The following is a 43,512-nucleotide window of genomic DNA, read 5'->3' on the forward strand; positions in this document are numbered from 1 at the left end:
ACCCCTACTACCCCTACCGCCGCCTGCCCGACTTCGCCAGGCTCAACCCGTCCCTCGTCTGACACCGCCGACGGACAGGGCCGGAATCGGCTCGATCAGTAGACGTCGCGCACGTAGCGTTTGTCGGCGATCAACTGTTTCTTGAACGCGAGCGCGGCGGGTTCGTCGAGTTTGCCGTGGATCTGGGCGAGGCGGAGCAGGGTGTCGTCCACATCCTTCGCCATGCGCGCGGCGTCGCCACAGACGTAGAAATGGGCACCGTCACGCAGCCACGACCACAGTTCCGCACCGTGTTCGATCATCCGGTTCTGCACGTAGATCCGTTCGCGCTGATCCCGGGAGAAGGCCAGATCCAGGCGGGTGAGGAAACCCGAGCGGAACATGTCCTCGAGTTCGGCGCGGTAGTAGAAGTTCTGCGCCGCGTGCTGTTCGCCGAAGAACAGCCAGTTCCTTCCGGTCGCGCCGAGTGCCCTGCGCTCCTGGAGGAAACCGCGGAACGGGGCGATTCCGGTACCGGGGCCGACCATGATCATCGGCGCGTTCGGGTCCAGCGGCGGCCGGAAATGCGGTGCGCGCTGGAGGAAGATGGGGACTTCGGCGCGCACACCGTCGACGCGGTCGGCGAGATAGGTCGAGCACACGCCGCCGCGCCTGGCCGCCGATCCGGCCATGGCCGGATCGCCGTAGCGCACCACGCCGACCGTCAACTGCACCTCGTCGGGGCTGACCAGCGGACTCGACGAAATCGAATACTGGCGCGGCTGCAACTTCTTCATCGTCGCGAGCCAATCGACCAGATCGGCGCGCACCGGGAAATCGCGCAGCACGTCGACGGCCTGGCGATCCCACAGGTAGTTGTCGAGTTCGTTGCGGTTGTCGCGGCGCAGCAGTTTGGCGAGTTGCTGACTCGGATTGTGGTCGGCCACGAAGGTCAGCAGGTCGTGACTGATCTTGGTGATGTCGTAGTGGGTGCGCAGCGCCTGCGACAACGGCACTTCCCCGCCGTCGACCTCGATACCGCGTCGTCCGTCCAGGCCGGTGGCGTCGAGCCATTCGGTCACCAGGGATTCGCAGTTGGCAGGCCATACGCCCAGCGAATCGCCGACCTCGTAGGCGGCGTTCAGCCCGCGCAGGTCGAATCCGAACTGACGCACCTCTTTCGGGGACCCCGGCCGCGACAGCTGTTCGTTGCGCACCAGTGACGTCGTCAGCGGCGCGTGCCGGGTGAACGGCGCGGAATTGTCGCGCCGGGTACGTGCGGGCGCGGGCGCCGAACGGGTCAGCGTCATGGTCGCGCCGCCCGTGGCGATCGGCGCCGCCGCTCTCGGCGCGGGTCCGCCGACCGACACCGTCCCCGGTACCGGGTCGGCGGGACCGGGTTCGGCTCCGCCTCCCGAACCGCCGAGCGCGGCCAGCACGTCGTCGAGCCACCGCTCGGCGGATTCGCGGTAGTCCGGTTCGCTGTCGGTGCGCGTCAGCAGCCGGGTGGCTCCGCGTTCGGCCAGTTTCGTGTCCAGTTTGCGGCCGTGCCCGCAGAAGTCGTCGTAGGAGGAATCACCGAGGGCGAAGACCGCGTAGCGCATACCGGTGAACCGGAGCACGCTGTCGTCGAGCCGATCCCAGAAATCCGCGCCGTTGTCCGGCGGGCCGCCGTCGCCGAAGGTACTGCTGATCAACAGCACATCGCCGGTCAGCACCCCGAGTTCGCACGAATCCATGTCGAGCAGTCTCGGCGCGTAACCGGATTCGGCGAGTCGCTCGGCCACCTCGGCGGCGAATTCCTCCGCGTTGCCGGTCTGGGACGCCCACAGCACCGTGACGGGCGACGTCGGGGTTTCCTCGCTCGCGAAGTCTGCGCTGTCGATACCCGCGCCGCGCGAGTACATGCCCGCGAGCATGCCGTCGATCCACATCCGGCTGCGCGCGGACAGCGGCGCGGATTCGGGTAGCACCGGCTGGCCGACGACCGGAAGCGATTGCAGCGCCGCCAGATATCCGCCCAGGTAGATCTGCTCGACATCGCTCAGTGTCGGGGCGATACCGCTGTCGAGGCCGAGCATGACGGCCAGCGGATGCGCCTGCGCCGCACCGTTTCCGGCCTCGGTGCCGACCACCGCCGGGGTGTCGCGTTCGGGTTCCGGCACCGGCGCGACCCGCCGCAGTGATACCGCGCAGGCCTTGAACTCCGGTTGCAACGACGCGGCGTCCACCGCGTCGTTGGTGACGGCGTTGATGGTCAGGTATTCACCCTGTTCGTCGTTCCAGTGGAAGGGCGCGAAACAATCACCGGGCCGCACGCGGTCGCTGATCTGCACCGGAAGTACCGCCCGGCCACGCCGCGAGGCGATTTCGAGCTGGTCGCCCGGCCGCAGATCGAGCCGTTCGGCGTCCTCGGGATGCACCTCGATGAACGGCTTGCCGTTGAGCTTGTTGAGTTTGGTGATCTTGCCGGTTTTGGTCATCGTGTGCCATTGGTGCTGCAACCTGCCGGTATTCAGCACGAACGGGTAGTCGTCGTCGGGCATCTCGTCCTGCGCCATATGCGGGCGCGGCCAGAAGACGGCCTTGCGGCTCGGCGTGGCGAAAGCCAGGCGCGGACGGTGTCCGGATTCATCGACGAACAGGGTCTGGCTGACACCGTCGTTGAGGTAGCGCACCGGATTACGGCGCGCGCCAGGTTCGGCGCACGGCCACTGCATCGACGATTCGCGCAGCGTGTCGTAACTCATGCCGCGCAGGTCGTAGCCGGTCGCCGGATTGGCGAAACGCTGGATCTCGGCGAAGACCTCGGCGCCGGAGTCGAATTCGAAACCGGGGAAACCCATCGCGGTGGCGATCTGGGCGATCAGCAGCCAATCGGGACGCGCCTGTCCCGCCGGTTCCACCGACTGCTGCAACAGCGTGACATTGCGTTCCGAGTTCACCATCACCGCGTCGGCCTCGGCCCACAGCGTGGCGGGCAGCAGCAGATCGGCATAGGAATTGGTGGCGGTCTCGGTATAGGTGTCCTGCGCGATGACCAGATCGGCGGCCTCCAGACCGGCGATCACGGTTTTGCGATTGGCGACCGAGGCGACCGGATTGGAGCAGATGATCCAGGCGGCCTTGATCGAACCGTCCGCCATCGCGCGGAACATCTCGACGGTGCCTGGCCCGGCCTCGGTGCGCAGGGTGCCCGGCGCGAGATCCCAGGCGGTTTCGACGAAGGCGCGGTCGGCGGCGGCCAGCAGACTGCGCTGGCCCGGCAGACCGGGGCCCATGTAGCCCATCTCGCGTCCACCCATCGCGTTGGGCTGACCGGTGAGTGAGAACGGCCCGCTACCGGGACGGCTGATGGCGCCGGTGGCCAGGTGCAGATTGCACAGGGCGTTGGTGTTCCAGGTGCCGTGGGTGGACTGGTTCAGGCCCATCGTCCACAGCGACATCCATTCGCCCGCCTCGGCGATCATCGCGGCGGCGGTCCTGATGTCGGCCTCGGCGAGTCCGGTGATCCCGGCGACCACGTCCGGGGTGTACTCGGCGAGGAATTCGGGCATCGCGGCCCAGCCCTCGGTGTGCTCGGCGATGAATTCCTCGTCGATATCGCCGTTGGTCACCAGCAGATGCAGGATGCCGTTGAGCAGTGCCAGATCGGTGCCGGGTTTCAACTGGAGGAACAGGTCGGCGCGCGCGGTGGTGTCGGTGCGCCTCGGATCGACGACGATGAGTTTCGCGCCCGCTTTGAGCCGGTCGACCATGCGCAGGTAGAGGATGGGGTGGCAGTCGGCCATATTCGCGCCGATCACGAAGAACAGGTCGGCGTGCTCGAAATCGTCGTAGGAGCCGGGCGGTCCGTCGGAGCCCAGCGACTGCTTGTAGCCGGTGCCCGCACTCGCCATGCACAGGCGCGAGTTCGCCTCGATGTGGACGGTGCGCAGGTAGCCCTTGGCCAGTTTGGTCGCCAGGTACTGCGCTTCCATCGACATCTGACCGGAGACATACAGCGCGATCGCGTCGGGCCCGTGTTCTTCGAGGATGGCGCGCAACCGGTCGGCGGCTTCGGTGACCGCGGCGTCGACCGAGACCGGCACCGGGGCCTGGCCGCGCTCGGGCCGACGGTAGGCGGTCTCCATCCGGCCGGGCGTCTTCATCAGTTCGAGGTGGGTCGCGCCCTTGGTGCAGAGCCTTCCCGCGTTGGACGGATGGGATTTGTCGCCGCTGACCTTGGTGATCATCGGTTTACCGGTGGCGTCGGGGGCGGTCTGCACGGTGATTCCGCAGCCGACGCCACAGTAGGAGCACGCCGTGTTGGCGGTGCCTCCCGTGCGAGCCGTTACTGCATCCGACATGCCTCCGATAATGGCCATCGGCCGTTGCGTCGCATTTACCCAGCGTTATCGCTAGATGACAATTAACCTCACGGCGTGAATCCACGGCGGTGAGATCACCGGAGGGGCGGGTGTCCGTCGGCCCGAACAGCCCTGCTGACCTGCGTCGATGACGGCCGGTTCGCGCGATGGTCGGTGGCGCGAACCGAAACCTGTGTCATGTTGTCGCCGTCGACCGGGCTGACGTGAGTGTCGTCACTGCGATTGCCAGGAGGCGATCGACTAGAGCTTGTAGGCCCGGTGCAGCGCGACGATGCCGCCGGTCAGATTACGCCATTTCACCGAGGACCAGCCCGCGTCGGCGATCCGCATCGCGAGCTGTCGCTGGTTGGGCCAGGCCCTGATGGATTCGGCCAGATAGACGTAGGCGTCGGGGTTGCTGCTCACCGCGCGCGCCACCCGGGGCAGCGCCTTCATCAGGTATTCCATGTAGACGGTGGTGAACACCGGGACCACGGGTGTGGAGAATTCACACACCACCAGCCTGCCGCCGGGTTTGGTGACGCGCAGCATCTCGCGCAGCGCCCGCGGGGAGTCCGAGATATTGCGTAGGCCGTAGGAGATGGTCACCGCGTCGAAGGAGTCGTCGGCGAAAGGCAGCGCGGTGGCGTCGGCCGCGACCATCGGCACATCGCGGAACTGACCGGCGGCGAGCATGCCCTTGGAGAAATCGGCGGCCAGGCACCACGCGCCCGACCTGGCGAGATCGAGCGTGGAGATGCCGGTGCCCGCCGCGAGGTCGAGGACGCGCTCACCGGGGCGCGGTGCCACCGCTTTGCGGACCGCCCACCGCCAGTACCTGTCCTGGCCCGCCGAGATGACGGTGTTGGTGATGTCGTACCGCTTCGCGACCCCGTCGAACATCGACGCGACCTCGTGCGGCTGCTTTTCGAGCGAGGCCCGAAACGATTCCCGCTGCTCTGTTTTCGCCACGGGTTCGACCCTAGTGCGCGGGCCGCCCGCGCGACCACGTCGACGGCCCGAGCGCGCTGGCACGTCGCGCCGTCGTGGCAGGTCGGACGGGGTGCGCGGTGATCGGCCGCACAGCCGCCGCGGCTCAGGCCGTGTGCGGCAGCCTGACCCGCATACCGGTCACCTCGCCGTAGTGGCCCATCAGTTCGGCGCAGATCGCGGGCCAGGTGCGGTGCAGGACCGATTTGCGGGCCGAATTCGCGAATCTGGCCCGGATCTCGGGGTCGCGCAGCGCGCCGACCGCGCTCGGCAGCAGTTCCTCGAAGCGGTCGACCGGGAGCAGATAGCCGTTGCGGCAGTGCGCGATCAGATCGCGCGGGCCGCCCGCGTCCGGGCCGATGACCGGTACGCCCGCGGCCAGCGCCTCCTGCACGCCCTGGCAGAACGTCTCGTGCTCGCCCGCGTGCACCATGACGTCCAGGCTCGCGTACGCCTGTGCCAACTCGGCGCCGCCGAGTTCGCCGGTGAACACCGCGTTCGGCATGAGCCTGCTCAGCGCCGCCCGGTCGGGTCCGTCACCGACGATCACCAGTTGGATATCCGGATCGTGGGCGAGAACCGCGAGTCGCTCGACATGTTTCTCCGGGGCGAGCCGTCCGACGAAACCGACCAGCAGCCGCTGCGAACCAGCCAGCCAGCCAGCCCGCGTCCGCGCGGATCGCGCCGACGGTGCGAACCGGGCGATATCCACACCTCGGCCCCAGCGGTGCACGCGCGGGACACCGTGTCTGCGCAGATCCTCGGCCGCCGCGCGCGAGGGTGCGAGAGTTCTGGTCGCGCCCTCGTGGATGCGCCGCGTCCAATGCCAGGCCGCCTTGGCGGTCAGTCCGAGGCCGTAGCTCTTGGCGAATCCGGCGACATCGGTCTGGTAGACGGCCACCGTCGGCAGATCGAGGCGAACGGCCGCGCCGAGCCCGCCTGCCCCGAGCAGGAACGGCGAGGCCAGATGCACCACGTCCGCGCCGAACTCCCCGATCGCGGCCGTGATACCGGGTTGTGGCAGCCCCACCGGCAGCGAACTGATCTTGGGGACCATTACCGCTGGCACCCGGTGCACCCGGAAACGGCCGTGGTGACGCGGGGCCGGGGGCATTCCGCGCGGGGTGTCCGGCGCGATGACGAGCGCCTCGTGACCGTGCCGATCCAAGTGGTCGATGATGTGGAGGACAGAGTTGACGACGCCGTTCATATTCGGCAGGAACGACTCCGAAACGATGGCTACGCGCACCACTTCAGCGTGACCGCCGGAACGCGCCGACCCGCCACGCCGACGTGACGATCGAGAAAACGTCCGGCGAACTATTGGAGCGCCGGATCCGAGCGCGTCGAAGAGTCGCTGGTCAGAGGGCTCGCGCCGTCATCGACGCGGCGTCGACGGCCCATTCGGGTGAGAATCCACAGGGTCGGGAGCGCGAGCAGCCAGGCGACGACGATCACCGACAGCGCGGGCAGCAGCGCGACGCGCACATCGCGGCCCGCGACCCGGACCAGATCGGGATCGGCCCGGTTGTACTCCACATTGATGCGCTCACCCGCGGTGAGATTGGTCGGATACAGCACGCCGACCTTGGGATTGTGGGTTTCCCCGTCCGGAGTCACGTAGATGACCGCCGACCGCAGCCGTCCCGCCGAAAGCACCTCCGCGGTGGTCACCCCCTTGTCGGAACTGATCAGGTAGTCGTTGCGCCACGCGGCGAGTACGAGCAGACCCATCAGGACGCTGACCACCGCCGCCGCGATGCAGACACCGAACTTCGCCCGCCTCAGACGAACGGCCCGCCTTTCGGACTGGCTGGTTTCCGACACAGCGACAGGCTACCGACCGATTCGACTAGCGTGAGCGCCCATGTCCCGAAAATTCAGCTTCACCGTGCCCTACGCTGTCCCGGTCGAAGATCTCCACCGGGCATTGACCGGCGACGGCGTCTGGCACGCCAGATTCGCCGAGGCCGAAACCGCGACTTTCGACCTCTCCCATCCCGAGGGTGCGGGCACCATTCGCATCCACATGACCGAAACCGCGCGCAGGGACAAGGTTCCCGCCATCGTGCGCACGGTGCTCAAGAGTGATCTGGTCCTCTCGCGCACCGATTACTGGCAGACGCTCGACGGCGAACTCGCCAAGGGCGTCTTCGAAGCCACGACCACCGGCGTCGCGGGCGAGATGACCGGCGCCTACACGCTGCGCCCCACCGCCGAGGGTTCCGAGATCGAGGTGGTCGGCACGGTGAAGGTGAAGGTTCCGCTGGTCGGCGGGGCCATCGAGCCACTGGCCGAACAGCTCTACCGCAAGGTGATCAACAGCGAGCGCACGTTCGTCGAGCAGTGGGTGACCAGCCAGGCCAGCGCCTGACGACGCCGCGAATTCGGGCCCGTGACCGGTGACGGTGACGGGCCCGAATCGTTTCGCTATCCGCCGGCATCACCCGCTGTCACTATCCCCCGAAGGCCGCCGGATCGAATTCCTTCGGCTCGACCAGCACCAGCCAGTTCCCGGAATTGTCACGGATGATCGCCTCGACGCCGTAGGGCCGTTCCGCCGGCGGCGCGACGAATTCGACGCCCTTGGCCGTCAGATCCTCGAACGCCTTCTGACAGTTCTCGGTTCTCAGTCCGAGCGCGCCGTGTGTGCCGTTGGCCAGCGAGCGCCGGATCGCGTCGGCGAGATTGTCGTCCAGCGGCGGCCCGGGAATCATCAGGGTCACCTCGAGTTCGGGATGATCCGGATGGACGATGGTGACCCAGCGGAACCCGTTGTCGCCCATCGCGATATCGGTGGCTTCCACGAATCCGAGATTGTCGATGTACCACCGTTTGGCCGCGTCCTGATCGGTCACGTACACCGTGACCAGCGAGATATTGGAAATCGTCGTCATGGGAACAGGCTATTTCGGTTCCGGTTCGGCGGGCTTCTCCGAAATTGCGGTGTCGCGTCGATTCACTCGCGGGTGCGGTCGGACAGGCCGTGCATGAAGACGTAGCAGCCGGGAATGCGCGGCGCGCCGTCGGCGAATTTCGCCTGGTATTCCGAGGGGGCGACGCCGACGAGCTGCCGGAATTTGGTGCTGAAGGAACCGAGACTGGTGTAACCGACGAGCATGCAGACCTCGGTCACCGTGAGATTCGTGGCGCGCAGCAGATCCTGGGCGCGCTCGATCCGGCGTTCGGCCAGGTAGAGCGCCGGTGTGCGGCCGTAGACGGCGGTGAACGCGCGCAGGAAATGGTATTTGGACACCCCGGCCGCCGCGGCCAGCTCATCGAGATTCAGGGGGTCGGCGTACCGGCGATCGGCCAGATCCCGTGCCTTGCGCAGATGCGGCAGCAGGTCGAATGCGGGCAGCCCCCGTGCCTGCGGTTCGGTCATGGCCCTCACCCTCGGGATGTCAGGAGAACGGCTGTAGTTCGTCCATGCGCATCGAGCCACGGCCCGCCAGCCGCCAGGCTCGCGCGGTGAGGTCGAGATCCTCGTCGGTGACGAGATTTCCCATCACTCGAACGGCGGTGCGCTGCAAGTATTTCGAGCGCATCACCGGGGGACCGCCGAGTGGGACCATGCGCGGGTGGGTGGCCAGGCCCGCGATGCGGCGCGCCACCGAGAACGTGCGCCCATAGCACGCGCGCAGCAACTCGGGCCAGACCCGGGTGAGATCCGGTTCGTCGAGCAGGCCCGCGAGCATATGGCCGCCTTCGAGGCCGTAATCGATGCCCTCGCCGTTGAGCGGGTTCACGCAGCCCGCCGCGTCGCCGATCAGCACCCAGTTGCGGCCCGCCACATTCGACACCGCACCGCCCATCGGCAGCAGCGCCGACGCGATCGCCCGCAGTTCGCCTTCGAACTGCCATTCCTCGTAGCGCTGCGAAGTGTAGTGCCGCAGTAGGGGTTTCAGCGCGATGTGGGAAGGTCGAGCCTCGGTCGCCAGTGAACCGACGCCGATGTTGACCTCGCCGTTGCCGAGCGGGAACACCCAGCCGTAGCCGGGGACGAGTTCGCCCTCGGCATCACGCAACTCCAGGTGCGAGGTGATCCACTGGTCGTCGCTGCGCCCGGATTTTATGTACGCGCGCGCGGCGGTGCCGTAGGCGTAGCGGCGGTGCCAGGTTCGGCCGAGTAGTTTGCCCACGGGGGAGCGGACCCCGTCGGCGACCACGAGACGCTCGCAGGCGATGGTGCGCGAGCCCTCCGCGGTCTCGACCGTCACGCCGGTGACACGATCACCGTCGCGAGTGACTTCCACCACCTTTGTGCCGTCCAGCATGCGCGCGCCGGACTTCACCGCGGTCTCGCGCAACTTGTCGTCGAGTTCGGTTCGGGGAACGGCGCTTCCGTAGGTCGGGAAGGATCCGGCGGGCCAGCTCAACAACGCCTCACGGCCGAAACCGGTCATTCGGAGGCCGTGATTGACGGTGTGGGCGCGCACCCATTCGCCGAGTCCGAGATGTTCGAGTTCCTTTGTCGCGCGCGGAGTCAGCCCATCGCCGCAGGTCTTGTCCCGTGGGAAGACCGCGGAATCGATCAGCAGCACATCGCGGCCCGCGCGCGCGGCCCACGCGGCCGAGGCCGACCCGGCCGGGCCCGCGCCGACGACCAGCACCTCGGCCCTGCTCGGCAGCGCGTCGCCATCGCCGCTCGCGGGAGTGACATCCGGTGAGCCCATGCGCTCATACTTGCAGGGCGCTCGCGCCGATGTCGACGGCGGACCCGTCCTCGGTGGCGGATCACTCACGCCACGGCTGGTGATCCTGCCGAGGCGAATATGTGGAAAAGTGGGCGGTACGCCGTGGAGTGACCGTGTTCATGGGCCGCGCGGCGCGGACACGCTAGGTTCTTCACCGTGGGGTCGGACGCATCGCTGGGAGAAGAGATGAGCACATCGGCTGTGACAGAGCAGAGCACGGTGGTGGCCGGGGTCGATCTCGGTGACACCGAGCTGGCGTCGACCGTGCGCAATGCCCTGGAACAGGTCGAGAAACTGCTCATCGACGAACTGTCCGACGGCGAGGATTTCCTCCAGGAAGCGGCTCTGCACCTGGCGCGCGCGGGCGGTAAGCGTTTCCGTCCGCTGTTCACCGTTCTCACCGGTCAGCTCGGACCCAATCCCACCGATCCGGCGTTGATCACCGCGGGCACCGTCGTCGAACTGGTGCATCTGGCCACCCTGTACCACGACGACGTGATGGACGAGGCCCAGATGCGTCGCGGCGCACCGAGCGTGAATTCGCGCTGGGGCAACAACATCGCCATCCTGGCGGGCGATTACCTGTTCGCCCACGCCTCGCGGCTGACCTCGACCCTCGGCCCCGACGCGGTGCGCATCATCGCCGAGACGTTCGCCGAGCTGGTCACCGGTCAGATGCGCGAAACCATGGGCGCGCGCGAGTCCCAGGATCCGGTCGAGCACTACCTGCGTGTGGTCTGGGAGAAGACCGGCTCGCTGATCGCCGCTTCCGGCCGTTTCGGCGGTACCTTCTCCGGCGCCGACACCGCGCACGTCGAACGGCTCGCCCGGCTCGGCGACGCGGTCGGCACGGCCTTCCAGATCTCCGACGACATCATCGACATCTCCTCGGCCTCGGAGCAGTCGGGCAAAACTCCCGGCACCGACCTGCGCGAGGGTGTGCACACCCTGCCGGTGCTGTACGCGTTGCGCGACGAGGGCCCCGAGGGTGATCGGCTGCGCGTCCTGCTCGCCCGTCCGCTGGAATCGGACGAGGAGGTCGCCGAAGCGCTCGAACTCCTCGCCCGCTCCCGGGGGATGGCGCTGGCCAAGGAGAAGTTGCAGGGGTACGCCGATGTCGCGCACGCCGAACTGTCCGCGCTCCCGCCCGGTCCCGCCAACGACGCGCTCGAGCGTCTGGTGCGCTACACCATCGAGCGGGTGGGCTGACCCTCCCCCCTGCTGCCGCGCCGCTGTTACCGATCAGGAACCTTTCCCCGACTCGCGTCGTTGACCTGGTGTGATGCAATCGGCGGTGGGTGATATCGGACGTCGGTGACATCGACGTGCGGCCCATCGCGACAACCGATGTCGTGAGCTCGCGGGTGACTCGTGCCCGGGCGGCGACGAGTCACAGCCGGAGAGGCGGAACAGGGCGGATATGCACGGGTATGCGAATGGGCTGAAGACGTTCGGTCTGATGGTCGGTCTCTCGGCGCTGATCGTCTTCGCCGGAGCCATGTTCCGTAGTCCCACGATCCTTGTCTTCGCGATCCTGCTCGCCGTCGGGGTGAACGCGTACGCGTACTTCAACAGCGACAAACTCGCGCTGAAGGCGATGCGCGCGCAACCGGTCAGCGAACTGGAGGCGCCGGTCATGTACCGGATCGTGCGCGAACTCGCGACGACGGCGCGCCAGCCGATGCCGCGGCTCTACGTCAGCCCGACCAACGCCCCCAACGCCTTCGCCACGGGGCGGAGTCCGCGCCACGCCGCGGTCTGCTGCACCAGCGGAATACTCCAGATTCTCGACGAACGGGAATTGCGGGCGGTGCTCGGTCACGAGTTGTCCCACGTCTACAACCGCGACATCCTCATCTCCTCGGTCGCGGGCGCGCTCGCCGCCGTCATCTCGGGTCTGGCCAATCTGGCCTTCTTCGCGTCGATATTCGGCGGCCGTGGCAACGGTGAGGGCCCGAATATCATCGGGGTCTTCCTCGTGTCGCTGCTCGGCCCGATCGCCGCGACCCTGGTCAAACTCGCCGTCTCCCGTTCGCGGGAATACCAGGCGGATCAGTCCGGCGCCGAATTGACCGGCGATCCGCTCGCCCTGGCCTCGGCACTGCGCAAACTCGAGCGGGGTGTGCAGGCCGCCCCGCTGCCGCCGGAACCGCGTTTGACGGCCCAATCGCATCTGATGATCGCCAACCCGTTCCGCGCGGGCGATCGCGCCACCCGCTGGTTCTCCACCCACCCGCCGATGGCCGATCGCATCGCTCGTCTGGAGGAGATGGGGGGCGGTCCGCACCGGCACTGATCCACCGGCGCCGATCAGGGCGGTAGAAAGCGAAAGAGCGAGCTGTTCGCGCGTTTTCGCGTAATCAGCTCGCTCATTCGTATTCGGGTGGCAGGTGTAGGATTCGAACCTACGTAGGCTTTCACCGACAGATTTACAGTCTGCTCCCATTGGCCGCTCGGGCAACCTGCCGTCGCGCTTCTCGGCGCGCAAGTGAGCTTACAACGTACCCCTCCCGAAATTGCAAACCGGCTGGACAGTGCCCTGCCGTAGTGCCCGTGCGATGCGACGGGGACGGTCGTCGGCGGGTAGAACTGACAGTGGCCGTATTCCGGTCGAGGTGAGCCCGTAGGACTGTCAGGAACAGGAGCGCAGTGTGGCCGATTCGTCTTTCGATGTCGTCAGCAAGGTCGACCGGCAGGAGGTCGACAACGCCCTGCACCAGGCGGAGAAGGAGTTGAACACCCGCTACGACTTCCGCGGCACCGGCGCGACGATCGAGTGGTCCGGCGAGGAGAAGATCGTGCTCACCGCGGAGGCGGAGGAGCGGGTCAAAGCCGCGCTCGAGGTCTTCAAGGAGAAATTGATTCGCCGCGATATCTCGCTCAAGGCGTTCGACGCGGGCGAGCCGCAGCCGTCGGGAAAGACCTACAAGATCACCGGCACGCTGGTCCAGGGGATCGACGCCGAACACGCCAAGAAGATCTCCAAGAAGATCCGCGACGAGGGCCCCAAGGGCGTGAAGGCGCAGATCCAGGGTGAGGAGCTGCGCGTCAGCAGCAAGAAGCGCGACGATCTGCAGGCGATCATCTCGCTGCTGAAGGGCGAGGATTTCGGAATCGCCCTCCAGTTCGTGAACTACCGCTAGCCGGTGGCGGGCGGCCACCGGATCGGTGGCCGCGAAAACCGCTCTGACCACCCGGTTTGGAACTGCGACCGGTAGGTGTGTAACCTCGTTCAAGACTTCGCCGCGCCGAAGTCGAGCAAGTGGTTTTCGGTGCGGAGCTAGTCATGCCCCCTTAGCTCAGTCGGCAGAGCGTTTCCATGGTAAGGAAAAGGTCAACGGTTCGATTCCGTTAGGGGGCTCGCCGGATTGCCGGTGGTGACCGACTCGGCATCGCTAAACGTTCCCACGTAAGAGGGAGCCGGGCGCGTCATCCAGGCAATGCGTCCACGTGGCGGTGTAGCTCAGTCGGTAGAGCAAACGACTCATAATCGTTGTGTCGCCGGTTCAAGTCCGGCCATCGCTACCATAGAACCGATCAGACCATCTGGTTGACCGAAAGAAGGAATATCGTGGCCGCGAAGTCCACCGATGTCCGGCCAAAGATCACCTTGGCCTGCGAGCAGTGCAAGCATCGCAACTACATCACCAAGAAGAACCGCCGCAATGATCCGGATCGGCTGGAACTGAAGAAGTTCTGCCCGAACTGCGGAACCCACCGGGCGCACCGCGAATCCCGCTAGTCCATTCGACGCGTGCCGCTGCCGCGTGATTGGGCACCGGGTTCGAATCCCGGTTATCTCGGACGTGAAGCTGCGAAGGGCCGGACAGATATGTCCGGCCCTGAGTGCGTTTACGGATTCGACGGTGGTGGTTGACCGCGAGCGACAGTTACTCACAGCCCGCGAAACGCGGACAGGTAGCCGAGCGTCTGCGAGGCCGTGTCCGCTCCGCCGAGACCTCGCGTTGCGGGGTCAGATAGGTACAGTCCTTCCGTGACAATGAACACCGGTACAGCAGAAGCGGTCCAGGCGAGCGAGGCAGATTTCGACCCCGCCGCTCACGCGGCGGCGATGGTCGGTCACCACTACCGCGTCGACGACTACTACGAAGTCGGCCGTGAGAAGGTTCGCGAATACGCCCGCGCCGTGCAGGACTACCACCCGGTGCACTGGGACGAGGACGCCGCGCGCGAATACGGCTACGACGGGCTGCTCGCGCCGCTGACCTTCATCTCCCTGGTCGGCATTCTGGCCCAGCGCAAGCTGTTCGAGACGATCGTCACCGGTTACGACCTCAGCCAGATCATGCAGACCGACCAGATCCTGGAATTCCATCGCCCCATCCGGGTCGGTGACCAGCTGACCTGCGATGTCTACCTGCATTCGTTCCGGCAGGCGTTCGGCGGCGACATCATCGTCACCAAGAACACCGTCACCGCGCAGAACGACGAGCTGGTGCTCACCACCTACACCACGCTCATCGGACGCAGCGGCGGCGATATCGACCCCGATCTGACCGGCGCGGTGCGCAATGTGCTGATGCACGGCATCGACGAGGAAGCGCCCGCGCATCGCCCGCGCACCGTGGTGCCCGGCGCCGCCGCACCCGCCCCGGTCACCGCCGTTCCCGATATCGCGCCGAGCAAGAGCGCGCTCGCGTTCGAGGACGTCGCCGTCGGCACCGAACTTCCGCCGCGCACCGTTCGCCTGACCCGCGGCGATCTGGTGAACTACGCGGGCGTCTCGGGCGACGCGAACCCGATCCACTGGAGTGACGAGGTCGTCGGACTCGTCGGCCTCGACAATGTGGTGGCGCACGGCATGCTCTCGATGGGTCTCGGCGGCGGTTTCGTGACGTCGTGGCTGCGCGATCCCGGTGCGGTCAAGGAGTACAACGTCCGCTTCACCAGCCCGGTCTACGTCGGCTCGGAAGAGGCCGCCGAGGTGGAGTTCACCGGCAAGGTCAAATCGGTGGATCCGCAGACCCGGACCGCGGTGATCGCCATCGTGGCGAAGTCGGCGGGCAAGAAGATCTTCGGGCGCGCTACCGCGACGGTCGCGCTGGCCTGATCGGGGCCGCGTACCCCGCCTGACCTGGTCGCCCGACCCGGATTGGCTATCTGCGCGGGCGGTAACGTAGACTCAGGTTTCTGGGGTCACCAGCCGCTGCGCGCTGCTCTACGGGGCTGGTTCCAGACGGTCCGGAGTGATATCCCTGGAGGATTTCTTCGGGGTCGTCACGGGGCCTGCAACCGCCGGAGTGGCGCGTGTGTTGTGTGACACCGGGTACAACTGAATACGGAAGAGTGGTCGGACGAGTTCGGGACTTGTTCCGGATGTCCGACCGAAGGGGCGTAGCTCAATTGGCAGAGCAGCGGTCTCCAAAACCGCAGGTTGCAGGTTCAAGTCCTGTCGCCCCTGCCCTGAATGCCGGCGACGAGAGAGGATCGACGTGAGCGACGAGCGGGACACCCGCGGCGCGCATGATGACGACGACGCCGTAGCACGGCCGAGCGGTAAGCGTTCCGCTCGGCGCAATCGCGCCGGATCCGCTCCCGTCGACACCGGTTCGGTGGCCACGATCGAGCGTCCGTCGAAGGCGGGCAGAACGGCCGCCAAGACCAAGCGCAGCAACCCGATCTCCAAGTTGATCAAGTTCTTGCGCGAGGTCGTCGCGGAACTGCGCAAGGTGATCTGGCCGAACCGTAAGCAGATGATTACCTATACGAGCGTTGTTCTGGTGTTCGTGGTCTTCATGGTCGCGTTCATCAGCGGGTTGGATCTGGCGTTCATCAAAGGTGTCAACTGGCTGTTCGGCTGAGCACCCGCGAACGCCGACACCGGTAGCCGATCCCGGGGCGGGCGGAGCATGACGCCGCGTCCGGCCCCGGCACGCAGAGGATGTACGTGACGACACAGGAAGCGAGTGCCCCAGTGAGCACCCCGGAGAACGACACCAACGACGAGTTCCCGGTCGACGACGCGGCGGATGCCGTGGAGACCGTCGAGGAATCTGCTGTGGTCGCTGATTCCGAGCCCGCTGCGTCCGAGTCCGACGATTCCGAGTCCATCGAATCCGAGCCCGTGGTCGACGCCGCTCCGATCGACGCGGAGCCCGCCGACCCCGTCGCCGAGATGAAGGCAGCGCTCAAGCGCGCCCCCGGTGACTGGTACGTCATCCACTCGTACGCCGGTTACGAGAACAAGGTGAAGACCAACCTCGAGACCCGCGTGCAGAACCTGGATCTGGAGGAGTACATCTTCCAGGTCGAGGTGCCGACCGAAGAGGTCACCGAGATCAAGAACGGCCAGCGCAAGAACGTCAATCGCAAGGTGCTGCCCGGCTACATCCTGGTCCGGATGGAACTCAACGACGAGTCGTGGGGCGCGGTGCGCAACACTCCCGGTGTCACCGGATTCGTCGGCGCGACCTCGCGCCCTTCGCCGCTGTCGATCGACGACGTGGTGAAATTCCTCGTCCCGGCCGCGCAGCAGCAGAAGAAGCCCGCCGCGGCGGGCGCCGAGGGCTCCGGCTCCAGCGATGTGGCCCCCAAGCCCGTCATCGAGGTCGATTTCGAGGTCGGCGAGTCGGTGACCGTGATGGACGGACCGTTCGCGACGCTGCCCGCCAGCATCTCCGAGGTCAACGCCGAACAGCAGAAGCTCAAGGTGCTCGTGTCGATCTTCGGTCGCGAGACTCCGGTCGAGCTGGCGTTCACGCAGGTCGCGAAGATCTGATCGGCGGGGGCCGCACCACGGCCCCACGCGAAGGACCAGGGCACGGCCCCGGTAAGGTGTGTTGGTTCGTGCGTGGATCCGATGCGCGTCATCGGATCCGTGCGCTGATGCCGGGCCCGCGCGTCCGGATGCGGGCCGCGCCCGCAACAGGCTTACGGCAACCGTAAGGAACCGAAACCAAGGAAGAAAGATGCCCCCCAAGAAGAAGAAGCTCGCCGGGATCATCAAGCTGCAGATCCAGGCCGGCCAGGCGAACCCGGCTCCTCCGGTCGGCCCCGCGCTCGGTCAGCACGGCGTCAACATCATGGAGTTCTGCAAGGCGTACAACGCCGCGACCGAGTCGCAGCGTGGCAACGTCATCCCGGTCGAGATCTCGGTGTACGAGGACCGGTCGTTCGACTTCAAGCTGAAGACCCCGCCCGCCGCCAGGCTGCTGCTCAAGGCCGCCGGTGTGCAGAAGGGTTCGGCCGAGCCGCATCGCCTCAAGGTCGCGAAGGTCACCATGGACCAGGTCCGTGAGATCGCCAAGACCAAGCAGGAAGATCTGAACGCCAACGATATCGATCAGGCGGCCAAGATCATCGCGGGTACCGCGCGTTCGATGGGTATCACCGTCGAGGGCTGAGTACCGCCTTCCGAGCGACTCCGCTCCCGAGTGGGAGGGCCGGCCAGGCCCGACAACCACTTCTGAACCTATAACGAGGACAGAGAATCATGGCAAAACGAAGCAAGGCGTATCTCGCCGCGGCCGAGAAGGTCGACAAGTCCGCGCTGTACTCGCCGCTGGCCGCGACGCGGCTCGCGAAGGAGACCGCCACCACCAAGACCGACGCGACCGTCGAGGTCGCCGTTCGTCTCGGTGTGGATCCCCGTAAGGCCGACCAGATGGTGCGCGGCACCGTCAACCTGCCGCACGGCACCGGTAAGACCGCTCGCGTCATCGTGTTCGCCGCGGGCGAGAAGGCCGCCGAGGCCGAAGCCGCCGGTGCGGACGCCGTCGGCGCCGAGGATCTGATCGAGCGGATCCAGGGCGGCTGGCTCGACTTCGACGCCGCTATCGCCACCCCCGACCAGATGGCCAAGGTCGGCCGGATCGCGCGTGTCCTCGGCCCGCGCGGCCTGATGCCGAACCCGAAGACGGGCACGGTCACCAACGATGTGACCAAGGCCGTCAACGACATCAAGGGCGGCAAGATCAACTTCCGCGTCGACAAGCAGGCCAACCTGCACTTCGTCATCGGCAAGGCGTCCTTCGACGACGCCAAGCTGGTGGAGAACTACGGTGCCGCGCTGGACGAGATCCTGCGCGTCAAGCCGTCGACCGCCAAGGGCCGCTACGTCAAGAAGATCACGGTCTCGACGAACACCGGACCGGGCATCCCGGTGGACCCGAACCGCACCCGCAACCTCCTGGAGGAGGACGCGTAAGTAGCGCCCGAGGTCTCGTACCTCAGTAACCACCGCCGAGGGCGGGAACGCGACCCGCGTTCCCGCCCTCGGCGTTTCCGGCGCCGTCGCGATTCCGATCATGCACGGACGCAACAACTTCGACGAGGGCGCCGAGATCGGTGTCGTAGGGCGCGATGATCGCGTCGGCCGAAGACGATGGGCGCGGGACGTGTCCGCAAGGCGTGGTTCGCACCAGCTGTCCGACCCTGTTTTGGCAGATGGTGGGGCTACCGGGTACATTGAACGTCAGTCATCGACCAGTTCGATAACTACCCAATCCGTTCTACCGAAGACCGTTGGTCGTCGATCCCGCACGGGGTCGGTCGAAGGTCCGGCGACATTGCCGGCGGCCCACGCAGGGAGAGCCGAGGTCGGGAACTCGATTCGCTCGCCGAGTCGGTTGTCCTGTGCGCCCCGGAACGCTCTGCGTCCGGGGCGTTAGTTTTGTCTGTCATATCGCCGGGCCCTGGTTTTCGACAGTTCGTAGACGAACCGACATCCAGAGAGGAGGCGAAGTATGGCAAAACCCGAGAAGGTTACCGCGGTCGCGGAGATCACCGAGCAGTTCAAGAGTTCGACCGCCACCGTGGTCACGGAATACCGTGGCCTGTCGGTCGGCAAGCTCACCGAGCTGCGTCGGGCGCTGGGCACGGAGGCCACCTACTCCGTCGCCAAGAACACCCTGGTCAAGCGTGCCGCCGCCGAGGCGGGCGTGGAAGGCCTCGACGACCTGTTCGTCGGACCGACCGCGATCACCTTCATCAGCGGTGAGCCTGTCAACGCGGCCAAGGCCCTCAAGGCCTTCGCCAAGGACAACAAGGCGCTCGTCATCAAGGGCGGGTACATGGACGGCGCGCCGCTGTCCGTGTCCGAGGTCGAGCGGATCGCCGACCTGGAGACCCGTGAGGTGCTGCTGGCGAAGCTGGCCGGTGCCATGAAGGGCAACCTGGCCAAGGCCGCTGGTCTGTTCAACGCTCCCGCTTCGCAGGTGGCCCGCCTGGCCGCCGCGCTGCAGGAGAAGAAGCAGGCCGAAGAAGGCGGAGCTCCCGCCGCCGAGTGACCTCCGGTCCCTCACGGGTGACGGCGTCACCCGACCCACATACTCATTTCCCCGAAAGGAACAACAATGGCCAACGTTGACGAACTGCTCGAGACCTTCGGCAACATGACCCTGCTCGAGCTGTCGGACTTCGTCAAGAAGTTCGAAGAGAAGTTCGAGGTCACCGCGGCTGCCCCCGTCGCCGTCGCCGCCGTCGGCCCCGCCGCGGTCGAGGCCGTCGAGGAGCAGGACGAGTTCGACGTCGTGCTCGAGAGCGCGGGCGACAAGAAGATCCAGGTCATCAAGGTGGTCCGTGAGATCGTCTCCGGCCTGGGCCTGAAGGAAGCCAAGGACCTCGTCGAGAGCGCCCCGAAGGCCATCCTGGAGAAGGTCGCCAAGGATGCCGCCGAGGCCGCCAAGGCGAAGCTGGAAGAGGCCGGCGCCAAGGTCGCGGTCAAGTAATTCGAACGAATTACGTCGAACGGGCGGTTCCCTGCGGGGGACCGCCCGTTCCGCTTTTCGGGTGTGCGAGCACCCGGATATTGCGAATATTGAGAAGGTTTCTGGGTTACTCTTCGGTCAGGTTGGGGTGTGCCGTGTCTCGCTCGTGGGTTAGAGTGACCGAACCCACTATCACACGCACGCCGCGATGACCGAGCGCGCGGTTCGCGGTGGGGTGCTCGCTGAGAAAAAGTGGAGGTTGGCGTGGGCGTCGAGGTCAGGACCGAGGGTGTTACCAAATCCTTCGGTTCCCAGCGAATTTGGCAGGATGTCTCTATCACTCTGCCGTCGGGCGAGGTCAGCGCACTGCTCGGTCCGTCGGGTACCGGTAAGTCGGTGTTCCTCAAGTCGCTGATCGGGCTGTTGCGCCCGGAGCGCGGGTCGATCTTCATCGACGGCACCGATATCACGACGTGCTCCAACAAGGAGCTCTACGAGATCCGCAAACTCTTCGGTGTGCTGTTCCAGGACGGCGCGCTGTTCGGCTCGATGAATCTGTATGACAACATCGCGTTCCCGCTGCGTGAGCATACGAAGAAGAACGAGTCCGAGATCAAGAAGATCGTGATGGAGAAGCTCGAGCTGACGGGTCTGCTCGGCGCCGAGGGCAAACTCCCCGGTGAGATCTCCGGCGGTATGCGCAAGCGCGCCGGACTGGCGCGAGCGCTGGTCCTGGATCCGCAGATCATCCTCGTCGACGAGCCGGACTCCGGTCTGGATCCGGTGCGTACCTCGTATCTGTCGCAGCTGTTGATCGATATCAACGCCCAGATCGATGCCACGATCCTGATCGTCACGCACAACATCAACCTGGCCCGTACCGTCCCGGACAATATCGGGATGCTGTTCCGCAGGCAGCTGGTGATGTTCGGTCCGCGCGAGGTGCTGCTGACGTCCGAGGAGCCCGTGGTCAAGCAGTTCCTCAACGGCCGCATGATCGGCCCGATCGGCATGTCCGAGGAGAAGGACGAGACCCAGATGGCCCGCGAGCAGGCCATGGTCGACGCCGGTCACCACCACGGTGGCGCCGAAGAGGTCGAGGGCATCATCCCGCAGATGAAGGCCCAGCCGGGTATGCCGGTACGCCAGGCGGTGCACCGCCGTAAGCAGCGGGTGCAGGAAATCCTCCACACGCTGCCACACGCCGCGCAGGTCGCCATCCGCGAATCGCTCGCGGAGAGCGACGACACACAGGTCATGGCATACAACACCGCCGATCTGGACAAGTACCAGGGCGGCGCGTTCGACTCAACAGTTCGACACAACACAACCAGCGGGTAACATACGGTCCGTGAATCGGACCCTCGCGCGTGTGTTGACTCCAATGGAGTCGGCGTTTGCGCAGGCGGGCAACATTTTTGCGCTGTTCATCGATGTCGTCCGCAAGACTTTCAAGAAGCCGTTCCAGTGGCGGGAGTTCATCGAGCAATCGTGGTTCATCGCGAGTGTCTCGATCCTGCCGAGCGCTTTGGTGGCAATTCCGTTCGGCGCCGTGGTGGCGTTGCAGACGGGTTCGCTCATCAAGCAGTTGGGCGCCGAATCCTTCACCGGCGCAACCAGCGTGCTGGCCACGGTGCAGCAGGCCGCACCGGTCGTGACCGCGTTGATCATCGCGGGCGCGGCCGGTTCCGCCGTTGCGGCCGACCTCGGCGCGCGGACCATCCGCGAAGAGATCGACGCGATGGAAGTGCTCGGCATCGACCCGATCCAGCGCCTGGTGGTGCCGCGCGTGCTCGGCATGATGCTGGTGGCCCTGCTGCTCAACGGCCTGGTCTCGGTCGTCGGCATCGCGGGCGGCTATTTCTTCAACGTGCTGCTCCAAGGCGGCACTCCCGGCGCGTATCTCGCGTCCTTCTCGGCACTGGCTCAGCTCCCGGATCTGTGGATCGGGGAGATCAAGGCGCTGGTGTTCGGTCTTCTCGCCGGTGTCATCGCCGCGTACAAGGGGCTGCATCCCAAAGGTGGTCCGAAAGGAGTCGGTGACGCGGTGAACCAGTCCGTGGTGATCACATTCCTGGTGCTCTTCTTCGTCAATCTGGTCTTGACGTTGGTGTACCTGCAGGTCGTTCCCGCCAAGGGCGCATGATCCATGGCCACCCCCTATCGGAACCCGGTCATCGCCAAGACGACACGCCGGGTCGGTGAGATCGCGCGCGCACCACTGAATGTCATCGATCGCGCGGGCGACCAGATGGCGTTCTACGCCCGGGCCATCGCGTGGATTCCGCGCACCGCGGTGCACTACCGCAAGGAGGTCATGCGGCTGCTGGCCGAGGTGACCTTCGGATCCGGCGCGCTCGCCGTCATCGGCGGCACCATCGGCGTCATCGTCTTCATGTCCGGTTCGGTCGGCGTCGTCGTCGGTCTCCAGGGTTTCAAGGCGCTGGACTCGCTCGGCAGTTCGGTGCTGACCGGCTTCCTGACCGCCTACATCAACACCCGTGAAATCGCGCCGCTGGTGGCGGCTTTGGCACTGTCCGCCACGGTCGGCTGCGGTTTCACCGCGCAATTGGGCGCCATGCGGATCTCCGAGGAGATCGACGCGCTCGAGGTGATGGCGGTGCCCGGTGTGCCGTTCCTGGTCACCACCCGCGTGATCGCCGGTTTCGTCGCGGTCATCCCGCTCTACGTCGTCGGCCTGCTCGGCACCTTCATCGCCTCGCGACTGATCAGCGTCTGGTTCAACGGGCAGTCCAGCGGTTCCTACGACCACTATTTCAGTCTGTTCCTGCCACCGGAGGACGTGCTCTATTCGTTCCTCAAGGTGCTGGTATTCGCGTTCGTGATCATCCTCGTGCACTGCTACTACGGCTTCAACGCCACCGGCGGTCCCGCCGGTGTCGGCGTCGCCGTCGGGCGTGCGGTGCGTGCGGCGATCGTCCTGGTCAATGTGCTCGATTTCTTCCTGAGCCTGGCGATCTGGGGAACGACGACCACCGTGCGGGTCGCCGGATGAACCGCGTGCAGACCTGGCGTAAGACGGAGAAACTCCGCGTCCGGGTCCTGGGTGTCACGTTCTTCGCGCTGGTCGCGCTGTTCCTGTGGTCGACCGTCGCGATCTACAACAAGCAGTTCGTGAAGACGGTCGACGTCGACCTCATCACCGACAGCGTCGGCAACGCGTTGACTCGCAACGCGGATGTGAAGGTCCGCGGCGTCAATGTCGGTGAGGTCCGTTCGAGCAGTTCCGAGGGCGGCAAGGTGACCCTGGACCTGGCGATCGATCCCGCCAAGGCCGAGCAGATCCCGGCCAACGCCACCGCCCGGCTGCTGCCGAAGACGCTGTTCGGTGAGCGGTACGTGGATCTGATCATTCCCGAGGAGCGCAGTCCGCAGCATCTGACCGACGGTCTCACGCTGTATCAGGACCAGAGCGGCAACGCGATCGAGATCAGCAAACTGCTCGACGATCTGATGCCACTGCTCCAGGCCATTCCGCCGCAGGATCTGGCCGCGACGCTCGGCGCGCTGTCGCAGGCGCTGGCCGGTCAGGGCACCGCGCTCGGCGTCACCATCGACCGGCTCGACGGCATCTTCCGCGAGGTCAACGCGGTCATGCCGGAATTGCAGGACGATCTGCGCAGTTTCGCGACGGTGGCGGCCACCTATTCCGACGCCGCGCCGCAGTTGATCGACGCCCTGAACAATCTGCGCACCACCAACGCGACGATCGTGCAGCGTCGTTCGGATATCGACACGCTCTACGCGGTCCTGACCCCGACGTCGGCGAGTACCGCCGACTTCCTGGTCGCCAATCGCGACAATATCGTCGATATCGCCGCCGATTCGCGTCCGGCGCTGGAGATGCTGGCCAAATACTCGCCTACCTACGCGTGCACGATGGCGAATTTCGCGAAGATGAAACCGCGTATCGACGACATCATGGGTATGGGTAAGGACAATCCCGGCTCCCGGGTGACGATCGAACTGGTCAACACGCGCGGCAGGTATCTGCCGAACCAGGACGAGCCGCGCTGGTTCGATACCAGGCCGCCGTGGTGTGTGGCCGAGTATCCGCTCGGCGTCGATGTCGGCCAGTACATCAGCGGCCCGCCCAACGACGGCTCCTACGCGGTGCCGAGTCGTAATCCCGGCGATCAGACCACCGGCTATCTGCCGGAACCGCAGCTCGGGGTCTTCCCGGCCGGACAGGTTCCGACGGTTGCGGGGTCGCCGGGCGAACAGCAGTCGCTCGGCGCGATCTACGGTGCGGCGCACGGTGTCTCGCCGGAGGAAGTGCCCGGTTGGGTGACCCGGGCCGGTGCGCCCGCGTTCCGCGGTAGCGAGGTGAGTGTGCGATGAGGGCGAGAATGCGCGGGCTCGGCGGTCCGCTGACCAAATTGATCATTTTCGTCATAGTGACGTTGTTCGCCACACTCATGCTCGGCCTGTCCATCGCCAATTACACCGGCGGCGGCACCGAGTTCAAGGCCAGGTTCACCGACGTCACCTCGCTCAACAAGGGCGACGAGGTGCGTATCGCCGGTGTGCGGGTCGGCAAGGTGACCGCGGTGAAGATCGTCGACCGGCGACAGGCCGAGGTCGTCTTCGAGGTGCAGGACCGCAGTTGGCTGCCCGCGTCGACGACGGCGACCATCCGCTACCGGAACCTGGTCGGCCAGCGGTATATCGCTCTCGAACAGGGGGTGGGCGAACAGGGCAGGAAACTGAACGAGGGCGCGACCATCGGCCTGGACAAGACACGCCCCGCGCTCAACCTGACCACGCTGTTCAACGGTTTCCGCCCGTTGTTCCGCACGCTCACGGCCGACGATGTGAACAAGCTGTCCTTCGAGATCATCCAGGTCTTCCAGGGCGAGCAGGGCACCATCCACGATCTGGTCGCCTCGACCGCGGATCTGACCAACAAGATCGCCGACAAGGACGCGGTGATCGGTGAGCTGGTCAAGAACCTGACGCAGATCCTGGAAACGGTCAATCAGCGCGCCGATCAGTTCGACCAGCTCATCGTGAATACCGAGGCACTGGTCAGCGGCCTGTCCGCCGAGCGCGACGTGATCGGGCGTTCGGTGTCGTCGCTGGGCAACCTGGCCTCGGCCACCTCCGATCTGCTCGTTCCGGTGCGCCCGACTCTGCAAGGGTCGATCGCGGGGCTCGGTCAGCTCACCGGCACTCTCGACGAGCGTTCCGACGAGGTGAACCAGACGCTGGCGACCCTGCCGATCAAGATGGAAAAGCTCGGCCGTGTCGGTAGTTACGGCTCCTGGTTCCAGTTCTATCTGTGCGGTATCGACGTCGTGGTCGGGCCGGGCGCGGTCGACGCGCCGCAGCTCAACCTGCCCGCGGGGATGCCCACGATCAACCAGCCGCTGTACACGAATGCCGCGCCGCGCTGCTCGGGGAAGGCCCGCTGATGGACGACCGCATTCTGCTCGGTAAACGCAGCCCGGCATTTCTCGGCGCGCTCGGACTGTCGATGGTGCTGCTGGTGACGGTGTCGGCGTTCTTCCTGGACCGGCTGCCGATCATCGGCGCCGGGATCACCTACACCGCCGAATTCTCCGAGGCGGCGGGTCTGAAGAAGGGCAACGAGGTCCGCATCGCCGGGGTGAAGGTCGGCCAGGTCGCGGGCGTGAGCCTCGACGGGGACCGGGTCCTGGTCGAATTCCGGACCAAGGACGCCTGGATCGGCAACGAGACCACCGCGTCCATCCAGATCAAGACGGTGCTGGGCCAGAAGTACCTGGCACTGGATCCGCACGGAACCGATCCGGCCGATCCGAGCAAGCGGATTCCGTTGTCGCGCACCGTCGCACCGTACGACGTCATCGACGCGTTCACCGACGCGGCGAACAGCCTGGAGAACATCGATACCGGCCAGCTGGCGACGAGTATGCAGGTGCTCGCCGACGCCTTCGAGACCACACCGCCGCAGATCCGGGGTTCGATCGACGGCATCGCCCGGCTCTCGGAAACGCTGGCCAAACGCGACGAGGAATTGAAGCGCCTGTTCCGTGCGACGAATCAGACCACGAGGGTGCTGGCCGATCGCAATGCCGAATTCGAACGTCTACTCGCCTCGGGCGGACAGTTGCTCGCGGAGTTGAATATCCGCCAGCAGGCCATTCACCAGCTGCTCACCGGCGCGAAGACGGTGTCGGCCGAATTGAGCGCGCTGGTGCACGACAACGAGGAACAGATCGGTCCCGCGCTGACGAATCTGCACGCGTCGATCGAATTGTTGAACGACAACCAGCAGAACATCTCCAAGACCTTGGAACTCGCGGCGCCGTTCTACGGCCTGTACGCGAATGTGCTCGGCTCGGGTCGTTGGTTCGACGCGGTGATCACCAATGTGATTCCGCCCGCCCTGCCCGAGATTCCGGGCGACCGCGCGCCGGTGCGCACCCTGGGAGGTAACTGACGTGGCCGCGAGTAACGAGCCACTGACCGCGCTACGCGGGATGAGCCGCGGCGCCAAGGTGACGATGGTGATCGGACTCGTCGTGATCGTGGTGGCCGCCGGATTCCTGTGGCGGTTCTTCGATCGGATGAACACCACCAGGATCACCGCGTATTTCGATCGCTCGGTCGGTATCTACGAGGGTTCGGATGTGCGAATCCTCGGTGTGGCGGTCGGATCGGTCGATTCGGTGGAACCGATGGGTGACCAGGTGAAAGTCGTGATGAGCGTCGACCGGGAATACGATATTCCGGCCGAGGCGCAGGCGGCGCAGATCACCCCGTCGGTGGTCTCCGACCGGTTCATCCAGCTCACCCCGGTCTATCGGGGCGGTCCGAAAATGGAACGCGACGCGACCATTCCGCGCGACCGTACCGTGACGCCGGTCGAGGTCGATCAGCTGTACAAGAGCATCGCGGAACTTTCCGAGGCACTCGGCCCCAACGGCGCCAACAAAGAGGGCGCGGTCAACGAACTGGTGCGCAGTTCCTCGGCGAATCTGGCGGGTAACGGCGAAGCGCTCGCCAACAGCATTTCCCAGCTCAGCAAGGCGGCGCGCTATCTGTCCGACGCGCGCGGCGATATCTTCGAGACGGTCAAGAATCTACAGAGTTTCGTCAGCATGCTGGCCGTCAACGACGCGCAGGTGCGCGAATTCAACACGCAATTGGCCGATCTGGCGGGTTTCCTCGCCGGTGAGCGTCAGAATCTCGGCGAGGCACTGGAATTGCTCTCGGTCGCACTCGGTGATGTCGCGCGGTTCATCGACGACAACCGGGAACTGGTCGCCGACAATGCCGCCGCGTTGACCACGTTGACGAGAACTCTGGCCGACCAGCGCGACGACCTGGCCGCGGTGCTTCCGGTCCTGCCGGTGGCGTTGAGCAATCTGATCAATATCCACAACGGCGAATCCGGCACCCTCGACATGCGGGCGAACTTTCCGGAATTGCAGGATCCGTTCGGCGTGGTGTGCAAGATGCTCGATCTGTCCAAGCTGATGCCGGGTGATCCGCAATTCGAGGCGTTGGGCAGGCAGTTGCGCCCGATCATCGAACACTGCAAGGAGATCACCGACCAGATCACCGCCGGGGTGCAGACCCCGACGCTGATCCTGCCGTTCGGCATTCTCAGCGGCGAGAACCAGCAGCGCGATCCGGTGCCGGGCACCGTGCCCGGTACTCCGTCCAACCGGTTGCCGCCGTCCGAAGAAGGTGGGCGATGAACAAGATCCGTAGTGCCGCACGTGGTTTCGGCGGCGCGGTGGCGCTCGCGGTCACCGCGGCGCTGGTCACGTCCTGCTCGTCCGACGGTATCTACAGCATTCCGCTGCCCGGTGGCGCCGATGTCGGCGACCATCCGATGACCATCGAGATCCAGTTCGACGATGTCCTCGATCTGGTGCCGCAGTCCTCGGTGAAGGTCGAAGGCGTGCCGGTGGGGCGCGTCGAGGAGATCAGCATCGGCAAGGACAAGTGGACGGCCAGTGTGCGTACGCTGGTCAATTCGTCGGTCGATCTGCCCGCCAACGCGCGGGCCGAGGTGCGGCAGTCGAATCTGCTCGGTGAGAAATTCATCGAATTGTCCGAGCCCGCGGCCGATCCCGATCCGAACCGGCTCACGAACGGTTCGGTCATCCCGGTCGATCACACCAGGCACGCCACCGAGATCGAACAGGTGCTCGGCGCGCTGTCGCTGCTTCTCAACGGTGGCGGTGTCGCGCAATTGCAGCCGATCGTCACCGAATTGAACAAGGCGCTCGGCGGACGCGAGGGCCGGGTGCGTTCCCTGCTCGAACAGACCGAGACGTTGATCACCGGACTGGATCAGCAGGTCGACGACATCACCCGCGCCATCGACGGACTCGGCACGCTCAGTGCCAGGGTGAGTACCCAGACCTTCCAGATCGGGAAGATCCTCGACGAGCTGCCCGCCGGTATCAAGATACTCAATGAGCAACGGCCGCAATTGATCTCGTTGCTGACCCAGCTGGATCGGGTGGGCGAGGCCGGTTTCGACGTGCTGAACGCCTCGAAGGACGATCTCATCGCCGACCTGATCTCGTTGCGTCCCACTTTGCAGGAACTCGGCCGTGCCGCACCGGATCTGGTGACCGCGCTGCCGTTGATCCCGACCTATCCGTTCCCGGATTCGACGCTGGAGGGCACCTTCGGCGGTTCGGTCAACACCTGGCTCTCGGTGGACGCGCAGATCGGCGTCGCCTTGAGCAATCTCGGTGTGGGCAAAGGTGATCCGGTCTACATCCCGCCGGTAGGCCGCCCGGTTCCGGTGAATCCGAGCAATCCGTACTACAACGGGAACGGTCCGAGCCCCGGCTGGCCGACCGTCTCGCTGGTGCCGCTGCCGCAGAGCCTGGCCCAGGTTCCCGGGATTCCCGGGGTGCCGAATCCGCTGGGTCCGTTGCTCGAACAGTTCGGTGTCGATCAGCAGGAGGCTCCGCGATGACACGCCTGGTGCGTTATCAGCTGATCGCGTTCGTGCTGATCGCCGTGCTCGGCGTCGTCTACGTCGGCGCCCGCTACGTCCGACTGGACGAGATGTTCGGATTCGGCCTCTACCGGGTGAAGGTGGAGGCGACCCAGACCGGCGGCATCTACAAGGGCGCCGAGGTCACCTACCGGGGCGTGCCGGTGGGGCGCGTCGGCGACCTGCAACTCAGTTCCGACGGTGTGGTCCTCACCCTCGATCTGGAGACGAGCGGGCCCAGGATTCCGGCGTCGGCGAAGGCCGTGGTGGCGAACAGGTCCGCGATCGGCGAGCAGTACGTGGATCTCCAGCCCGACAGCGACAGCGGCCCGTACCTGAAGAACGATTCGGTGATCGTCGGGGCGAGCACGCCGATCTCGGTCGAGGAACTGATCGGGAGCGTGGATCATTTCACCAGTTCGGTCGATCTCGCCGCGTTGCACACGACCGTCACCGAACTCGGGAAGGCGCTCAACGGCAAAGGCGACGATCTCAAGGTCCTGCTCGAATCGCTGAACACCTTCACCGAGACGTTCGACGAGGCGCTGCCGCAGACCATCCAATTGATCCGTGACGGCAAGATCGCGCTCGGTACCCAGGCCGAGCAGTCGGCGGCCATCCGGCAGTTCAGCGACGGCCTCGACCAGGTCACCGCCCAATTGCGCTCCAGCGATCCGGCCGTGCGTCGATTGATCGGCACCGGTACCGACGCGGGCCGCCAGATCGGCGCGCTGCTGCGCGAGAGCGGCGCGGCGCTCACCGAGGACCTGACCAATCTGCGGGTGCTGTTGCAGGCCATCTCACCGAAGTTCTACGCGCTGCAACCGCTGCTGATCATGCTGCCCGGACTCTCGGTCGGCGCGTCGGCCACCGCGCCCGGTGACGGCACCAGCCATTTCGGTTTGGTGCTCGAGGTGAACAATCCGCCCGCGTGTACGGTCGGCTACGAGGGGACGTACCAGATTCTCGAGCAGATGAAGGCGCAGAACCCCGACTTCGACGACTCCCGTGACGAGTTCCCGTTCAACACGAACGCGAAGTGCACCGTGCCGCAGGGTAATCCGACCGCGGTACGCGGCGGAGCGCGGGCCGACACGGCCGATCCGGCCGTCGCGCAGCCGTGGGACGACGTTCCCAAGACCGATCCGGACAAGCTGAATCTGAATCCGATCGCCGTACAGATGGCCACCCTGCTCGGGGTCACGCCGAAGCGGTGACCAGGACCGACAACGTTAGGGTGCCTGTCGTGAACATCGACCTCTCCAAGGAAATGCCGGGGGCGAGCGAACCGGGGACCGAGGAATCCGATGCCACGGCGGCCGAGTCGTCGGCGTCGGCCGCGGCCCCCGGATCGTCATCCGACACCGCCGGGGCGGACAAGGCCGCCGTGGTCGTGGGAAGTGGCTCTGCGGCGCCTCCCGACGCGAACCGCGCGGCCGGGACCGCACGCCGCGCACCGGTCGCCGCGAGCACCGTCGCGGTCGGCGCGTTGGTCGTCGCCCTGATCGCCGCGGCGTGGTTCGGCGCGGGCTGGGCCAGGTCCGCCTGGTTCACCGACGGCCCGCGTGCCGCCGCCCGCGACAGCGCCCTCGATTCGGCGCGCCAGGCCGCCATCAATATGACCTCGATGGAACTCGACGACGTCCCGGGTTCGCTCGCGATGGCCCGTTCGTCGATGACCGGCGCGATCCTGGAATCGGCGCAGAAGAATCAGCAGCAGTCCGAGCAGCTCGCCGCGCAGGCGGGTGTCGAGATGAAATCGAAGGTGCTCGGCGCCTCGCTGACCGCGCTCAACAGCGAGCGCGACAAGGCCACCGCGCTGGTGGTACTCCAGGTGACCGAGTCCAAGCCGGACAAGTCGGTCTCGGACTACCGCTACACCTGGAGCCTGGAGATGGCCAGGAACGGCGATGTCTGGAAGGCCGAGCAGGTCGCGTCGCTGACCCAGCCGGTGCTGCTCGACGGCCCGGGACCGAGCGGAATGGGACAGCCCGCTCAGCAGCCCGCCGCCGACGGGGCCCAGGCGCCCGCCGACGCGCCTACCGCGCCCAAGCCCGGATCGTAGGAGGAACACCCGATGAATTCTCGTAGACCGGTCAACCGGGTCACCTCCAGGCGGCGTCCGGCCGCCGGGTCCGCCGCCCGTCCGAGTGCCCGCGCCGTCGCGGGGACCCGTCCGGCGCGCGCCGCGGTACTGCCACGCTCCGGGGATCCGAGCGCCTCGCGCGCGAGCAAGAAGTGGGCGCGCGGTGGCGGCGCAGAACCGCGTGCGCGTCGTTTCGCGGGCCGGGGATCGTCCTGGACGGTCGTCGTCGGGTCCGTGGTCGCCGCGGTCGCGCTGGCCGGATTCGCGGTCACCGCCGCGTTGCGGCCGGGCGTGAACGATTCGAATCTGGCCTTCGTCGACAGCGCGGGAACCGAGGAGGTGCGCGCGGCCGCCGACCACGCGCTGCGCACCATCTACGGCTACGACATCGAACACATCGACGGTTACGAGGCGGCGGTGCGCTCGGTGGTCACCGGCGCGATGCTGACCGATCTGGACAAATTCTCCTCGACCACGATCGACGCGATCAAACAGGCGCAGACCAGCGCTGATGCCAAGGCCGACCCCATCGGGGTGACCATGCTCACCGATGATCGGGCGGAGTTGCTGGTGAATCTGGTCGTGAGCGCGACCAAGGGGGGCGTGGCCCAGCAGAGCGTCGCGGGACCGGTCGTGTTGCGCATGCAGAAGGTGGACGGTCGCTGGTTGGCAGGCGAGATCGTCGATCAGTGAGTCGGCGGGTGATCTTGAACGTGACGGCCGATCGCATCGACATCCAGGTCGGGCCGCCACTTGACGAGCTTCGCCCGAGCCGTCACGCTATTCACAACAGCGGCAGCTGTCACAGTGGCTTCACCCGCCCCGCCGCCCTCGACGCAGCCAGCGTTTCGGGCCGGGGCACCGCTCCGTGACGGGGCGGTGTCTACCCCTTCCGGGGCTCGGCGCGGCAGCCACGTGAACGTTCGCACGGGTGGTACTTTGACACCTCCGTGCCGATAGGTGTAGGTTTGGACGTTGCGCTGGCTGCCTCCTGTCCATTCCTCGATCCGCACTCCTAAGTGTCACCCTTCCGGTGTTGCTTTCGTTGTTGCCTGTTCGGGTTCGTTCGGGTCGTGACCAGCGAGAATCTCAACGTAGCAGGCAAGCGACGGTCGCGGACCACCACGCGACGCGCGTGAGGTGCTGGAAGGACGCATCTTGGCAGTCTCCACCCAGACCAAGGCAGTTGCCGGAATCCCCGGAGCCCCATTGCGGGTGTCTTTCGCGAAGATCCGTGAACCCTTGGAGGTGCCCGGACTTCTCGATCTACAAACGGACTCTTTTGCATGGTTGATCGGCTCGCCGTCATGGCGAGAAAAGGCCGCCGCGCGCGGCGACGTCGGGCTCTCGGGCGGACTCGAGGAGGTGCTCGAGGAGCTCTCGCCGATCGAAGACTTCTCCGGCTCCATGTCCCTGTCTTTCTCCGACCCTCGTTTCGAAGAGGTCAAGGCCTCGATCGACGAGTGCAAAGACAAGGACATGACGTACGCGGCGCCACTATTCGTGACGGCCGAGTTCATCAACAACAACACCGGTGAGATCAAGAGCCAGACGGTCTTCATGGGTGATTTCCCGATGATGACCGACAAGGGCACGTTCATCATCAACGGCACCGAGCGCGTCGTCGTCTCGCAGTTGGTGCGTTCTCCCGGCGTCTACTTCGACTCCAGCGTCGACAAGGCCACGGAGAAGGACCTGCACAGCGTGCGCGTCATCCCGTCGCGCGGCGCGTGGCTGGAATTCGACATCGACAAGCGCGATACCGTCGGTGTCCGTATCGACCGCAAGCGTCGTCAGCCGGTCACCGTGCTGCTGAAGGCGCTGGGTTGGACGAACGAGGAGATCGTCGAGCGTTTCGGCTTCTCCGAGATCATGATGTCCACCCTGGAGAAGGACAACACGGCGGGCCAGGACGAGGCGCTGCTCGATATCTACCGCAAGCTGCGTCCGGGCGAGCCGCCGACCAAGGAGTCGGCGCAGACCCTGCTGGAGAACCTGTTCTTCAAGGAGAAGCGCTACGACCTGGCGCGCGTCGGTCGCTACAAGATCAACAAGAAGCTGGGCATCCACCTGGGTGAGCAGATCACCGCGTCGGTGCTGACGAAGGAAGACATCGTCACCACCATCGAGTACCTGGTGCGTCTGCACGCCGGTGACCGGAACATGACCGCCCCCGGCGGCGAAGAGGTTCCCGTCGAGGTCGACGACATCGACCACTTCGGCAACCGTCGCCTGCGCACCGTCGGCGAGCTGATCCAGAACCAGATCCGGGTCGGTCTGTCCCGTATGGAGCGTGTGGTCCGCGAGCGGATGACCACCCAGGACGTCGAGGCGATCACGCCGCAGACCCTGATCAACATCCGCCCGGTCGTCGCCGCGATCAAGGAGTTCTTCGGAACCTCCCAGCTGTCGCAGTTCATGGACCAGAACAACCCGCTGTCGGGTCTGACCCACAAGCGCCGCCTGTCGGCGCTCGGCCCGGGTGGTCTGTCCCGTGAGCGCGCCGGCCTGGAAGTCCGTGACGTCCACCCGTCGCACTACGGCCGCATGTGCCCGATCGAGACCCCGGAAGGCCCGAACATCGGCCTGATCGGTTCGTTGTCGGTGTACGCGCGGGTCAACCCGTTCGGTTTCATCGAGACGCCCTACCGCAAGGTCGTCGACGGCAAGGTCACCGACGAGGTCAAGTACCTCACCGCCGACGAGGAGGACCGCCACGTTCGTGCGCAGGCCAACTCGCCGGTGGACGCCGAGGGCAACTTCCTCGAGGAGCGTGTGCTCTGCCGTCGTGGCAACGAGGAGAACGAACTCGTCGCCGCGGCCCTGGTCGACTACATGGACGTCTCGCCGCGCCAGATGGTGTCGGTCGCGACCGCGATGATCCCGTTCCTCGAGCACGACGACGCCAACCGCGCCCTGATGGGTGCGAACATGCAGCGTCAGGCGGTTCCGCTGATCCGTTCCGAGGCCCCCATCGTGGGCACCGGCATGGAACTGCGCGCCGCTGTCGACGCCGGCGATGTCGTGGTGAACGAGAAGTCCGGTGTGGTCGAGGAGGTCTCCGCCGACTACGTCACCGTGATGGCCGACGACGGCAGCCGCAAGTCCTACCGGATGCGCAAGTTCAACCGCTCGAACCAGGGCACCTGCTCCAACCAGCGTCCGATCGTGGACGAGGGCCAGCGGGTGGAGATCGGCCAGGTGCTGGCCGACGGTCCGTGCACCGAGAACGGTGAGATGGCCCTCGGCAAGAACCTGCTCGTGGCGATCATGCCGTGGGAAGGCCACAACTACGAGGACGCGATCATCCTGTCGCAGCGCCTCGTGGAAGAGGACGTCCTGACCTCGATCCACATCGAGGAGCACGAGATCGACGCCCGCGACACCAAGCTGGGCGCCGAGGAGATCACCCGGGACATCCCGAACGTCTCCGACGAGGTGCTGGCCGATCTCGACGAACGCGGCATCGTGCGCATCGGCGCCGAGGTCCGTGACGGCGACATCCTGGTCGGCAAGGTCACCCCCAAGGGCGAGACCGAGCTGACCCCGGAAGAGCGGCTGCTGCGCGCGATCTTCGGTGAGAAGGCGCGCGAAGTGCGCGACACCTCGCTGAAGGTGCCGCACGGCGAGTCCGGCAAGGTCATCGGCATCCGCGTGTTCTCGCGCGAGGACGACGACGACCTGCCTCCCGGTGTCAACGAGCTGGTGCGCGTGTACGTGGCGCAGAAGCGCAAGATCCAGGACGGCGACAAGCTCGCCGGTCGGCACGGCAACAAGGGCGTCATCGGCAAGATCCTCGCCACCGAGGACATGCCGTTCCTGCCCGACGGCACCCCGGTCGACATCATCCTGAACACCCACGGCGTGCCGCGTCGTATGAATATCGGCCAGATCCTGGAGACCCACCTCGGGTGGATCGGCAAGACAGGCTGGCAGGTCGACGTCGCCACCGACGGCACCAGGCCCGATTGGGCCGCGGCGCTGCCGGAGGAGATGATCGGCGCACCGGCCGACTCCAATATCGCGACCCCCGTCTTCGACGGTGCCCGCGAGGAGGAGCTGACCGGTCTGCTCGCTTCGACCCTGCCGAACCGTGACGGTGAGCGCATGGTCGACGACGACGGCAAGGCGACCCTGTTCGACGGCCGCTCCGGCGAGCCGTTCCCGTACCCGGTCGCGGTCGGTTACATGTACATCCTGAAACTGCACCACTTGGTCGACGACAAGATCCACGCCCGTTCGACCGGTCCGTACTCGATGATCACCCAGCAGCCGCTCGGCGGTAAGGCCCAGTTCGGTGGCCAGCGCTTCGGTGAGATGGAGTGCTGGGCCATGCAGGCCTACGGCGCGGCTTACACGCTGCAGGAACTGCTGACGATCAAATCCGACGACGTCGTCGGCCGCGTGAAGGTCTACGAGGCCATCGTCAAGGGCGAGAACATTCCGGAGCCGGGCATTCCGGAGTCGTTCAAGGTGTTGTTGAAAGAGCTCCAGTCGTTGTGCCTCAACGTCGAGGTGCTGTCTTCGGACGGCGCGGCGATCGAGATGCGCGACGGTGACGACGAGGATCTGGAGCGCGCCGCGGCCAACCTGGGCATCAATCTGTCCAGGAACGAAGCGGCGACCGTCGACGATCTGGCGAACTAGGCGGCCGGGCCGGATGTCGTCGATTCGACGACATCCGGCCACCGCGCAGCACCGACTAGTGAACTTTTTGCACGAATTCGACCCGAATAGGGGAAAGGAAGTTACGTGCTAGACGTCAACTTCTTCGATGAACTCCGGATCGGTCTGGCCAGCGCCGAGGACATCCGCCAGTGGTCCTTCGGCGAGGTTAAGAAGCCGGAGACCATCAACTACCGCACGCTCAAGCCGGAGAAGGATGGCTTGTTCTGCGAGAAGATCTTCGGTCCCACCCGGGACTGGGAGTGCTACTGCGGCAAGTACAAGCGCGTTCGCTTCAAGGGCATCATCTGTGAGCGCTGCGGCGTCGAGGTGACCCGCGCCAAGGTGCGCCGTGAGCGGATGGGCCATATCGAACTGGCCGCGCCCGTCACTCACATCTGGTACTTCAAGGGCGTGCCCTCGCGCCTCGGGTACCTGCTCGACCTGGCTCCGAAGGATCTGGAAAAGATCATCTACTTCGCGGCCTACGTCATCGTCGGTGTCGACGACGAGCTGCGTCACAGCGAACTCTCCACGCTCGAAGCCGAGATGGAGGTCGAGAAGAAGGCCGTCGCCGATCAGCGTGACGCCGACCTGGAGGCCCGCGCCCAGAAGCTCGAGGCGGATATCGCCGAGCTCGAGGCCGAGGGCGCCAAGTCCGACGTGCGCCGCAAGGTCAAGGACGGCGGCGAGCGCGAGATGCGCCAGCTCCGCGATCGGTCCCAGCGTGAGCTGGACCGGCTCGACGAGATCTGGAGCACCTTCACCAAGCTCTCGGTCAAGCAGCTCATCGTGGACGAGGTCCTCTACCGCGAGCTGGTCGACCGCTACGGCGAGTACTTCACCGGCGCGATGGGCGCGGAGTCCATCCAGAAGCTCATGCAGAGCTTCGATATCCACGCCGAGGCCGAGAACCTGCGCGAGACCATTCGCTCGGGCAAGGGCCAGAAGAAGCTGCGCGCGCTCAAGCGTCTGAAGGTCGTCGCGGCCTTCCAGATGAACGGCAACTCGCCCATGGGCATGGTGCTCGACGCCGTTCCGGTGATCCCGCCGGAGTTGCGTCCGATGGTTCAGCTCGACGGTGGCCGTTTCGCCACCTCCGACCTGAACGATCTGTACCGCCGCGTGATCAACCGCAACAACCGCCTCAAGCGACTGATCGACCTCGGCGCGCCCGAGATCATCGTCAACAACGAGAAGCGGATGTTGCAGGAGTCCGTCGACGCGCTGTTCGACAACGGTCGTCGTGGACGTCCGGTCACCGGACCGGGTAACCGCCCGCTGAAGTCCCTGAGCGATCTGCTCAAGGGCAAGCAGGGTCGTTTCCGTCAGAACCTGCTCGGCAAGCGCGTGGACTACTCGGGCCGTTCGGTCATCGTGGTCGGTCCGCAGCTCAAGCTGCACCAGTGCGGTCTGCCCAAGCTGATGGCGCTCGAGCTGTTCAAGCCGTTCGTGATGAAGCGTCTGGTCGACCTGAACCACGCGCAGAACATCAAGTCCGCCAAGCGCATGGTGGAGCGTCAGCGTCCCCAGGTGTGGGATGTCCTCGAAGAGGTCATCGCCGAGCACCCGGTGCTGCTGAACCGCGCGCCCACCCTGCACCGTCTGGGTATCCAGGCCTTCGAACCGCAGCTGGTCGAGGGTAAGGCCATCCAGCTGCACCCGCTGGTCTGTGAGGCGTTCAACGCCGACTTCGACGGCGACCAGATGGCCGTGCACCTTCCGCTGTCCGCGGAGGCGCAGGCCGAGGCCCGCATCCTGATGCTGTCCTCGAACAACATCCTGTCGCCCGCGTCGGGCCGACCGCTCGCCATGCCGCGTCTGGACATGGTGACCGGCCTGTACTACCTGACCCGACTCGTCGACGACGACAAGGGCGAGTACCGGGCGGCTACCAAGGACGGGCCGGAGCGGGGCGTGTACTCGTCCCCCGCCGAGGCGCAGATGGCGGTCGACCGTGGCGAGCTGACCGTGCGGTCGCTCATCAAGGTGCGGCTGATCGATCAGCGTCCGCCCAAGGACGTCGAGGCCGAGCTGTTCCCCGACGGCTGGAGCCGTGGCGACGCGTGGACCACCAAGACCACGCTCGGTCGCGTGCTGTTCAACGAGTTGCTGCCCGCGGACTACGCGTACATCAACGAGCAGATGCCGAAGAAGCGTCAGGCGACGATCATCAACGATCTCGCCGAGCGCTACCCGATGATCGTGGTCGCGCAGACCGTCGACAAGCTGAAGGACGCGGGCTTCTTCTGGGCCACCCGTTCCGGTGTGACGGTCTCCATGTCGGACGTTCTGGTTCCGCCGGAGAAGGCCGAGATCATGGAGCGCTACGAGGCGCAGTCCGATCAGATCGAGAAGAAGTACCAGCGTGGTGCGCTCGATCACCAGGAGCGCAACAACGCCCTGGTCAAGATCTGGCAGGAAGCGACCGAAGAAGTCGGTAGGGCGCTGCGCGCGCACTATCCGCCGGACAACCCGATCATCACGATCGTCGAGTCGGGCGCGACCGGTAACTTCACCCAGACCCGTACCCTCGCCGGTATGAAGGGCCTGGTCACCAACCCCAAGGGTGAGTTCATCCCGCGGCCGATCAAGTCCTCCTTCCGTGAGGGCCTGACGGTTCTGGAGTACTTCATCAACACCCACGGTGCCCGTAAGGGTCTGGCCGACACCGCGCTTCGTACCGCCGACTCGGGTTACCTGACCCGTCGTCTGGTGGACGTCTCGCAGGACGTCATCGTGCGCGAGCACGACTGTGGCACCGAGCGCGGCATCGTCGTTCCGATCGCCGAGAAGCTGGTCGACGGCACGATCATCCGTGACGCGCACGTGGAAACCTCCACCTACGCACGGACGCTCGCGTCGGACGCGCTGGACGCCAAGGGCAACGTCGTCGTGGGCAAGGGCGCCGATCTCGGCGATCCCGCGCTCGAGGCGCTGCTGGAGGCCGGTATCACCGAGGTGAAGGTCCGCTCCGTGCTGACCTGCACCACCGGCACCGGCGTGTGCGCGACCTGCTACGGCCGCTCCATGGCGACCGGCAAGCTGGTCGACATCGGTGAGGCCGTCGGCATCGTCGCCGCGCAGTCCATCGGTGAGCCCGGTACCCAGCTGACCATGCGTACCTTCCACCAGGGTGGTGTCGCGGGTGATGACATCACCGGCGGTCTGCCGCGTGTCCAGGAGCTCTTCGAGGCTCGCGTGCCGAAGGGCAAGGCGCCTATCGCCGAGGTCTCCGGCCGTATCCGCCTCGAGGACGACGACCGCTTCTACAAGATCACCATCATCCCGGATGACGGTGGCGAGGAAGTCGTCTACGACAAGCTCTCGAAGCGTCAACGTCTGCGTGTGTTCAAGCACGACGACGGCAGCGAGCGTCTGCTCTCCGACGGTGACCACGTCGAGGTCGGCCAGCAGTTGCTGGAAGGCGCGGCGGATCCGCACGAGGTGCTGCGCGTGATGGGCCCCCGTCAGGTGCAGGTCCACCTGGTCCACGAGGTCCAGGAGGTCTACCGCTCGCAGGGTGTGTCGATCCACGACAAGCACATCGAGGTCATCGTTCGTCAGATGCTGCGTCGCGTGACGATCATCGACTCCGGTGCGACGGAATTCCTGCCCGGCTCGCTCACCGAGCGTGCCGAGTTCGAGAGCTCCAACCGTCGCGTGGTCGCCGAGGGCCGTGAGCCCGCGGCGGGTCGCCCGGTGCTGATGGGTATCACCAAGGCGTCGCTGGCCACCGACTCGTGGCTGTCGGCGGCCTCCTTCCAGGAGACCACCCGGGTGCTGACGGACGCGGCCATCAACTGCCGCTCCGACAAGCTCATCGGCCTGAAGGAGAACGTGATCATCGGCAAGCTGATCCCGGCCGGTACCGGTATCAACCGTTACCGCAACATCCAGGTTCAGCCGACCGAAGAAGCTCGTGCCGCCGCGTACGCGGTGCCGTCCTACGACGACACCTACTACAGCCCGGACAGCTTCGGCGCCACCACCGGTGCCGCCGTCCCGCTGGACGATTACGGTTTCAGCGACTACCGGTAATCGGTAGGTAGAACAACGATCGCCCCGCTCCGTTCTCGGAGCGGGGCGATCGTCGTCTCACGGTATTGTCGAGGGATGAGCGTGGCGTATGACCACTACCCCGAGCTGCACCGACTCGTAGAGCAACTACAGCCCGAGGCCGCACCCGCGGCACGGGCGGCCCTACTGCGCTTGGTACGAGGAGAGGCGAGCGACCGGCTCGCGGCTCTGCCCACGTTCGACGGCCCGGACGATCTCAGCGAGCGGATGGACAGCGACCTCTTCGAGGCCCCGTGACGTTGATCGTCGATGCCAACGTCTTGGTCGCGGTCATGAATCGACGGGACAACCGGCATACGGAGATGAGAACGTTCCTGGCAGGGCGGGATGACGATTTCGTGGTGACACCCTATGTGGTCGCCGAGGTCACCTATCTGCTACAGAAGTACGCGGGCGCGGTCGCGGAGATCCAGTTCATGGAGGCGGTGCGCGACGGCCTCTTCCGTGAGGAGTTCGACGCTGCTGATTCCACGCGGATCATCGAACTGATGAAGCAGTTCGCCGGTTATCCTCTCGGCGCGGCGGACGCGTCGCTCATCGCCGTCGCCGAGCGTCTCGGTGTTCGCGATATTGCGACGGCCGACAACCACTTTCGCGCGGTCAGAACGGCGGGCCTGGATTACATCAACGTGTTGCCGTAGCCCGACCGCCAGTCGCGCCTGATGATGACGGTTCAGCGACTACCGGTAATCGGAAGCTAAGACAGACGGTCGCCCTGCTCCGTTCGGAGCGGGGCGATCGTCGTCTCACTGGGGTACCAGCGTGCGGTTTTCGTGTCGGCACCGATCGGTCGTGTGCTCGTCATCTTCGGCACTCCATCAGGACGGTTCCGCGTCGTGTGGGCGGCGTCGACTGTGGGGGTTCCGGAGGCAGCGAGGGCGAATTCCGGTGAGTGGGAGAGGTTATGGACGCGATTATCGGTGATCTGGTAATGGCCGAATTCCAGAAGCTGGGGTTCATTCGGTACGCGGGGATCGTGGCGGTCGAATTCGCGACCGGTCGCCATGTGGTCTCGATCGATCCGGGACCCGAACATCTCAATCAGAACGGTGATCTGCACGGCCCGTTGCTGTTCGGACTCGCCGAGACCGCCGCGATCGGTGCCGCGATCTCGACCATCGTCGGCCTGGTCGGCGATGCTTTCGTCGTGGCCAAGGGTGGCAGGATCGAATACAGCGCGCGCGCCGAGAGCGATGCCGGGCCGTTCATCGCGACGTCGGAGGTGGACGCCGAGTTGCTCGATCGGGTGCGCACGGACGCGGTCGCTCGCCGACCGGTCGAATTCGAAGTGCCGGTACGCGTCGTCGACAACACCGAAAAGCTCGTCGCCGAAGCCTTTTTCACCGCCGTGATCCGGCCGCCGCGCACCTGATCGCGAGGCAACCCGGTGGCTCGGTCGTCACCGTTCGTAGAGGGTAGCCAGGTCGACCAACAGCACATCGTCGGCGGCACGCAGGTTCCTGTCGAAACCGGCGCCGCTGTAGCAGGCGAGGATTGTGCCGCTTGTGTCGTAGCCCTTGTTGGACAGCAGTTCTCGGGCGCGGCGGAGGCGGTCGAGGTGACCGGGGGTCATGGTCCGGTCCCATTTCGCTTCGCCCAGCGACAGGATTCGGCGCGGGCGCCCCGGTTCCTCCGGTGCGAGAACGGCCACGTCGATCTGGATCTGCGTTTTGCGTTGCGGGTCCTTGACCGTCGCGGCCGCGACCCGGCTCGGCAGTTCGCCGAATACGCCGGCTCCCGCGGACATCGCCCAGTCACGGCATATCCCCTCGAAATGCGGGCCGACGACCTGTGCGAGAAAGCCGGCTCGCGAACCGATCCAGGCGGCTTCCTGATGACCGCGCTCGAGGGGGGTCCAGTGTCGTCGCATGATCGCCTCGTAGAAGACGATCAGGGGTTCGGCGATGCGATAGAGAGGTTTCCCCCGGGTGAACGGGTCGGTCTCGCGCACGATCAGCCGGGAATCCTCCAGCACCGCGAGTGGATGCGCCATATCGGTGCTGGCGCGTCCGATCGCGCCGGCGATACCGCCGCGGGTGCAGTTTCCGGCGGCGATCGCTCCGAGAACGGCGTGGTAGAGGGCGATATCGCGAATCTCGGTCTCCTCGGCGAGGAGGTAGCGCGCTTCGCGGAAGAGCGGAGTCTGTGGATTCAGCACCGTTCGGCACACCCAGGAATCGAAGTCGGCGAGCGAATCCGGCGCGTCTCCCGCGACGAATTCCCGTCGATAGGCGGGTGTGCCGCCGACGGTGGAATGGACGAGTACGGCCAGTCGCGGGTCATCGATTCCCCAGAACTGCGCGGCCGCACGATATTCGAGCGGTTCGACAACCAATTCCAGGCTCGCGCGGCCACGAAGCGGCGCGTTGCCGGACAGCAGCCCGCCCATCACCGACATGGCCGATCCACACAGCAGCAATCGCGATCCGGCTTGTCTGGCGGCGCCGCGGGGGTCGAGGGCTCGCTGGATCAGTGACGGCAATGCCGGGGTGGCCTTGTTCAGGTAGGGGAATTCGTCGATGACGATCAGGCCGTCGCCGACGACGGCGAACAGTCGGTCCAGCGCCTCCTCCCAGTCACGGAACGCGTAGCGACCGCCACCCGCGTATTTCGCGACGGCTCGCCCGAACCGTTCCAGCGCCTCCATCTCGGTGGCCTCGGTCGCGGTGAAGAAGAATCCGCCGACGACTTCGACCAGAGCGTCGAGCAGATAGGTCTTTCCCTGTCGCCGTCGGCCGCCGACGATACCGAGACGCACATCGGGACTGGTCGACGTGGCGAATCGCGTCAGGCCGTCCCATTCACGGTCGCGATCGAAAACGCGCTCCGGCTTCTCCATGGATGTAACCGTACTTCTTATAACTATACTTATATCTAGTTTTGGTTCAGGAAGCTCGGGTTCATCCGACAGGCAGCGTACGGACGGCAGCGCTGCCGAAGACTTCAGCGCTCGCTGTCGAGCATCGCCATCTGCGCCTCGGCGTAGCGGGTACCCGCCACCCGATCCGCGGGCACCGCCGCCTCGATCGCGGCGAGATCGCCCTCGGTGAGCCCGATATCCAGTGCTCCGACCGTTTCCGCCCACCGATCGCGTCGCCGCGCGCCGATGATCGGCACGATATCCGTGCCACGGCTCAGCACCCAGGCGATGGCCGACTGTGCCACCGAGATATCGTGCTGGGCCGCGACTTTCGCGAGCGCGTCGACCAGCTCCAGATTCCTGACCAGGTTCTCGCCTTGGAATCGCGGGGTGTGCGCGCGGTAGTCGTTGCCGCCGAGGGGCGTTCCCGCGCGGACCGATTCGCTGAGCAGTCCGCGTGAGAGCACGCCGTAGGCGGTGATCCCGATGCCGAGTTCGCGGGTGACGGGCAGGATCTCGGCTTCGATGCCGCGCGAGATCAGGGAGTATTCGATCTGTAGGTCGGCGATCGGGGCGACGGCCGCCGCACGGCGAATGGTGTCGGCGCCGACTTCGGACAGTCCGATGTGACGGACGTAGCCCGCCTCGACCAGGTCGGCGATGGCGCCGACGGTGTCCTCGATCGGAACCGACGGATCCAGTCGCGCGGGCCGATAGATATCGACGTAGTCCACCCCGAGTCGTTGCAGGGAGTAGATGAGGAAGTTGCGCAGGGCGGCGGGGCGGTTGTCGACGCCGCCCCACGTTCCGCCCGGCCCGCGCAGCGCGCCGAATTTGACGCTGAGCACCACGTCCTCACGCGGACGGTCGGCGATGGCCTTGCCGACCAGCTGTTCGTTGTGTCCGGCGCCGTAGAAATCGCCGGTGTCGATGAGATTCGCGCCGGAATCGAGCGCGTCGTGGATGGTGGCGATCGATTCGGCGTCGTCGGAGGCGCCGTATATGTCGCCGGACATGCCCATGGTGCCGAGGCCGACGCGGCCGACGGTCGGGCCGGTGTTGCCGAGTCGCACGGTGGTGATCTTCGATGTGGTCATGTTCTCAGCGTGAGCGCGATGGCACGGCGGTGGCAGAGACCGTTCATCGGGGGAGCGGCGATCCCTGGCT

Annotated in this window: 37 protein-coding genes and 4 tRNA genes; 31 read left to right on the forward strand and 10 right to left on the reverse strand. The window is 65.8% G+C overall.

Features of this window, described 5'->3' with window-relative positions; all coding sequences use genetic code 11:
* Positions 1–95 precede the first annotated feature (95 nt).
* The 4 genes from JZ792_RS27630 to JZ792_RS27645 form a co-directional block, all read right to left on the reverse strand.
* Positions 96–4,328 (reverse strand): bifunctional nitrate reductase/sulfite reductase flavoprotein subunit alpha, encoded by a 4,233-nt coding sequence (locus tag JZ792_RS27630; RefSeq protein ID WP_216914901.1) that lies wholly within the window; start codon positions 4,326–4,328, stop codon positions 96–98.
* Positions 4,329–4,589: 261 nt separating this feature from the next.
* Positions 4,590–5,300, reverse strand: coding sequence for a demethylmenaquinone methyltransferase (locus tag JZ792_RS27635; protein WP_216914903.1), 711 nt, complete (start codon positions 5,298–5,300; stop codon positions 4,590–4,592).
* 124 nt (positions 5,301–5,424) lie between these two features.
* Complete coding sequence (locus JZ792_RS27640) at positions 5,425–6,567, reverse strand: glycosyltransferase family 4 protein (RefSeq protein WP_216914905.1); 1,143 nt, start codon at positions 6,565–6,567, stop codon at positions 5,425–5,427.
* Between the two features lie 71 nt (positions 6,568–6,638).
* On the reverse strand, positions 6,639–7,145 hold the full coding sequence (locus JZ792_RS27645) for a DUF3592 domain-containing protein (protein ID WP_308165487.1): 507 nt from the start codon (positions 7,143–7,145) through the stop codon (positions 6,639–6,641).
* A 40-nt stretch (positions 7,146–7,185) separates the two neighbouring features.
* Between JZ792_RS27645 and JZ792_RS27650 the strand changes: the two genes are divergently transcribed.
* A complete protein-coding gene (locus JZ792_RS27650) occupies positions 7,186–7,692 on the forward strand; it encodes a DUF2505 domain-containing protein (RefSeq protein ID WP_216914907.1) in 507 nt (168 codons plus the stop codon).
* Between the two features lie 82 nt (positions 7,693–7,774).
* Here the strand turns inward: JZ792_RS27650 and JZ792_RS27655 are convergent, their stop codons facing one another.
* From JZ792_RS27655 to JZ792_RS27665, 3 genes are all read right to left on the reverse strand, one after another.
* Complete coding sequence (locus tag JZ792_RS27655; RefSeq protein ID WP_216914909.1) at positions 7,775–8,215, reverse strand: VOC family protein; 441 nt, start codon at positions 8,213–8,215, stop codon at positions 7,775–7,777.
* A 62-nt stretch (positions 8,216–8,277) separates the two neighbouring features.
* Positions 8,278–8,703: a helix-turn-helix domain-containing protein gene (locus JZ792_RS27660; protein ID WP_216914911.1), complete on the reverse strand. Its 426-nt coding sequence runs from the start codon at positions 8,701–8,703 to the stop codon at positions 8,278–8,280.
* A gap of 19 nt (positions 8,704–8,722) precedes the next feature.
* Positions 8,723–9,994, reverse strand: a complete 1,272-nt coding sequence (locus JZ792_RS27665) for a geranylgeranyl reductase family protein (RefSeq protein WP_216914913.1) — start codon at positions 9,992–9,994, stop codon at positions 8,723–8,725.
* Between the two features lie 207 nt (positions 9,995–10,201).
* On the opposite strand from JZ792_RS27665, the gene JZ792_RS27670 reads away from it, so the two are divergent.
* Positions 10,202–11,224 carry a polyprenyl synthetase family protein gene (locus tag JZ792_RS27670; RefSeq protein WP_254190446.1) on the forward strand — a complete coding sequence of 341 codons (1,023 nt, stop codon included), beginning with the start codon at positions 10,202–10,204 and terminating at the stop codon, positions 11,222–11,224.
* A gap of 211 nt (positions 11,225–11,435) precedes the next feature.
* Positions 11,436–12,311 (forward strand): zinc metalloprotease HtpX, encoded by an 876-nt coding sequence (htpX, locus tag JZ792_RS27675; RefSeq protein WP_216914915.1) that lies wholly within the window; start codon positions 11,436–11,438, stop codon positions 12,309–12,311.
* Positions 12,312–12,399: 88 nt separating this feature from the next.
* Here the strand turns inward: htpX and JZ792_RS27680 are convergent.
* Positions 12,400–12,482, reverse strand: a tRNA-Tyr gene (locus JZ792_RS27680).
* 184 nt (positions 12,483–12,666) lie between these two features.
* Between JZ792_RS27680 and JZ792_RS27685 the strand changes: the two genes are divergently transcribed.
* The 28 genes from JZ792_RS27685 to JZ792_RS27820 all read left to right on the forward strand — a co-directional run bounded on the left by JZ792_RS27685 (position 12,667) and on the right by JZ792_RS27820 (position 40,857).
* Entirely contained in the window at positions 12,667–13,158 is a 492-nt protein-coding gene (locus JZ792_RS27685) for a YajQ family cyclic di-GMP-binding protein (RefSeq protein ID WP_109528836.1), read from the forward strand.
* A gap of 145 nt (positions 13,159–13,303) precedes the next feature.
* Positions 13,304–13,376: transfer RNA gene (locus JZ792_RS27690), tRNA-Thr, on the forward strand.
* Positions 13,377–13,467: 91 nt separating this feature from the next.
* Positions 13,468–13,543, forward strand: a tRNA-Met gene (locus JZ792_RS27695).
* Positions 13,544–13,586: 43 nt separating this feature from the next.
* Positions 13,587–13,757, forward strand: a complete 171-nt coding sequence (gene rpmG / locus JZ792_RS27700) for a 50S ribosomal protein L33 (protein ID WP_011211653.1) — start codon at positions 13,587–13,589, stop codon at positions 13,755–13,757.
* 258 nt (positions 13,758–14,015) lie between these two features.
* Entirely contained in the window at positions 14,016–15,086 is a 1,071-nt protein-coding gene (locus JZ792_RS27705) for a fused (3R)-hydroxyacyl-ACP dehydratase subunits HadA/HadB (protein ID WP_216914956.1), read from the forward strand.
* 278 nt (positions 15,087–15,364) lie between these two features.
* Positions 15,365–15,437: transfer RNA gene (locus JZ792_RS27710), tRNA-Trp, on the forward strand.
* Positions 15,438–15,468: 31 nt separating this feature from the next.
* Positions 15,469–15,837, forward strand: a complete 369-nt coding sequence (gene secE / locus JZ792_RS27715; RefSeq protein WP_216914917.1) for a preprotein translocase subunit SecE — start codon at positions 15,469–15,471, stop codon at positions 15,835–15,837.
* A gap of 113 nt (positions 15,838–15,950) precedes the next feature.
* Positions 15,951–16,754, forward strand: a complete 804-nt coding sequence (nusG, locus tag JZ792_RS27720; RefSeq protein WP_308165488.1) for a transcription termination/antitermination protein NusG — start codon at positions 15,951–15,953, stop codon at positions 16,752–16,754.
* A gap of 190 nt (positions 16,755–16,944) precedes the next feature.
* A complete protein-coding gene (gene rplK / locus JZ792_RS27725) occupies positions 16,945–17,379 on the forward strand; it encodes a 50S ribosomal protein L11 (protein WP_107659500.1) in 435 nt (144 codons plus the stop codon).
* Between the two features lie 89 nt (positions 17,380–17,468).
* Positions 17,469–18,182 (forward strand): 50S ribosomal protein L1, encoded by a 714-nt coding sequence (gene rplA, locus JZ792_RS27730; RefSeq protein ID WP_216914921.1) that lies wholly within the window; start codon positions 17,469–17,471, stop codon positions 18,180–18,182.
* Between the two features lie 538 nt (positions 18,183–18,720).
* Positions 18,721–19,263 carry a 50S ribosomal protein L10 gene (gene rplJ / locus JZ792_RS27735; protein WP_216914923.1) on the forward strand — a complete coding sequence of 181 codons (543 nt, stop codon included), beginning with the start codon at positions 18,721–18,723 and terminating at the stop codon, positions 19,261–19,263.
* A gap of 66 nt (positions 19,264–19,329) precedes the next feature.
* Positions 19,330–19,704, forward strand: a complete 375-nt coding sequence (gene rplL / locus JZ792_RS27740) for a 50S ribosomal protein L7/L12 (protein ID WP_109528830.1) — start codon at positions 19,330–19,332, stop codon at positions 19,702–19,704.
* Positions 19,705–19,947: 243 nt separating this feature from the next.
* Positions 19,948–21,024 carry an ABC transporter ATP-binding protein gene (locus tag JZ792_RS27745; RefSeq protein ID WP_216914925.1) on the forward strand — a complete coding sequence of 359 codons (1,077 nt, stop codon included), beginning with the start codon at positions 19,948–19,950 and terminating at the stop codon, positions 21,022–21,024.
* 43 nt (positions 21,025–21,067) lie between these two features.
* Positions 21,068–21,829, forward strand: a complete 762-nt coding sequence (locus JZ792_RS27750) for an MlaE family ABC transporter permease (RefSeq protein WP_109528828.1) — start codon at positions 21,068–21,070, stop codon at positions 21,827–21,829.
* Between the two features lie 3 nt (positions 21,830–21,832).
* Positions 21,833–22,699: an MlaE family ABC transporter permease gene (locus JZ792_RS27755; RefSeq protein ID WP_216914927.1), complete on the forward strand. Its 867-nt coding sequence runs from the start codon at positions 21,833–21,835 to the stop codon at positions 22,697–22,699.
* Complete coding sequence (locus JZ792_RS27760; RefSeq protein WP_216914929.1) at positions 22,696–24,045, forward strand: MCE family protein; 1,350 nt, start codon at positions 22,696–22,698, stop codon at positions 24,043–24,045. The genes JZ792_RS27755 and JZ792_RS27760 overlap by 4 nt, the downstream gene beginning before the upstream one ends.
* An 8-nt stretch (positions 24,046–24,053) precedes the next feature.
* On the forward strand, positions 24,054–25,118 hold the full coding sequence (locus JZ792_RS27765; protein ID WP_216914958.1) for an MCE family protein: 1,065 nt from the start codon (positions 24,054–24,056) through the stop codon (positions 25,116–25,118).
* Complete coding sequence (locus tag JZ792_RS27770; RefSeq protein WP_216914931.1) at positions 25,118–26,128, forward strand: MCE family protein; 1,011 nt, start codon at positions 25,118–25,120, stop codon at positions 26,126–26,128. Before JZ792_RS27765 ends, JZ792_RS27770 begins: the two co-directional genes overlap by 1 nt.
* A gap of 40 nt (positions 26,129–26,168) precedes the next feature.
* Positions 26,169–27,392 carry an MCE family protein gene (locus JZ792_RS27775; protein ID WP_109529117.1) on the forward strand — a complete coding sequence of 408 codons (1,224 nt, stop codon included), beginning with the start codon at positions 26,169–26,171 and terminating at the stop codon, positions 27,390–27,392.
* Entirely contained in the window at positions 27,389–28,633 is a 1,245-nt protein-coding gene (locus JZ792_RS27780; RefSeq protein ID WP_216914933.1) for an MCE family protein, read from the forward strand. Before JZ792_RS27775 ends, JZ792_RS27780 begins: the two co-directional genes overlap by 4 nt.
* Positions 28,630–29,871, forward strand: a complete 1,242-nt coding sequence (locus JZ792_RS27785) for an MCE family protein (RefSeq protein WP_216914935.1) — start codon at positions 28,630–28,632, stop codon at positions 29,869–29,871. Before JZ792_RS27780 ends, JZ792_RS27785 begins: the two co-directional genes overlap by 4 nt.
* Before the next feature lie 29 nt (positions 29,872–29,900).
* Complete coding sequence (locus JZ792_RS27790; RefSeq protein WP_216914937.1) at positions 29,901–30,719, forward strand: hypothetical protein; 819 nt, start codon at positions 29,901–29,903, stop codon at positions 30,717–30,719.
* A gap of 12 nt (positions 30,720–30,731) precedes the next feature.
* On the forward strand, positions 30,732–31,433 hold the full coding sequence (locus JZ792_RS27795) for a hypothetical protein (protein WP_216914939.1): 702 nt from the start codon (positions 30,732–30,734) through the stop codon (positions 31,431–31,433).
* A 447-nt stretch (positions 31,434–31,880) separates the two neighbouring features.
* Entirely contained in the window at positions 31,881–35,387 is a 3,507-nt protein-coding gene (rpoB, locus tag JZ792_RS27800) for a DNA-directed RNA polymerase subunit beta (protein ID WP_216914941.1), read from the forward strand.
* Positions 35,388–35,492: 105 nt separating this feature from the next.
* Positions 35,493–39,446, forward strand: a complete 3,954-nt coding sequence (locus JZ792_RS27805; protein WP_216914942.1) for a DNA-directed RNA polymerase subunit beta' — start codon at positions 35,493–35,495, stop codon at positions 39,444–39,446.
* Between the two features lie 75 nt (positions 39,447–39,521).
* Positions 39,522–39,722: a hypothetical protein gene (locus JZ792_RS27810; RefSeq protein ID WP_216914944.1), complete on the forward strand. Its 201-nt coding sequence runs from the start codon at positions 39,522–39,524 to the stop codon at positions 39,720–39,722.
* Positions 39,719–40,126: a type II toxin-antitoxin system VapC family toxin gene (locus JZ792_RS27815; RefSeq protein WP_216914946.1), complete on the forward strand. Its 408-nt coding sequence runs from the start codon at positions 39,719–39,721 to the stop codon at positions 40,124–40,126. Before JZ792_RS27810 ends, JZ792_RS27815 begins: the two co-directional genes overlap by 4 nt.
* A gap of 263 nt (positions 40,127–40,389) precedes the next feature.
* Positions 40,390–40,857, forward strand: coding sequence for a PaaI family thioesterase (locus tag JZ792_RS27820; protein ID WP_216914948.1), 468 nt, complete (start codon positions 40,390–40,392; stop codon positions 40,855–40,857).
* A gap of 27 nt (positions 40,858–40,884) precedes the next feature.
* Here the strand turns inward: JZ792_RS27820 and JZ792_RS27825 are convergent, their stop codons facing one another.
* Both JZ792_RS27825 and JZ792_RS27830 read right to left on the reverse strand, forming a co-directional pair.
* A complete protein-coding gene (locus JZ792_RS27825; RefSeq protein WP_216914950.1) occupies positions 40,885–42,324 on the reverse strand; it encodes an AAA family ATPase in 1,440 nt (479 codons plus the stop codon).
* A gap of 104 nt (positions 42,325–42,428) precedes the next feature.
* Positions 42,429–43,442 (reverse strand): aldo/keto reductase, encoded by a 1,014-nt coding sequence (locus JZ792_RS27830; protein ID WP_216914952.1) that lies wholly within the window; start codon positions 43,440–43,442, stop codon positions 42,429–42,431.
* Positions 43,443–43,512: the final 70 nt, after the last annotated feature.

The sequence above is a fragment of the Nocardia noduli genome, from assembly GCF_019038455.1.
GTDB classification, from domain to species: Bacteria; Actinomycetota; Actinomycetes; order Mycobacteriales; family Mycobacteriaceae; genus Nocardia; species Nocardia noduli.

What these genes read in the sequence shown, in the direction of transcription:
- JZ792_RS27705 (WP_216914956.1), top strand. Translation starts at nt 14,016, where the DNA reads ATGAACACCGGTACAGCAGAAGCGGTCCAGGCGAGCGAGGCAGATTTC.
- rplK (WP_107659500.1), top strand. Translation starts at nt 16,945, where the DNA reads ATGCCCCCCAAGAAGAAGAAGCTCGCCGGGATCATCAAGCTGCAGATC.
- JZ792_RS27660 (WP_216914911.1), bottom strand. Translation starts at nt 8,703, where the DNA reads ATGACCGAACCGCAGGCACGGGGGCTGCCCGCATTCGACCTGCTGCCG.
- JZ792_RS27795 (WP_216914939.1), top strand. Translation starts at nt 30,732, where the DNA reads ATGAATTCTCGTAGACCGGTCAACCGGGTCACCTCCAGGCGGCGTCCG.
- JZ792_RS27770 (WP_216914931.1), top strand. Translation starts at nt 25,118, where the DNA reads ATGGACGACCGCATTCTGCTCGGTAAACGCAGCCCGGCATTTCTCGGC.
- JZ792_RS27810 (WP_216914944.1), top strand. Translation starts at nt 39,522, where the DNA reads ATGAGCGTGGCGTATGACCACTACCCCGAGCTGCACCGACTCGTAGAG.
- JZ792_RS27670 (WP_254190446.1), top strand. Translation starts at nt 10,202, where the DNA reads ATGAGCACATCGGCTGTGACAGAGCAGAGCACGGTGGTGGCCGGGGTC.
- JZ792_RS27830 (WP_216914952.1), bottom strand. Translation starts at nt 43,442, where the DNA reads ATGACCACATCGAAGATCACCACCGTGCGACTCGGCAACACCGGCCCG.
- JZ792_RS27825 (WP_216914950.1), bottom strand. Translation starts at nt 42,324, where the DNA reads ATGGAGAAGCCGGAGCGCGTTTTCGATCGCGACCGTGAATGGGACGGC.
- JZ792_RS27775 (WP_109529117.1), top strand. Translation starts at nt 26,169, where the DNA reads ATGAGCCGCGGCGCCAAGGTGACGATGGTGATCGGACTCGTCGTGATC.
- JZ792_RS27765 (WP_216914958.1), top strand. Translation starts at nt 24,054, where the DNA reads ATGCGCGGGCTCGGCGGTCCGCTGACCAAATTGATCATTTTCGTCATA.
- rplA (WP_216914921.1), top strand. Translation starts at nt 17,469, where the DNA reads ATGGCAAAACGAAGCAAGGCGTATCTCGCCGCGGCCGAGAAGGTCGAC.
- htpX (WP_216914915.1), top strand. Translation starts at nt 11,436, where the DNA reads ATGCACGGGTATGCGAATGGGCTGAAGACGTTCGGTCTGATGGTCGGT.
- rplJ (WP_216914923.1), top strand. Translation starts at nt 18,721, where the DNA reads ATGGCAAAACCCGAGAAGGTTACCGCGGTCGCGGAGATCACCGAGCAG.
- JZ792_RS27755 (WP_216914927.1), top strand. Translation starts at nt 21,833, where the DNA reads ATGGCCACCCCCTATCGGAACCCGGTCATCGCCAAGACGACACGCCGG.
- JZ792_RS27630 (WP_216914901.1), bottom strand. Translation starts at nt 4,328, where the DNA reads ATGTCGGATGCAGTAACGGCTCGCACGGGAGGCACCGCCAACACGGCG.
- JZ792_RS27750 (WP_109528828.1), top strand. Translation starts at nt 21,068, where the DNA reads ATGGAGTCGGCGTTTGCGCAGGCGGGCAACATTTTTGCGCTGTTCATC.
- JZ792_RS27820 (WP_216914948.1), top strand. Translation starts at nt 40,390, where the DNA reads ATGGACGCGATTATCGGTGATCTGGTAATGGCCGAATTCCAGAAGCTG.
- JZ792_RS27760 (WP_216914929.1), top strand. Translation starts at nt 22,696, where the DNA reads ATGAACCGCGTGCAGACCTGGCGTAAGACGGAGAAACTCCGCGTCCGG.
- JZ792_RS27655 (WP_216914909.1), bottom strand. Translation starts at nt 8,215, where the DNA reads ATGACGACGATTTCCAATATCTCGCTGGTCACGGTGTACGTGACCGAT.
- JZ792_RS27650 (WP_216914907.1), top strand. Translation starts at nt 7,186, where the DNA reads ATGTCCCGAAAATTCAGCTTCACCGTGCCCTACGCTGTCCCGGTCGAA.
- rplL (WP_109528830.1), top strand. Translation starts at nt 19,330, where the DNA reads ATGGCCAACGTTGACGAACTGCTCGAGACCTTCGGCAACATGACCCTG.
- JZ792_RS27665 (WP_216914913.1), bottom strand. Translation starts at nt 9,994, where the DNA reads ATGGGCTCACCGGATGTCACTCCCGCGAGCGGCGATGGCGACGCGCTG.
- JZ792_RS27785 (WP_216914935.1), top strand. Translation starts at nt 28,630, where the DNA reads ATGACACGCCTGGTGCGTTATCAGCTGATCGCGTTCGTGCTGATCGCC.
- JZ792_RS27780 (WP_216914933.1), top strand. Translation starts at nt 27,389, where the DNA reads ATGAACAAGATCCGTAGTGCCGCACGTGGTTTCGGCGGCGCGGTGGCG.